This window comes from Ochrobactrum sp. RH2CCR150 (assembly GCA_014138095.1).
Taxonomy (GTDB): Bacteria; Pseudomonadota; Alphaproteobacteria; order Rhizobiales; family Rhizobiaceae; genus Brucella; species Brucella gambitense.
On record JACGXE010000015.1, the window covers coordinates 1 to 57,671 of the forward strand.

Here is a 57,671-nt window from a genome sequence, read left to right on the forward strand (position 1 = left end):
AATCGAATATCGAAACAGTCTTGGCTTTGTGACGTAAAATCAGTCCAAGTTTTTGTCCGCAACCCCGCTGGGTCAGTTCTCAGTGGCAATCAACAACCAACACCAATCCGCTGAGATAACGGCCCTGAAAAGCCGTCGCCGTGCTTTATCGCTGTGACGGCTTGGGGCCATTGTTTGACGAGTTGGCTCCATGAAAGCCAACGTTTGGGCACATCGCCAGTTTCGAAAACACGCCGCTTTGGCCGCTAACTGATCTGGCCGATCTTGAGAAAAGGCGTGTCACATGGATGGGAAAGAAGGTCGGATAGCTCTTGATCGAGATGCAGAATAGAGATCGATGCGCCATTCATATCCAATGATGTGCAGTAGTGGCCGATCCAGCTTGCAGCAATCACCACCTTTTTCGCACTCAAGCGCTGCTCGACGCGTCGAAACAAAACGTATAGCTCTACGAGGGGTGTCGAACCGAAGGAATTGATGAGGACTGCCACATGATCACCGGGAGACGTTTTCATCTCTGAAAATATCCTGTCCATAATCCGGTCGACAATTTCATCGGCGAGCAACAGTTTTTCACGCAGAACGCCTCGTTCCCCGTGAATCCCTATGCCAAACTCCATCTCGTCCACACCAATCTCGAAATTTCGATGCCCGATCTGGGGGAGAGAGCAGGCTTCCAGTGCGACACCCATTGTGTAGGTTCGCCGGTTGGCTTTGCGGGTTACGGCTTCGCATGCATCGAGTGACAGGCCACGATCACAAGCAGCGCCCGCCATTTTGAAAACAAAGAAATTGCCCGCCACCCCACGGCGGCCATCTCTGTCTTCTATCGGGGACGAGGATATATCGTCTGTCGTTACAACGGTTCGCGTTGGAATGTTTGCGTCCTGTGCAAGTTCGGCAGCCATCTCGAAGTTCATGACATCGCCGACATAATTTCCATAGAGGAAAAGCACACCTTTTCCGCCTGATGCAGCCTTGGCGCATTTCAGGATCTGTGCAGGTGGCGGAGATGAAAAGACGTTGCCGATTGCGACCGCATCTGCAAGGCCCTTGCCGACATATCCCACAAAACAAGGCTCATGCCCTGCGCCGCCGCCGATCACGAGGCCAACCTTACCTGACCGCGGTCCCGTTTTGGCCATGAGTGCGCGTTTGGAGCCCTCAATCGGTACGATGTAGGATGAATGTGCCTTGATGACGCCATCCAGCATTTCTTCAACCACATTATCGGGATTATTCAGGAATTTTTTGATGTGACGGCGCGTCTCTCCAGTCGTGGATGTCGTCGCTTCAAGACGCGGCCTGCGGGAAAGCCTGTCGTCGATATCGCTAGCACCATCCGCGTTTAGAATACCGCGCCCCGTCGCAGCATCAGTGATCAGAACAGTGATATAGCCGCCGCGCAAGGCGGCGAGTATGGCGGGCACCTTGTCGAAGCCGCCTGCTACCGCGATGCGCATTTCTATGCTGCGCAGCATATCGAGGCTGATGCCGATGGTTCTTTCATCAAGCGGGCCGGAAATGGGTTGGCCGTACGCATCGATGAAGCGTCCCGCCATGACACCCACCGCATTCTTGGCCATGTAGGCCTGAATAGCCATATCTTCGAAAAAGCCGCTCGCGTGGAGTGTCGAATTGGGTCTCACCGACGAGATGCCGAAAAGCGCCTTGTTGGCGCGCGCCAATGCCTCGAATTGCTCTGCTATGAATGGCTCGCCAACAATCGCTGCCTTAACTTCGGCGCTGGTCACGATTGCCGGGGCTGTTATGGTGATAAGGCGTGCGTTTGTCGCACGCGCAAGCGCTGCGGCGCATAATTCGGGCGTGTAGTCGAAGCTTGATCGCATACCACCAGTGGCCTGCACAATAGTGACGTCCTGCCGACTGGAAACATGCGTGTTTTGCGCAATCGCCAGTATGGTGCGTCCCCACGCAACAGCAAGCGTATCGCCGGATTTCAGCAGTCTAGCGATTGCCTGACCGCCTGCCGCACCGAGCCTGTCGATGAGTGCACGACTTCCATCGTCATTCGGCACCACCAGACAGTCGGTCAAACCGAAATGGCGCTTCAGTTCCCGGGCTATGGTGAGAGAGGAAAGCCGCGATGGCTCGATTGAGATGTTGACGATACCGCGATGACGTGCATCCGCAAGGTAACTGTTAACAGTCGCACGCGAGACGCCCATGATTTCGGCAATCTCGCCTTGTGTGCGACCGTCTTCGTAATAAAGCCAGCACGCCCACACATGAGGGTCGTCGCCGTATCGAAGAGGGATCGCGTCGGCTGGTTCCGTCTGACCTGTTTTGCTGGTCGATGTTCTTCCTTTTGGCGCCATTTGTCTGCAACGATCCTCTTGCTGTTTGTTTCGGTATCGTTGTGCCTTCTGAAAGAGGAAGGATGATCCGCTTGTTAAGGCAAACGGACCACCCACTTTCTCGATACAGCTAATGCAGACGTTCACGCGCGCCCTGCGCCAGCTCTTTCAAGATGATCGCGCATGATGTCGCTCCTGCATCGAGCACACCCAATGATCTCTCACCGAGACGGCTTGCTCTGCCCACTTTGGCCACGAGATCGATGGTGGAATCGCGCCCTTTTTCGGCTGCCTGTACGAGGGCATCAAGCGCGTCGGAAAAAGACACTCCTGAAGCATTCGCATCATCGAATGCCTCAATGGCTGGGACCAGTGTGTCCAGCAGCGTCTTGTCGCCGACTTTCGCCGCGCCGATGGACTGAGTACCTTCCAGACCGGCGTGCAGCATGCGGCTGAACGTGGCCGGATCGATTTCTTCCACGCCGTCGATCTTCTCCGCAAATTCAGTGAACATCACGCCGTAAAGCGGTCCCATAGAACCGCCAATTTCAGTCAGAAGAACGGTTCCAAGCGTATCGAGCGAGGCAGCGAGCGTTTCGCTTTTGCCCTTCAATCGTTCGGCAGCCATGTTGAAGCCCTTGGCCATGTTGACACCATGGTCGCCATCACCAATCTTGCCGTCGATCTCGCTGAGATAGGCGCGGTTTTCCACGATCCGTTCGGCCATGGTGAGCACAATGTCGCCGGCCTTTGCATTGTTCAGGGTCTGCACGGCTTTCTCCTTACAGAATGGTTGTGCAACGCACTTCGACATTGAGCAGTTGCTTCAGCTCATCGTCGAGCGCCATGATCGTCAGTGTTGCGCCGACCATCTCGAGTGAGGTGAAGTAATTACCGATATAGGTGCGGTGGATATTCAAGCCGCGTGCGGTGATTTCCGTCTCGATCGTATCATTGAGAATATAAAGCTCATTGAGCGGGGTTGCGCCAAGGCCGGATACAAGAACAGCGACTTCTGTGCCTTCGGCAAGATTGTGATCGTCGAGAACAATCTGGCACATATCTCTGGCTATCGCGTCTGCTGTCTTGAGCTGTTCGACACGAACGCCGGGTTCACCGTGATGGCCGATGCCGACTTCCATTGTGCCCGGTGTAATCTCGAAATTCGGGTGGCCGACAGCTGGCAGAGTGCAGGGACCAAGACCGACGCCGATAGACCGGCAATTGTCGATTGCTCTTTGCGCTGTTGCGCGCACTTCTTCCAGCGTTGCGCCAGATGCGGCTTTGGCGCCGCCGATTTTCCACATGAAGATTTCGCCCGCTACACCGCGACGCTTTTCCCGTTCGTCGGCGGGCGCGGAGCAGACATCGTCATTGGCAACGACGGTGGCAATTTCGATGCCGTCTTTTGACGCGAGCTTTGCCGCCATTTTGACGTTCATGTTGTCACCGGCATAGTTGCCGTAGAGAACCACAACGCCTTTTCCGCCATTTGATTCACGAATGGCGTCGTGGAAGCTCTTGGCTGTTGGCGATGAGAACAATTCTCCGACTGCCACGGCGTCGAGCATGTTCTTGCCGGTATATCCGATGAATGCCGGTTCATGGCCCGATCCGCCGCCGGTCACGACGCCGACCTTGCCAGCGATGGGCGCATCCTTGGATGCAATGACACGCGGGTTTTCAGCAAGGCGCACAATGTCACAATGGGCTTTGACAAAACCCTTTACGGTGTCCTCAACGACTTCGTCGGGATTGTTGATAAAGCGCTGCATACGACCTCCAGTCAGATGATAGAGCGCCAAGCTCTGAATTTTTTAATCGCCTACGATCCGTAAATCGCAGCTGATGATAACAGTCCGGGTAAGGCGTGAAGAACAGTCGCAACCTCAAGCCTGACAATCGCCAGAGCCGGAGCGCAATCACCTCCTCTACTTTACATTATTCAGACACAGCTCGACATATGTCAATCAGGCGAAATTTGAGGCGATGACTGCAGAGATGAGCGCTCAATTATGCGCTCTCGAAGAGATCAATGAAAACAATCGGTTGCCTAAATTCTATTCGGCTGAAGGTGTGGATTGCGAATGCACTGAAGTGATCAAAGCAGTGAATACCCAATTTGAGGGGCAACGAGCAGCGCCTTAAACTCTTGTAATTTTCAGAATACAGTTGTAAATGATCGGAGGATCATGTTGTGCGAAATGGGAACCATGGAGTTTCGCACATCGATTTGCGGGCAGGTGAGGTTGCCTGGCCTGATTTTGCTTAGGGAGGAATCTAATGAAAAAATTCGCTACTTTGCTGGCGCTTGCCGCCTTTGCATTGCCTACCGTCGCGATTGCGCAGGATGCGCCGGGAACGACGAAGAAGGATAGCTATCGCTTCGTTATCGTGCCGAAGGTCGTCCATCCCTGGTTCGACAAGGTGAATGACGGCGCGCAGCAGGCTGCTGCAGCGCTCAAGGCGCAGACCGGCGCGAATGTTGAAATCGTCTATTCGGCACCGCAAAGTGCGGATGTCGTTCAGCAGAACCAGATCATCGACAGTGCATTGGCGACGCGTCCCGATGGTTTGGCGCTCGATTTGCTCGATCCTTCTGGCAATCGTGCATCGCTTGAAGAAGCGCAGGGTCAGAAGATTCCGCTTGTGCTGTTCGATTCCGTTCCGCCGGAAGGCATGGCAATTACGCATATTGGTTCCGACTTCTGCGAGCAGGCCAAGATTGCCGCGCGCCGTCTAGTCGAAGTTCTCGGTGGTGAAGGCGAGGTCGCGATCATGATGGGTGTGCCGACGGCGCCAAATCATTCCATCCGTGCCGATTGTCACCGTCAGGTCTTCGCCGAGCATCCGGGCATCAAGGTCGTTGCCGAAGGCATCGACAATGACAGCATCGAAACCGCTCAGCAGCAGGCTGCTGCAATCATGCAGGCCAACCCAAATCTGAAGGGTTGGGTCGCATCGGATGCTGCCGGTCCGATCGGTATCGGTCAGGCTATTGTCGAAGCTGGCAAGCAGGGCAAGGTCACACTCGTCGGCCTCGACAACCTGCCGGAAATGCTGGACATGATCCGCAATGGCGTTGCCGACAGCTCCTCGGCGTCGCAGCCGGAACTGCAGGGCTATTGGTCGGTCATGATGCTCTGGGCGCAGGCAACCGGCGCTCCGGTGCCGGGCTATATCGATACCGGCAACGCATTCCTGACAAAAGAAAACGTAGGTAACTGATCTCACCGATCACGCTACAGGGGCGCGGAGTTTCTCCGCGCTCTCTTTATCCAATGCAGTCCAGGATGTCCTCATGGCTTATCTTGAAACACGTGGCCTCGGCAGGGATTTCCCTGGCGTAACCGCTTTGGATGACGTCGATCTCAAGATTGAGCTCGGGCGCACTCATATTCTCGCTGGCGAGAACGGTGCAGGTAAATCGACCCTCGTCAAAATACTGACGGGGACCGATCAAGCTTCGCGCGGTCAGGTTCTGATCGGCGGGCGCGATCCTGTATCCGATCCAGCGCTTTTCAAGAACGTGGCCTATGTTCCGCAGGAACTAACCCTGTTCCCGCAGATGAGCGTGGCCGAAAACCTGTTTATGCCTTTCAATCGGACTGGCCACGGCGGTTTTCTGGTCAATCGCACCGCGTTGATGGAAGAGGCCAAAGCCTATCTGGATCGGTTTGGCATCGAAGCGCATCCGCATCAGCTGGTTGCCAATATTTCGGTGTCCGACCAGCAGCTTTTGCAAATCGCACGCGCTTGCACCAATTCGCAGATGAAAGTCCTTATTCTCGATGAGCCGACATCGTCACTGACGCGCGTCGAGGTGGAACGCGTTTTCAAGGTCATTCGCGGTCTGCTCGACCGCGACCATGCTATCGTTTTCATCAGTCACAAGATGGACGAGGTTTTCCAGATCGGTGACGACTATACCGTCCTTCGCAATGGCAGGAAGATTGAAAGCGGTAAGATCAGCGATGTGACAGAGGCCGATCTTATCCGCGCCATGTCGGGCCGTGATCTCGCGCTGGATGAGCATTTCCGGCCTGCCGGTCCGATCGGTGTGCCAATCATGGAAGTTCGTGGGCTGTCGGGTTCGCGCTTTGAAGAGGTCAGCTTCGATCTTCGCAAGGGCGAGATATTGGGCTTTGCCGGCCTCGTCGGCGCTGGTCGTTCGGAAGTCATGCAAACCATCTTCGGCTTTCTCAAGGCTCGTGCAGGCAGCGTGAAGGTCGAAGGCAAGGACTGGGTGTTGAACGATACGTCTCGTTCTGTGGATGGCGGTATGCTCTATCTGTCGGAAGAGCGTAAGCATCACGGAATTTTTCCACTGCTCTCGTTGCGCGAGAATATCGGCCTGTCCGTGCTTTCACTGACCAGCGGTGCGATGGGCATCAACAATCGGCGTGAGCGCAATATCGTCCAGAAAATCATAGACGATTACGGTATTCGCACCTCAGGCATGGGCAAGCGCATATCGCAACTATCGGGCGGCAACCAGCAAAAGGCAATCATAGGGCGCGCCATGGCGACGCGACCGCGTGTGCTGATTTTTGACGAACCCACCAAGGGCATCGATATCCGCACCAAAACCGAAATCTACCGGATCATGAAAAATCTTGCGGAAGAGGGCGTCGGCGTCATCCTGGTTTCCTCGGAGCTGAACGAACTCAAGAAATGCGCAAGCCGTATCGTCACTATGCATAATGGCCGCATCACCGGCGAATACGACGCCGCAGAAACCAACAACGAAACACTCGTAGGCGCGATCTTTGGAACAGAGGTAACAGCCGATGCAAACTAAACCGCTTTCCAATCTGATACGCACGCCGCTTGCTGGAGTGTTCTTTGCTCTGTTGGTGATTTTCGTCCTGTCAGCAGTGATTTCGCCCTATTTTCTTACTCCGTACAACCTTTCGGTCGTCGCGCGCGGATTGGCATTTGTTGGTCTTATCACCATCGCGCAGTCCATGCTCATGGTTCTGGGTGAACTTGATCTGTCGCTGGGCGTCATTGGCGGCCTGTGCGGCGTTGCGTCCGGTATTCTGATGGTCAAGTTGGGCATTGAACCCTATACCGCCATGCTTCTGGCGCTTTGCCTCGGTGCTTGCCTTGGCCTGCTTAACGGCTTGCTGGTAACCGTGCTTGGATTGCATTCGCTGGTTCTCACCATCGGTACGGCGGGAATTTTCGGCGGCGCCAATCTGGTGCTGACGCGCGGCGTTGCGATTACCGGTATTCCGCGTGACGTGCAGTTTCTGGGACGCGGCGATGTTTTCGGAGTTCCGGTGCCGTTTCTCGTGATGATTGTCGCACTTCTGGTTGCAACCTTCGTGATGCTGAAGACGCCTTTTGGCCGCTATATGTACGCGATCGGCAACAATCGCGATGGTGCGCGCATGCTGGGTATCCGCGTCAATCGTGTTCGTCTTCTGGTCTTCGTGGCGGCAGGTGCTATCGCAGCGCTGGCTGGCGTCTTGATGGTGGCGCGTCTGGGAACAGCGCAACCATCCATCGGTGATAGCTGGGTTCTTGCTCCGATTGCGGCATCGGTCATTGGTGGTGTGGCAACGACTGGCGGTATAGGCAGCCCGATAGGTGCGATCCTCGGCGCGGGCATCATCGCCATCATCGAAAATATCATCGTGCTGTTTGGCGTCTCGCCCTATTGGCAGGGGATTGTATCCGGTGCGATTGTGGTTCTTGCTATTTCCTTTGACGCAATCTCGCGACGCTATCTGCGACGCGATGCCAACTAAATCCGCCGCTGACATTTTATGAGAGATATGAACATGAATGAACAGGTTAGAACCAAAAAGCTTATAAACGCGCCGGAAAACATTATTGCTGAATTGATCGAAGGCATGGTCGGTGCTCATCCCGACATGTTGCGTGTCGAGGGCGAGACCGGTCGCGCCGTGGTGGCAGTCGACGGTCCGCGTGACGGCAAGGTCGGTATCGTCGTTGGCGGCGGCTCGGGACATGAGCCAGCCTTCGCGGGCTATGTCGGGCGCGGTCTGGCCGATGCTGCGGCTGTCGGCAATGTTTTTGCTTCGCCGTCGCCGTCGCATATTGCTGAAGCAGCGCGCGCGGCAGATGGTGGTGTTGGCGTTCTCATGCTGTATGGGAATTACACTGGCGATGTTTTGAATTTCACCATGGCTGCGGAAGAATTGGCGCAAAGCGGCATGGAAGTGCGGCATGTGGCCGTGGCCGACGATGTGGCCTCCGCACCGCTGGAGCGTAAAACGGAACGTCGCGGCATTGCCGGTGATTTTTTCGTATTTAAGGTTGCGGGTGCCGCTGCTGATCTTGGCGAACCTCTTGCGCGCGTCGAAGCGCTTGCGCAGGCTGCCAATGAGGCGACGCGCTCAATGGGCGTGGCGCTTAGCCCGTGTTCCTTGCCGCAAACCGGCAAGCCGAATTTCACAATCGGCGACGAGGATATGGAAATCGGCATGGGTTTGCACGGCGAGCCGGGCATCCGACGCGAAAAACTCGCACCTGCCGATGCCGTAACAGACGAACTGATGGCATCCATACTGAGCGAGCTGGTTCTCAAGAGCGGTGACCGCGTTGCTGTCTTGGTCAACGGCCTTGGTGCAACATCCCAGATAGAACTCTATCTGGTGTTCCGCCGTGTCAAGCAATTGCTTGATGGTAAGGGTGTGAGCATCCACGCGTCCTGGGTGGGGGAATATGCAACGTCCCTCGAAATGGCTGGCGCTTCCATCACGCTTATGAAGCTGGATGATACATTGCAAGGGCTTCTTGACCATCCATGTCATACGCCTGCCTTGACGGTAGGTGCCGTACAGCCGAAGGAACGTCTTGCAAGCCGCAGCCATAAGGTCGAGCGCGCAGCGGAAAGTCGTGACCCTGCCAAAGATGCGCCGCGGGAACTGATCAAGGACGGCGACGTTACGCCAGCCATTTTCAAGATCATGATGGCCAATGTCGGCGAACAGATCATTGCCGAGAAAAACTGGCTGTCGGAGCTGGATGGTATTATCGGGGATGGTGATCACGGCATCACGATGGAGATCGGCTGGAAGGCGGTCCAGCACGCGCTGGAAGATGCCCCCGACGACGAAACCATCGAAGCCATCTGCAAGCGTATGGCCAAGGCATTTCTGGATGCGGTGGGTGCATCATCTGGTCCACTTTATGCAACGGCATTCTTGCGCGCGGGCACTGCGGTCAGCAACCGGTTGAACCTCGATGGTACGGGCGTGGCCGAATGGCTGGCGGCTGCCTGCCAGGGCATTCGTGATCGTGGTCGTGCGGAACCGGGCGATAAAACCATGATCGACGCCTGGGTTCCCGCCGTGGCCGCCGCTTCCGATGCCGCAAAGCAGGGGCAGTCAACACTGGACGTCCTCGTTGCCGCGCGCAACGGCGCAGAGGCAGGTATGAAATCGACCGCTGCGATGGAATCGCGTCGCGGTCGTTCTGCAAAACTTGGAGAGCGTTCGGTCGGTCATATCGACCCCGGCGCAGCCTCGACATTTGTGACGCTGCGCGCCATGGCGGAAGCCTTGCAGGCCGTAGTGACGAAGAAGTAGAGCGTTGCTTGTTGCAGATGTCGCTTAACGCGGCCCCTGCAACAAGGCCCGGGCCACACCTTCATTGGTGACGAGCCGATTGACATAACCACCGCGCAAAATTGCGCGGATGATTGGAATTTTATTGAGACCACCTGAAACGAGAACCGAGACGGGTTTGAGTTTCAGTTTATCCGGCGGCAGGGCAATGATTGAATCATTGAGGAAATGATCGATCGGTTGGCCCTTGGCGTCCAGAAAACAGCCCATGAATTCCCCTACGGCGCCGAGCTTCAGCACCGTATCGAGGTGATCTTTGACAACCCGGATATGTGTTAGTGATGTTTCTTGCGTCAGTGGTCCGCATGAAACAAGCCCGATATCTGCGATTTCCGTTCTGGCCAGAACATCGGTCAGCTCATCGTTGAGCAAAAGCGCATTGCGGCTTTCGGGATTTGCGCAATAGATCGGCGCTGTCAGGTAATGGCATTCAACACCCAGCGCACGGGCAAAAGCCGTTGCGACTTCAAATGTATTCGTCGATGAACCGCTGGTGACGCCGCCTGTTAGTCCCACAACCCAGCTTTCCGGCTTTGGGCGTAGTGTGAGCGTGCGAACGGCGAAACTCAAGCTTCGTCCCGAGCCGATGCCGACACCCATATCGCGGCCTTCAATAAGCTGCGACGCCATAGTGCCTGCGGCTTCACCGATAACCCGCTTTTGCTCGATATAATCGTCAAGATCGGGCACAACGACGGCTTCAACGAGATCGTATCGGGCCGCTACTTTCTCGGCCAGCTCAATGCAATCGGTCAGTGGCAGGTTTACATTGACTTGCACCTGCCCAGACTCGCGGACATGACCAATGATCTTGTTGACCTTGAGCCGCGTGATGTTCATCCGCTGCGCAATTTCCTGCTGGGTTTGCCCGCCGATAAAATAGAGCCAGGCAACGCGCGCGCGTTCAAGCTCCTCATCCAGCGATCCGAAATCCTCGTTCATTCCCGTGCCTTGCACATTGCGAGCCTTAAGGTGAGACCCAATTGGAAACATGTCGAAACAGTATCGACACTCATAGCAGGCATATCAACGCTGGCAACTGGCCAGTTTCGTAAAGGCAGGAAGCTTGTGCATTCGCGCTATCGAGCATGCCAACTTTAATGGCGATTACAGAATTTTCTCACTGACACAGATGCGGGTTTTGCGGCTTGAAGTCGCAAAGTTTCGGTGATGGCTCCATGAAACATGTTGACAAGCGACAGTTCATTCTGACAAATGTCAATTAAGGGTGGCAATATTCAAATTGTCAATCGGCCGTGGAGGCGGCGAGCTTGTTTGGGGTGCTAAGACGCCCCGCTTGCGGGAGGAAACGACGTGTCATTGTATGGTCTGGATCGGCAAACGCTGTTTCTGGCGTTGATTAACTGTGCCGTGCTTGTTGCTGGCGCCGTGTTGGCCGGAGCAACCTTTATGGACAGCTACAACCTGCAGTCCATGGCGTCGCAGGTGCCTGAGCTGGGGCTTCTGGCGCTGGGCGTCATGCTGGCTATGATATCGGGCAATGGCGGCATCGATCTGTCGGGCATCGCACTCGCTAATTTCTCCGGCATCGTCGCCTTTCTGATCGCTCGCCATTATATCTCTGCAGATGATGCGCCGCTTTTGTTTGCGTGGGCCTTTGCCGGTCTGGCCGTTGCCATTGGTATCATGGGTGGGTTGCTGAACGGGATCGTTATTGCCTATGCGCGGCTGACGCCCCTGATTGCCACCTTGGGTACGCAGCTTCTTTTTACTGGCTTTGCAGTGTTTCTGACCAATGGCTCTGCACTCAGCATGGGTTTTATCGAACCGCTCGATAATTTCGGCAACATGCCAGTGTTCGGCGTTCCCATGTGTTTTGCAGCGTTTCTGGCCATCGCAGCCGTGTTGGCATTTCTGCTGAAATACACGCCATTCGGTGTGAAGCTGATGTTGCTTGGCAGCAATGCGAAGGCTGCCCGTTATGGCGGGATCAATGAAAAGCGCATGTTGCTGGTGACCTATACGCTTTGCGGCGTGCTGGCTTCGGTCGCCGGCATCATCATTGCCGCGCGCAATTCCTCGGTCAAATGGGACTATGGCGGCTCTTATGTGCTGATCGCAATTCTCATTGCAGTTCTGGGCGGCGTGAAGCCGGAGGGCGGATATGGCAAGGTCATTTGTGTGCTGCTGTCTGCGACTGCGCTGCAGATACTGTCCAGCCTGTTCAACTTCATGAATATCTCGAACTTTTTCCGCGACCTCGCCTGGGGAGTTCTGCTGCTGGCCCTTTTGGCCTCGGCGCGGGTGCACCTCGGTTACTGGTTGCAGCCGAAGCGGCGATGACAGATTTCACCATGGGCTTGAATTGGGAGGTTCTCTCCAGGCCGTTGGTGTGAAGTGTTGAATGCAATTTGCTTATATCAATGGAGGAGAAATATGAGCACGATTTCCAAACTAGCTGCCTGCACGATGCTTGCAGGCGCCGTCATGGCCGGGGCAGCCTTTGCCCAGGACAAGCCATCCATCGTCACGGTGGTGAAGGTCACAGGCGAAAACTGGTTCATTCGCATGAATGAAGGTGTCGATGCCTATGGCAAAGACAACCCTAACGTAAGCGCCAGCCAGATCGGCCCTGCAAAAGCCGATGCCGCCCAGCAGACCCGCATCATCGAAGACCTTGTGGCCAAGAACGTATCGGCAATTGCGGTCGTTCCAATGGACCCGTCGTCGCTTGAAGGCGTGCTGCGCCGTGCTTCCCAGCGCGGGATCAAGGTCATCACCCATGAAGGTGACAGCCTCAAGAATACGGATGTCGATATCGAAGCTTTCGATAACAAGGCGTTCGGTGCACGTATCAATGAAAAGCTTGCCGAGTGCATGGGCAAGTCCGGCAAGTGGACTTCGTTTGTGGGGTCTCTCGGCAGTCTGACCCATAACCAGTGGGTTGATGCAGGCGCTGAAAACGCCAAGAAGTACCCGGATATGCAGCTTGTCGCGGAGAAGAATGAATCCTTCAACGACGCCAACCGCGCCTATGAAAAAGCCAAGGAAATCCTGCGCAAATATCCGGATATCAAAGGCTTCCAAGGTTCGTCCGCCATTGACGTGATTGGTATCGGCCGTGCGGTGGAAGAAGCAGGGCTTCAGGACAAGACCTGCGTTTACGGGCTCGGTCTTCCAAAGGACACGGGTCCCTATCTGGAAAGCGGCGCGGTTGACCAGATCTTCTTCTGGGATCCGAAGGACGCAGGCTACGTCATGAACAAGGTCGCTGACCTCGTGCTCAAGGGAGAAGAGATCAAGGACGGCATCAATCTTGGCGTGCCGGGTTACGAGAAGATGACTGTGGTCAAGGGACCGGGCAAAGGCGTCATCATCCAGGGCCAGGCCTGGGTCGATGTCGACAAATCGAACTACAAGAACTTCCCGTTCTAATCGCGCATAAGCGCCAACGCTTGCTTCCGGGGCTGTGTTGCACCACCGCAGCCCCGGGGGAAATTGTCTTGAGAATTTCAGGAATTCGTCATGCACGTCACCATTGCCACACCCCGTTCAGCGCCCCCTTTTCTTGAAGTCAGGAACGTCAAGAAGTCGTTTGGCGGTGTCAAAGCACTCAAAGAAATCAGCCTCGTTATAGAAGCGGGGCAGATCTATCATCTGATGGGCGAGAACGGCTGCGGCAAGAGCACGCTGATCAAGATATTATCGGGTGCCCAGCGCGCAGATGAAGGCCAGATGCTTATCGATGGCCAACCGACCGGCGAATGTGCTGGCGATCTTGGCGCGATCGGCGCATTGCGCGCGGGGATCGAAACTGTTTATCAGGACTTGTCGCTGCTTCCCAATCTGTCGGTAGCCGAAAATGTCGCCTTTACCGAGCAGCTTGTCGAGGCGGGCGGACGACTTGCACGCAGACTTAATGTGACGGCGCTTTATGAAACCGCACAGCGGGCTCTTGCCGAAGTGCATCTGCCGACTGATCGCACCTTTTTAACCCGCAGAACCGATACGTTGCCGCTTGCAACCCGTCAGTTGGTAGCGATTGCACGGGCTGTGGCCTCAGAGGCGCGGCTTGTTATCATGGATGAACCGACAACATCGCTGACGCGTCAGGAAGTCGACAATCTGCTGCGTGTGGTTGAACGTCTTCGAAACAACGGCGTTGCGGTTCTTTTTGTCACCCACAAGCTCGATGAATGCAAATCGCTCGGTGGCAAGGCAATCATCATGCGCGACGGGTTGAAAGTAGCTGAACTCGATGTTGCAGGTCATAGCAAGGCGGAGTTCAGTCGCTGGATGACAGGGCGTGAGATCAGTGAAACACGCTATCGCACGGAACCGAAACTCGGCGAAACAATGCTGGAGCTTGAAAAGCTCGGGGATGAAGGAACGTTTCGCGATGTTTCATTCAGTTTGCGGAAAGGCGAAATCCTTGGCGTTACCGGGTTGCTCGATTCAGGCCGCAATGAATTGGCGCTGGCGCTTGCGGGCGTCAAACCATCGATTTCAGGCAAAATTTATCTGAACGGCAAAGAAATCGCGCCACAATCAACCGCTGAAGCTATCGAATATGGGATTGGCTATGTGCCCGAAGACCGCCTGACTGAAGGGCTGTTTCTGGAAAAGCCGATACAGGACAACATCACGCTTCCGATCCTTAATCGTTTAAAGAATGCGCTCGGCATTATCTCCTCGCGCAAGGCGCGCCTTGTGGCAGAAAAAAGCGTGGCCGATCTCCAGATTGTAGCCCCGGATGTGTCGATCCCCGTGCAGTCGCTTTCCGGCGGTAATCAACAGCGCGTTTTGATAGGTCGCTGGCTGACTATCAATCCACAATTGCTGATCTTGCATGGGCCAACTGTCGGCGTGGATGTTGGCTCGAAAGACACAATTTTCCGTATAATTCAACGTCTTGCCGATGATGGCATGGGCGTGATCATCATTTCCGATGACCTGCCGGAACTGCTGCAAAACTGCGACCGCATCATTGTTATGCGTCAGGGACGCATCGTTGCGACGCATAATGCGGACGGGCTTACAGAGGATGCGATCTATCAATCCATGGCCAGCACATCAGCAGTTGGGAACGCAAAGGAAGTTGTACAATGACCGAGATCGTATCGGCGACCACTTCCCAGACACAACCTCGAGGCTTTGCGACACGGCTGTGGGATTTGATGGGGCGCAGGCCGGAAATTTTCACGCTTCTTCTGACGGTCGCCACTTGCCTGATCGTGATAGCCGCAAATCCCGATTTTCTCCAAATGAGCAATATCGTCGATATCCTGCGCGCATCTGTTGTGCGCGGGCTGTTTGCGATGGGTGTTCTCGTAGTTCTGGCGTCTGGCGGCATTGATGTGTCATTCACTGCCATTGCTGCATTCGTCATGTATGCGCTGACGATGATCGTCACCAACTGGTTCCCCGAGATGCCGATGACGATCATTTTGATCCTCGCCGCCTTGGGTGGAGCGGCATTTGGGGCACTCAACGGCGTGATGGTGCAGAAACTTCAAGCTCCATCGCTGATCGTTACCATTGGCACCCAATATGTAATCCGTAGTTTTCTGCTGACTTTCGTTGGCACGGCCCTGTTCATGAATATTCCAGCGGCAATGGACGCCTTTGGAAAAGCTTCTCTTTTCACCCACCACGCATCAAACGGCGTGGTGTCGGTGCTGCCCGCAACCGTGCTGGTTCTGTTGGTCGCGGCCGTAGCGACATGGTTTATCCTTGAACGCACGCTGATGGGTCGCGCTATCTTCGCCATGGGTGGCAATCCATCCATTGCCGAGCGGCTCGGTATCAACCTTTTTCGTGTACGGGTATTCGTCTTTGCCTATGCCGGGCTGCTGGCAGGGATCGCAGGTGTGGTTCACGTATCGAGCAACCGGCTCGCCAATCCGTTCGATCTGGCGGGAATGGAACTGGAAATCATTGCTGCTGTGGTTTTGGGTGGCGCGCGTATCACTGGCGGCTCGGGTTCCGTCGTTGGGACGCTGCTCGGTGTGTTGCTGATAACACTCGTCAGCAATGTGCTGATTTTCGTTGGCATTCCCAGCACCTTGCAGCTGGCCGTAGTGGGGTTCTTCATTCTGCTCGCTGGTACGATCTTCGCGCTGCGCAATCGCGGCTAACTGTCTTCAAGCCGTCTCTGTGCCGCCGGGCGGCGCTGGGTTGGCCTTGCTTTATTCTTTGGGAGGGTTTTCATGTCTCATGATGTTTCTGTCGTTGGGCTCTATATTCTTGATGTCCTCGGGCGACCGGTCGATGCCATTCCGCCCGGCGGCAATGTGGAGTTCATTGACGAAATCAGATTGACGGTCGCTGGTACTGCGGGGGGAACGGTTGTGGACCTCGCGAAGCTCGGTTTGAACTGTCTTGCCGTTGGCGCTGTGGGTGATGACGAAAAGGCAGACTTCGTCATTGCAACGCTCCAGCGCTTCGGTGTGGATACAACCGAAATGCAGCGCCTGAAAGGTGTGCCGACATCTTCGACCATTTTGAACATCCGGCGCAACGGAGACCGGCCTGCCTTGCACGCGCGTGGTGCATCCGATCATTTTGAAATTGCCGACAGCGCTCTCGATGCGGTTCTGGCACCGCCCATTGTTCATCTGGGGGGCACCGGCCTGCTGGCTAAACTCGATGGAGAACCAAGCCGCAAACTGCTCGCTGAAGCCAAGGCTCGCGGACGGACCACCACTTTTGATCTGCTGGGCGCGAATGAAGGCACACTTGATCTTATTGCACCTTTATTTCCCCATATCGATTATTTCATGCCCTCCATCGAAGAAGCACGTCAGATTTCCGGGGCATCGGATGTTGAAGGGGCAGGCCGCTTTTTCCTAGACCGTGGTGTGAAACATTGCGTGTTCACGCTTGGCGGCGACGGCGTGTGCTTTATGGGTGCATCGGGTGAGACGCTGAGCCAGCCGGCATTCCAGATTGAAGTCGTCGATACCACGGGTTGCGGCGATGCTTTCGATGCCGGGTTTATCACCGCGCTTCATCGCAAGATGGACTTGAAAACAGCACTGAACTTCGCGCAGGCTTCGGCCGCTCTGGTGGCCACCGGACTTGGTTCGGATGCAGGCATTCGTTCGTTCGAAGAGACGCTGGCATTCATGAACAGTGCGCCGATCAAGCACTGATTCAAAACAGGCGAGCTGGGTAGCCAGCTCGCTTCATCTTCGTTCAACCGGCTAACAGCAATTCCGCAGCTTCGACATCGGTTACCAGATGGGTGGCGTAGCCGCCTGCAAGAACAGCGCGTATGGCTTCGACCTTCTGCTTGCCGCCCGCCACACAAAGCCTGCTCGGCACGCTGCGCAGTTCATCCAGTTCAATGCCGATGACCCGTCGGTCGAGATCGCGCACGATCTGTTTGCCGTCCCGGTCGAGAAACCGGCAGATCAAAACGGCAACCGCGCCTTCTTTGGCATAGGCATCGATTTCCTCATCGCTGGTTACGTCAGCCACGCGCATTGTGCTCTCTGCCGCTAGTCCGCCGACGCCAAACACGATCATGTCTGACTGGGCGATCAGTTCAAACTGGCGCTGGAGAATGGGTTCGCCCATGAGCGCATCACGGAGTGCAGCAGTGCTGAGAACCGCAGGAGCAAGCATATTGATGCTTGTCGCGCCGATATTGCGTGCCAGGATCGATGTGCAAAGCTCTGCTGAGAATTCACGTTTGCCGATCGACGAGCCCGTCACCTGAACCACGGTCAGGCCTTCAACGGGACGCGGCAGCGAAATAGCATCGGCAATAGCCAGAACGGTGCGTCCCCAGGACACACAAATAGTCTCGCCGGGCGCGACCATCCGCTCGATCAGGCGAGCGCCGCCAGCGCCCAAAGCATTCAGCCGTTCTTGCGTGGTGACAGACTTGTCGGTTGGAATGACGAGCGCTTCTGCCAGCCCATATTTGGCGGCCAGTTTGCGAGCGATGTTGGTGCGGGTGAGGATTTCGGAATTCATGAGAATCCGCACCACACCTCTTTGCCGCGCTTCTTGCAGGTAATTGACGATTGTCGCGCGCGATACACCAACGATCTTGGCGATGTCGTTCTGGGTGAGCTGGTTTTCGTAGTAAAGCCAGGCGGCCCAGACGATGGCGTCGTCGAACTCGGCGGGGATGGCATGCGTCGTCGGCGTCAAATCGTCCGATGTCATACTCAATTCCTGACTTTGCCCTGTTAGTTGACTGATGTCGTCCCGACGTCTGCTGTGTGCCTGAGTTGCATAGAAAATGCTTTTAATCAACAAGATGCTTATTCGAGTTGACGAATGTCAGTCTATGGTGTCAATTGTATATGAAGTGAGGAGTAATCTCCAGAAGTCTTTGTTGCGTCGTGGAAAACCGTCGTTTTCCGTGGATGCAACGGCGTGTCTTCAGCTGCAGGCTGCGGACCGACAGTTAGGAAAACAGCAGATGAAATCGACATGGTCTGAGGCGGAATTCGACACAATCGTCGGCGCATATGTGAAGGCGGGAGTGAATCGCGACATCGCTATCCGTACTTATACGACGCGGCTGCTCGGTTCGGAGCCGAATCTGGTTTTGCATGGCGGCGGCAATACCTCCGTCAAGACCGTCCTGACCGATCATGATGGTAGCCCGGTTGACGTGCTTTGCGTCAAAGGCAGCGGCTGGGATATGGGCAAGATCGAACCGGCGGGTCTGCCGGCGCTGCATCTGGAACCGTTGAAAGCGATGGTGAATTACGAGCGGCTTTCGGATGATGATATGGTCATGTTGCAGCGACGATTATTGCTCGATCCGGCTGCGCCCAATCCCTCTGTCGAAGCCATTCTTCATGCAATCTTGCCGTTCAAGCACGTAGACCACACCCATGCCAATGCGATAGTCGCACTGACAAATCAGCCGCATGGCGAGGAAATCATCCGCGAAGCGTTTCCGGAAATGATCATCGTTCCCTATGTTATGCCAGGCTTCGACTTGTCGAAAGCCTGTCTCAAGGCGTTTACGGCGCAGCCGGACGCTCCCGGCATGATCTTGCTCAAACATGGTATTTTTACATGGTCGGAAGACCCACGCATTGCTTATGAAAATATGATTGCTGCCATCGACCGCGCCGAGAAGCGTATTGCGAAAGGCAATCCGCGTCCGTTCGGCAGCGCAAGCACAAAAAAGCCCGCTGCGGCTTTGGCCTCTGTTGCCGATATCGCACCGATACTGCGTGGCGCGATAGCTTTGCCTGGTGCGGGCGAGGGGCGTCCGCGTCGCTTTGTCATTGAGCATCGTTCCAACGATGACATTCTCGACTTCTGCGGAGCGTCCAATGTTGCCGATCTCGTGCGACGTGGGAATGCTACGCCGGAGCATGTCATTCATATCAAGCGTTATGGCATCGCCCTTCCTGGCCCGCACGCCGACGATGTCGACGGTTGGGCAAAGATGGTCAAGGACGCGGTGGCCGCTTATGCTGCCGACTACAAGGCCTATTTCGAGCGCAACAATGCCCGTGTTGGCGGCGGCAAGAAAATGCTCGACCCGATGCCGCGTGTTTTCTATGTCGAAGGTGTTGGTCTTTTCGCTGCCGGTTCAACGCAGAAATCCGCGCGTATCTGTGCTGACGTCGCGGAAGCGACGATTGAGGTCATTCGCGGCGCAGAAGGTATCGACCGGTTCGAGGCTCTCTCGGAAGAAGACCTTTTTGATATTGAATACTGGTCATTGGAGCAAGCCAAGCTCGCCAAGCAGACAGAAAAGCCGCTCACCCGGCAGGTGGCCGTTGTAACGGGCGGTGCAGGCGGCCTCGGTCTCGCAGTTGCGGAACTTCTCAAAAGTCAGGGCGCGGAAATAGCGCTGATCGATGTCGATGCGGATCGTGTTTGCGCAGAAGCGAAACGATTGGGCGGTCTCGCTGTTGCCTGCGATCTCACTGACGCCGACGCTGCCGAAATGGCGATCTCGCGTGTTGTGGAAGCCTTGGGCGGCGTCGATATTCTGGTTTCCAATGCAGGGGCAGCGTTTCAGGGCGCGTTGACTGCAGTGGATGACGGGCTGTTCAAGGCGGCCTTCGATCTCAATTTCTGGAGCCATCATTATATTGCGCGTGCCGCAGTCAAGGTGATGCAGCGTCAGGGCACCGGAGGTTCCATCGTCTTCAATGTGAGCAAGCAGGCCGTCAATCCAGGCCCTGATTTTGGACCTTACGGAACGTCGAAAGCGGCGCTCATGGCGCTGATGCGGCAATATTCTCTGGAACATGCGAGCGACGGCATAACGGTTAATGCAATCAATCCGGACCGGATCAGGACAGGGCTGATGACGGATGCCATGGTGGAAGAGCGTGCTCGTGCGCGTGGTGTCACACCGGAAGTTTACATGCGGGGCAATCTGCTCAATCGTGAGGTCACAGGCGAAGACGTTGCGGAGGCTGTGCTGCATCTGGTGCAAGTGCGCACGTCAACGGGTGCTGTGATGACGGTAGACGGAGGAAATGTGGCCGCGATGATGCGCTGATCTGCTTTATAACATAGTTTGGCCCGGATTCACCAAAATGGTGCCGGGCCGAGAATATGTAATATTTACAAAGAGATGATAAAAAGACCGAAAATCACGAAATAAAAAAGTTGCACACAAAATAACATTTAAATCGTTATAATGTTATAAGCGACGTTGTTAATATCTCAGGATGATGTTAGTGGGCTGATGCCTGCTGACCTTTCTTACGAATACGCGTGCTGCAGGCAAAAAATCAGTGCTTGGCAAGGAGGTTGCCGCCATGAATTTCGCCTCGCCCGTATCCGACATGCTGCAACTGGCAAACTGCATCCGTGCGCTTTCAATAGACGCCGTTGACGCAGCGAATTCAGGCCATCCAGGCATGCCGCTCGGTATGGCCGATGCCGCGGCGGTCCTGTTCTCGAAGCATATGAAATTCGATGCGGCCAATCCCAACTGGGCTGATCGCGACCGTTTCGTGTTGTCGAACGGTCATGGTTCGATGCTGCTTTACAGCGCACTCTACCTCACCGGTTATGCGGGTGTGACGATTGAGGAATTGAAGAACTTCCGTCAGTGGGGTTCAAAAACCGCTGGCCATCCCGAATATGGGCACACGCCCGGCGTTGAGTTGACCACCGGACCTTTGGGTCAGGGACTGGCGAGTTCCGTTGGTATGGCGATTGCCGAGCGCGCACTGACTGACCAGTTCGGCAAAGACGTTGTCGATCACCGTACCTATGTCTTTTGTGGCGATGGTTGCCTGATGGAAGGCGTCGGGCAAGAAGCGGTCTCGCTTGCCGGTCACCTGCGGCTGGGCAAGCTGATCCTGCTCTATGACGACAATGGCATCACCATCGACGGCAGCACTGCCATTGCATTTACCGACGATATTCCGGCCAAGTTCAAGGCATGTGGCTGGAATGTCGAAAAGGTCGATGGTCACGATCATAATGCTATCGATGCGGCGTTGACCCGCGCCAAGGCGCAGTCGGAACGTCCGACGCTGATCGCGCTCAAAACGGTTATCGGTTACGGCTCTCCGAACCGTGCAGGAACCAGCGGTGTTCACGGAGCGCCCTTGGGATCTGCCGAAAATGCGGCGACCAAAGCGGCGCTCGGTTGGACTGCCGAAGCCTTTGAAATTCCGGCTCCCTTGCTCGATGTATGGCGTGCGGCCGGTTCGCGCGGTGCTGCCGAGCGGGAAACCTGGCAAAAACGCGTCGATGCCTTGCCAGAAGCCCAACGTGCGGAATTCAACCGCCGTATGGCTGGCATTTTGCCGGAAGGCTTTGAACAGGCGGTCAGCGACGCCAAGCAGCGCCTGATCGACAAGCCGCAGAATGTTGCAACCCGCAAGGCAAGCCAGATTGCACTGGAAAGCCTGACGGCAGCGCTGCCAGAAATGATCGGCGGCTCCGCCGACCTGACGCATTCCAATCTGACCCGCGTTGCCGCTGTCGACAGCGACTTCACGCCGGAAAAGAGCGGTCGTTATGTGAGTTATGGTGTGCGCGAATTCGCGATGGGTGCAGCGATGAACGGCTTGGCCGTGCATGGCGGTTTTATCCCTTATGGCGGCACTTTCATGGTGTTTTCGGATTATGCGCGCAATGCCATCCGTCTTTCAGCGCTGATGGGCGTTCGCGTCATCCATGTTTTGACGCATGATTCCATCGGTCTTGGCGAAGATGGCCCAACCCATCAACCGGTCGAGCATCTGGCAAGCTTGCGCGCCATGCCCAACCTTCATGTCTTCCGTCCTGCAGATACGATTGAAACCCTTGAGTGCTGGGCGATCGCCGTTTCCGATCCGCATACCCCTTCTGCATTGGCGCTTTCGCGTCAAAATGTACCGCAATTGCGCACCGACAATGGTGAAAATCTCTCTGCACGGGGCGCTTACGTGCTGCGCGAGGCACAGGGTGAACGTCAGATCACGTTGCTGGCGACAGGCACTGAAGTGTCGCTGGCAGTAAAGGCTGCCGAGACACTTGGTGCACAGGGCATCCCGACAGCCGTCGTTTCGATGCCGAGCTGGGATCTGTTTGAGAAACAGAGCAAAACCTATCGTGATGGCGTTCTTGGCGCCGCGCCGCGCATTGCAATCGAGGCTGCCGGTAAGTTTGGCTGGACGCGTTATGTCGACAGCGAAGACGACGTGATTGGCATGAACGGCTTCGGGGCCTCTGCACCTGCCGACGTGCTTTATGAAAAATTCGGTATCACCGTCGATGGCGTTGTCGCGCGGGCAAAGTTTCTTCTGGAGCAAGGTGAATGACTATGGCCAGCAATTTTGCGCCGCTCGTTCTGGCGGGTGATAGTGACCGCGTTGAGGCTGAAACCGTCGCAGATTATCTCGATGGTTGGGCAGGACAGGATGCCATGCGTCTTGCGACCGCCAATGCTTTCAAAGCCATTCTGGCGGGGTCGAGCAGGCTTGCCGGGCGCGTCGCACGTGGCTCGCTGCCCGGCGATCCGGGTAAGCTTGTCGGCGTCAACAGCGATCAGGATCAACAGAAGAGCATCGATGTCGGCTCGCATAATCTGTTCGTCGATTTGCTGATCGCCGCTGGCGTGGCATCCGTCCTGTCCGAAGAAGCCGATTTGCCGGTTGCCGGTAAGGCAGACGGTCTGATTGCCGTTGCAATCGATCCACTGGACGGCTCCGGCAATGTCGGTCTGGGAGCGCCGCTCGGTACGATCTTCTCGTTCTTTCCAGCCGATACAGCGGAACCGTTCCTTCAGCCGGGCAATCGGCAGATTGCTGCCGGTTACGTATCTTACGGCAATTCCGTTGATCTGTGTTTTTCGGTGGGCGATGGCGTTGTTTTCGCCACCTTCGATCCCGCAAGCAGCACATTCCAGATCACGCGTCGCAATGTGACCTTGCCCGACCGCACATCGGATCTGGCCTTCAATGCATCGGTTCAGCGGCATCTGTCGGCTGGCATGCAGGCCTATGTGAACGATGCTTTCCTTGGCAAAGACGGTCCGCGCGGGCGCAATTTCAATATGCGCTGGCTCGGCGCTGCCGTTGGCGACATGCACCGCATCATGCAGCGCGGTGGCCTCTTCTTTTATGTCGATGATCGCCGCCCCGGCTACGAAAAGGGCCGTCTGAGGCTCGTTTACGAAGCAAATCCAATTGCTTTCCTTTGCCGGGAAGCAGGCGGGAAGGCGACAAACGGTTTAACCCCCATCCTCGATATTGTGCCGCAGGCCTATCACGAACGCAGCGCGCTTGTGTTTGGCGTGGCGGAAGAAGTCGATGTTTTGGGTGAATATTACGCGCGTGAGCGCATCTGACTAAGACTGGTAGGGAGACTGATAAATGGCACGCATCACACTGCGGCAATTGCTCGATCACGCAGCTGAAAAAGGCTACGGCGTACCGGCATTCAACATCAACAATATGGAGCAGGCTCTGGCGATTATGGAAGCGGCTAACGCCGTTGATGCGCCGGTTATTCTGCAGGCATCGCGCGGCGCGCGTTCTTATGCCAATGATATTATGCTCCGCCACATGATGGATGCAGTGACGGAAATCTATCCGCATATTCCCGTTTGCGTGCATCTTGATCATGGCAACGAAGCTGCAACCTGCATGACGGCTATCCAGGCCGGTTTCACCTCCGTCATGATGGATGGCTCGCTCAAGGCTGACGGCAAGACGCCGGCCGACTGGGACTATAATGTTTCCGTCACGCGCCGCGTCAGCGAGATGTCGCATCTTGGCGGCATTTCTGTCGAAGGTGAATTGGGTGTTCTGGGTTCGCTCGAAACCGGCATGGGTGATGCGGAAGACGGTCATGGTGCAGAAGGCGTACTTTCTCACGACCAGCTTCTGACCGATCCGGACGAAGCGGTGAAGTTTGTCCGTGAAACCAAGGTCGATGCATTGGCGATTGCCATGGGCACGTCACATGGCGCCTACAAGTTCAGCCGCAAGCCGGACGGCTCGGTTCTTGCCATGCATGTGATCGAAGAAATTCATCGTAAGCTGCCGAACACGCATCTTGTCATGCACGGTTCGTCATCGGTGCCGGAAGATCTTCAGGAAATCATCAACAAGTTCGGCGGACAAATGAAGCCGACCTGGGGCGTGCCAGTTGAAGAAATTCAACGCGGGATCAAGCACGGCGTGCGCAAGATCAATATCGACACGGATAACCGCATGGCGATGACCGGTCAGATCCGCCGCATCCTGCAGGAAGATCCGAGCGAATTTGATCCGCGCAAATATCTGAAGCCTGCGATGGCGGCGATGACCAAGCTTTGCAAGGACCGTTTCGAGCAGTTCGGCACAGCTGGCCATGCATCGTCCATCCGTCCGATCCCGCTTGCCGATATGGCAAAGCGTTATCTCGATGGATCGCTCGATCCAAAGTTCAATTAAGCACCCAGCTTTTTGCAAAAATAAAAGCGGACGGGAAACCGTCCGCTTTTTCAATTTTAGAGCTGCGCCATTCCGAAATGTGCGTAACGTTTAGAGCGCCAGTTCTAAACGGCAAAATCAGCCCTTGCTGTACTTGGCGTCGACGTCGTTGATGGCGTTGACGTTTCCAGCCGAGCGACCGTTTTCGTCGAACGTCTGGGCGAGGAATGCATCAGCGATGGTCTTGGCGACTTCCGAACCGATGACGCGTGCGCCCATGGTGATGATCTGGGCGTTGTTCGACAAGGCTGCGCGTTCGGCGGAGTAGGTGTCGTGCGTCAGTGCCGCGCGAATGCCTGGAACCTTGTTGGCCGCAATGCAAACGCCAATGCCGGTACCGCAGACGAGAATGGCGCGGTCATAGGTGCCATCCAGAACGGCGGATGCGACGCGGTCGGAAAGATTGGCGTAGAATGCGTCGGCGCCAGCATCGGTGCGCGAGACTTCGGAAACCTCGAAACGGTCCTTGAGATGGTCGGCCAAAACCTTGGCCAGACCTTCGCCGGCGCTGTCTCCTGCTACTGCAACTTTCATGATTTCACTCCTTAACCTGTCTGAACTTTCAATTTTCTTGAATTTTTGCCGCGCATTTCGCGAGAATATCGAGGTAGCCTTCGACGTTCCACGCGGAGCGTCCGATAAACAGGCCGTCAATATGCGGGCAAGCGATCAGTTCCTCGCAGTTGCCGGGATTGACCGAGCCACCATAAAGGCAAGGAACGCGGCGACCGAGAATACCTTCAGCGACAGCGATAATTTCTGCCTGCCGGGCATCGGCATAATCCGCGGACGCGGGAATACCGTTTTCGCCGATGGCCCAAACGGGCTCGTAAGCGAACAGGATGACAGACTGCTTCTGCTCGTCTGACAATTTGGAAAGCGCACCACGTACTTCCTCTGCGAGGACCTCTGCAGCCCGGCCGCTTTCACGGTCTTCCAGTGTCTCACCGATGCAGATCAACGGGATCAGCCCGTGGCGCACCGCAGCTTCAACCTTAAGGCCCACAGTCTCATTGGTTTCGCCAAAATGTGCGCGACGTTCGGAGTGGCCAAGCTCCACAATGTCAAGATTGCAGTCCTTGAGCATGACAGGTGAGATTTCACCGGTCCATGCGCCCTTGTCCGCCCAGTGCATGTTCTGTGCGCCCACCTTTACCGAAGTGTCGGACAGAATTTCCTTCACTTCGCGCACCGCAGTGAAAGGCGGAATGATGAAACGCTGAATATCGGCTGATCGGTCGCCGTCGGCTGCCTTCAGCGCATCGGCAAACTGCCGCGCTTCCGCTAGCGTCTTGTTCATTTTCCAGCTCGTTCCAACCCAAAATCTGGCCATGCCAAAATGCTCTTTCTTAGTCTGCTATTGTCAGTTTGATCCCAGCCTGATCCAACTCGGCCATAATCTCGCGGCCGGGCGATGTATCGGTGATGATCGCATCGAAGTCGCCGAGATCGGCCATGACATGCAAGGCGGGACGCCCGAAGCGCTGGTGGTTGACCAGAAGACAGGTGCGTGTCGCCGAAGCGGTCATTGCACGTTTTGTGCGCACGACATTCTCGTCCATGTGATAGACGAGCCTGCCATTGACGGCGGGTGTTGAAATAAAGGCGATATCGGCGCTCAGATGCGACAGGGCTTCTTCCGTCAGAAGGCCGAAAAAAGCGTTGAACTTGGTCGAGAAAACCCCACCGAGAGCAATGAGATTGATCCCGCTTTCGCCTTTGAGCGTATCGATGATGACCGCATTGTTTGTGATGACGGTCAAGGGGCGCTTCTCGGGGAAAAGGCCGCCGAGTACCGCAGCCGTCGAACCGTCATTGATCATGACGGTCATACCTGGTTCGATCAGTTCCAGTGCTGCCCTTGCCATCTGGAGCTTGGCTTCATTGTCCTGCCGTTCGCGAAATCGAAAATCGCTTTCGAACTGCGAGCCAGCGTCCATTGTCGCTCCGCCGCGGACCTTGCGCAATACGCCGGATTCTTCCAGCGAATCCAGATCGCGATGGATGGTCATTTTGGAGACGGCAAAGCGATCAGCCAGATCGTCAAGATCGACTGCCTGATTTTCAATCAGCAAGTTTATGATCGCTTGTCTTCTATCGTCGCGCTTCACGCCTGTGTCCGATTTATCTCGCGGAGCATTCATGCAGAGGCATAAATCACAAAATCACAAAAAAATCTACAAAGAATGTGATTTTGTGACGTTTTCACGTTTTCTATTCAACGAGGGCTTTCGCAGTGCGTTCGTCGGTAATAAGGCCGTAAAGGCGCCCGCTTTTCAGAACGGCCCGAATGGCTTCGGCTTTCGATAAGCCACCCGCCAGGGCGATAATGCGGCTCATATCTGCGTTTTCGACCGACGCAGCGATTGTGCGCGCCGTCAGGCCGGTTTCAAGCCGTTTGCCATGGGCGTCGAAGAAATGTCCAAGCATTTCGCCAACGCCGCCCAGATAAGCGATCTCTTCGACCTCGGCGAGTTCGATCATGCCTGTTGTTACGAGTTGGGCTTGGGAATCGACTGTGCCAATGCCGACGACTTTTAACTCCGCACGGCATCCCATATCGAAAACTGCGGTGACGCCACGTTGGGCGAGAAGAACTTCGCGGTCTTCGGCTGTATTGGCAAAGAAGGGCACCGGCATCACATAAGCTGGCATGCCTGTTTTTTCCGCGATGCGATGCATGACGTCGTGGGGATTGGCGGCAAAATTTCGCGTGAGGCCGCCTAGAAGCGAAACGAAGCGCAAGTCGTTTGCCGCAACCCGCGGCATATAATTGACTGCAGCCGACAAGGTACGTCCATGGCCGATGCCGATTACTTCATGGTCACCATGTTCGATCTCACGGCGAAGGAAATCCGCGCCAGCATGACCAAGAGCGGTAAGAGGCAGTCCTTCTTCCCCGATATCGGGTACGACTTCGCAATAATCGAGATCATAGCGATCCGCGAGACGGTTCTCGAGATCGATGCATTCGATAATGTCCCCATCGATAGTGACTTTAACCGCCCCGTCCGCGACAGCCTTGGCGATGAGACGGTGGGCCTTCACCGATGGCACGCCAAGGCGCTTGGCAACTGCAGACTGCGTCATGCCCGCAACAAAATGAAGCCAGGCGGCACGAAGGGCGAGGGAGTCGTCTTGATCTGCCATTTCGAGCCTTCCGGCTCCTTTCGGACGTTGAGCGCGCTCTGCTCCAATGGCGTCAGAACCGCACTCTAAGGTTTTTCACTTGAAGCATAATCCTCTCAATATGCGCAATGCGGCGATCGGATCATGCCTGTATCTATATCTTCAAATCCCTGACGCCTGTGTCAATGTGCGGGGCCCAGAAAGCCACACTTTCCGCGATCTGTGGAATGACTTCCCGATCGTTTGGTTCGCGTTCCTTGAACGAGAGTTCAAGGCAGATTTCATTGTCAACGGCACCGCCCTCGGCAAAGGCCTTTAGCAAGGGTTCCGGCTGAATGCGACCCTTGGCGTTGAAGGCTGCCGTGAAAGGCCGATGACCGCCCTTGTCCATAAGGCTCTGCTTGATATGAATGATCGGCGAAACCTTGGGCACGGCGCGGGCCCAGGCATAGGGGTCGAAGTCGTCTGGGTTGGCTGACGTGACGTCGCCGTGATCGATATCGGCCATCATCCACATCGGGATCGTCATGTCGGTAGCCGTCAGGCGGTCTTGAAGCTTCATGCATGCGGCGATGGTTTCGCCGAACTCGCGACCGATGCTCATTGGTTCCCAGAAAACATATTCCAGACCGGCGTTGGCCGCATGGTCGGCTACCTCTGCCCAGCAATCGATTGCGATGCTTATCAGGTCTTCACGACGCGCGGGATCGTCAAAGTCCTTATATGTAAAGATCGCAAACTGCGTGCCAACGGATTTACCACCAAGATCGCCGATGATGTCAGCAAAGGTTTTGAACCAATCGACATAGTAGCGGCGAACCTCCCGGTCCGGGTGGCCGAAATGATTGAGGCGACCATAGGGGCCCGTCATGCCTGATGTCACGCGCACACCAGTTCGCTCTAAGGCTTTGTCCATATCGCGCGTCAAACGGCGGATCGTGGAGGCCTGCCAGCTGGGGTTGATGAACTCGTGTGTCAGCTGAAGATCGCGCAGGCGCAGATCACGGGCGACAGTTTCAACCAGATCATCAGGCTCGGCAAAGCGATTGACCAGCGGGTTGGTATTCAAAGAAAGCGTAAGGGCCATGTCGTCCTCAGGCGGCAATATGGGTGTTTTCGAACCACTGCGTGAAAGCGGCGCGTTGGGCTTCGGTCAGGTGCAGATAATGCTTGGTGCGGCGGTAGAGAATATCGTTTGACGTCCTTGCCCACTCCTTGGAGACCAGATAGCGAACTTCCACCTCATAGAGGTTCGCACCGAAATGGCGACCGAGGCCTGAAAGTTCTGTCGCACCAGCGACGACATCCTTGGTCCGTGCGCCATAGAGGCGACCGTAATGATGCACCAGCTGGCGTGGCATCCAAGGATAATTGTTGCGCAGACTATTGGCGAAGGTCTCGTAATCGGCATTGGGGATCTCACCGCCGGGAAGCGGAGCGCCTCTTGTCCAGTCACCGCCCATGTTAGGGAAGATATGCTTCAAACGGTGCATGCCCCGTTCGGCCAATTCGCGGAATGTCGTGATTTTGCCGCCGAACACATTCAATAGAGGCGCGTCATTGGTCTCATCCAGATCGAAGACATAATCGCGTGTAACAGCGGAAGGATTACCCTTACCGTCATCAAACAAGGGGCGCACCCCGGAGAACGCGTGCAACACGTCTTCGCGGCGCAGCTTCTCCTTGAAATAGCGATTGACCGCAGCAAGCAGATAATCGATTTCCTTTTCATCCGCGGCAACATCTTCCGCACGACCCTCATAGCCAATGTCCGTAGTCCCGATCAGCGCTTTGTCGCCTTCATAAGGGTTGATGAAGATCACACGCTTGTCGTGGTTCTGGACGAGATACGCATTCGAACCAGCCCAGAATTTGGGCACGATTATATGACTGCCCTTGACCAGACGAACATTACGGCTGGAGTTCGAGCCAGCCACATTGTGGATAACATCCGTTACCCAAGGGCCTGCGCAATTGACGATACAGCGGGCGCGGAAGCTACGGACTTCGGCGTTGTCACGATTGCGGGTCTCGACGATCCATCCACCCTTTTCGCGCCGCGCCGACACAACCGGTGTGCGGGTAAGGATGGTCGCTCCTTTTTCAGCGGCGCCCAGCGCATTGAGTGTTACAAGACGAGCGTCATCGACCCAGCAGTCTGAATATTCAAAGCCCTTGGTATATTGGTCGAGGATCGGTGTGCCTTCCGGGTCACGCTTGAGGTCGAGCGTACGGGTGCCGGGAAGTTTTTTGCGGCCACCGAGATGATCGTAGAGAAACAGACCCAGCCGCACCAGCCATGCGGGGCGATCCTGCGGACTGTGAGGCAAAACGAAACGCATCGGCCAGATGATGTGCGGCGCTGCATTCAGCAGCACTTCACGTTCAATCAAGGCCTCTCGAACGAGGCGAAACTCGTAATATTCGAGATAGCGTAAGCCGCCATGGACAAGCTTGCCCGAACGCGACGAAGTGCCTTCCGCCAGATCGTCTTTCTCGGCCAGAACGACCTTGAGACCACGCCCGGCAGCATCGCGCGCCACACCTGCGCCATTGATGCCGCCGCCGATCACAAACAGATCGCAAGTTTCCGTCTCAGCCATTGCATGCTCCTTCGGGTGCCGATGTTTCGGCACATCTCATAATGTCGTCTCGGGCAATCCGCCCGGCCTTACCTGTCGGCCGCCAATTTGTCCCAGACCGGCGCGAGCGCCAGCCGGGATTCCCGATAGGCGAGATAAAGCTCTTCATAATGCTGCGCGCGTGAGGCGTCTGGCGCCTCGGGGGTTCCAAGCAGAGGTTCCACCCATTCAGCGATACAATCATCCATGGTCGGATAAGCGCCAATAGCAACGGCGGCCATCATCGCCGCACCGGCAGCACCTGCCTCTTCGCGGGAGGAAACGCGCACTGGCGCATTGACGGAAGCGCTAAGCGTGCTGCGCAACGCGCGTGACCGGGCTGCGCCCCCTGTAATGCGCAGTTCTGCTGGCATGTCGCCCATGGCGGTGTAGCAATCGCGCGTCGCCATACCGAGCCCTTCGACCACAGACCTGACCATTTCGGGGAAGCGATCACGGCTGGAAAGACCTATGAAGCTTGCACGCGCATCGGCATTAACGAAGGGTCCGCGCTCGCCGGCCTCAGAAATATAGGGGTGATAGAGGATTGCGCCTGGGCGGCTTGCGTTGAACCATTCATCGAGACGCGGAATAAGGTCGTTCAATGAAACGGGCTTGTCCGGCGTGGACATGAGGTCGGCGGCCACCTGCAATATCCAGTCGATATTGATCGTGGCTCCCATATTGGTCTGAACCTGCGTCACGATCCCGGGGATCGGCAATGCGATGACATAGCCGGTGCCTTCCCGGTTTAGGTGAATATCGGCGACAGGCTTTGCGCGCATATGTACGCCCGTCGAGCCGATGGTGGAGCAGCCAGCGTCGGTGCTACCACCGCGAACACCAGCACCCAGGGCGGTCATGGCCATGTCGACGTAGCCCAGGCTGACAGGCGTTCCAGCAAGCAAGCCGGTTGCCGCCGCAGCCTCATCACTCAGCGGATGCATAATCTGTGTGCCATCGATGATTTCAGGCAGAAGCTGACGCCGTTTTTGCAGCCCCAGGGTTTCTATGACGACGTCATCATATTGGCGGTTGCGGAAATTGCCGAAAGTGAAACTTGCTTCCGATGGGTCGGTCGCGCGAATGCCGGTAAGGTTCAGGTAGAGCCAATCTTTGCAATGAAGCGCGACCTCGGTCTGATCGAGCAGTTCCGGCGCAACACTGTCCATATGCGCCATTTGCGAGCCCTGTTGGCAGGTATTGAGCCCTGTGCCTGTCGCTTCGAAGCGAGCGCGGTTCATGGGGCCTGCGGCAAGTCGGGTAACCGTTGTGGCGGCGCGCGCATCGAGCCAGAGCCAGGCATCGGTCACGGGCCGATTGTTCTTGCCGACAAGCCATGTGCCATCGCCCTGGCCAGTGACGGCGATCGCCGCTGCTCTTTCACGCAGTCCCGGAACTTTTTCTGCAAGGCCAAGCAAAGCGCTGGCGCAGTCTTTCCAGGTTTGTGACAGGGACTGGGTTACCGCGCCGTGATCACCCGTCTCGTATTTGTTGCGAACGGCTGCGGCTTCAATCTGGCGTCCGGTAAAATCAAACGCGACTGCCTTGAGAACGGACGTGCCAGCGTCGATCCCGATGATGAGATCACCTTTATCACGCATGACGGCTACACGCTTTTAACGACATCTGGATTCCTCCCACGACTGAAATACGTCGCTCGCAGTCCTGTTTTTAACCAAATCGGACATTCGCGTATAGTGGAGATAACATAATGACCCCGCAATGTCTGTAAAATTTTTTAATGATAGTTTTTTTTTACAAATCTTGGTGAGCGTGGATAAAATCCCTGCGGGATAAGACGCGGATTTCGAACTTGAAGTATGAGTGGCATATGCTTGATCATTCGCCATATACTGGCTATCATATTGTTAATTATACAAAATATAATAGAAGAATTTAAGCGTGCTGTGCGTAGGACTCCAGTCAGCTGCAATGGTGACGATCCAGAAAAATAAGGATCGGCGCGGGGTTTTCCCCTACTGTATCGGACTGGTTTCACGCGAAATTACGATATTCGACGGCATGGTTTAAAACATCTCATTGACAGCTATCTATGTTTATAACATCATTATTGGAGTTAATAACACGTCGCTATCATAATGCATGTGGCGATACCTGTTTCCAGAAGGCGCGGAGGAGCGGAGCCCTGGGACCTGTGGAGGATCTTCATGATCTTGGACCCGGCCCTTTGCGGCGCACGGAACGGGGCTTTGCCTGTTTCAATGTGATGGCCGGATATGAGCCATTTGCGAGTAGGGGCTGAAATGTGGCTGCGCGGCGCGCTCCGTCACGACAATCTGGCAGAAATTGCTGAAGGCGTTTGATAATGAGTGCACAGACTAATCAAGTTTCAAAAGGTTCTGCCAAGCAAAGCCGCGCCATTCTTTGGAGCGTGATTGCGGTCGTTGTCGTTATTGGTGCAATTGGGTTCGACACCAAAGTCGTCAGGATCGGTTCCGATTCCGATGTGCGTCAGCAGGCATTCTCGCCGGAGGCATATGGCGCTTCGGAGTTCCCCAAGGTGAAGTCGAGCATTGTTGAACGGGCTGCTGATGCGGTCGAAGTCGCAACTGCGCTGGTCGCAGACAAAGCCGCTGCAGGCAAAAAATATGGCGTCGGCAGTGTCAATCCCGTCATCCCTGTGAAGTTCACTGGTGTCGTTGAGGAACGTAAGTCGAACTATAACGTGATCAAGGTCGATGGCATGCGTGAGGGCGTGGCCATCCGCGTTCAGACCGGGCCTGCCGTCAATGGCACGGATCTGCGCGATGCGACCGGCACAGTCGAGTTTGGCCAGTTCAAGAACCAGATCGAATTTCAAAATGCCGGTTCTGCGCTCAACAATGAAATGAAGAAGCAGGTTCTACAGGGTGTGGATGCTGATAGTCTCACTGGTAAGACCGTTTCGGTAACCGGCGTGTTCAAGCTCGTCAATCCAAAGAACTGGCTCGTGACGCCGGTGGAGCTTGCAGTAAAATGAGTTCCACCGAAACTATGGAAAGCTCCAAGATCGAAGGTAAGAACGGCGATGTCGTTCTGGCGGCGCACAATGTGGCCAAATCCTATGGTCGCATCCATGCGCTCAAAGGCGTTAACTTCGAAATTCGTCGCGGTCAGGTCACCACGCTTTTTGGCGAGAACGGTGCGGGCAAGTCGACTCTGATGAAAGTACTGTCTGGGGTCATTCAACCAACATCGGGTACCATTGTGCTGGATGGTGAACCGGTGACATTCAGCTCTTCTACCGAAGCGCGTGATCGCGGCATCTCGATCATCCATCAGGAACTGAGCCTCGCACCGAACATGAATGTGCGCGACAACATCTTCATGGGTCGCGAAATCCGCACTCCGACCGGTGTCAATTTCTCTGAAGAAGAGCGCCTGACGCGCGAACTCATGAAGGAACTGGAAGAGGATATTGATCCGCTGACGCCGGTTGAAGAATTACGTCTCGGCCAGCAACAGATTGTGGAAATCGCTCGCGCTCTTTCGGTCAATTCCCGCATTCTCATCATGGATGAACCAACATCCGCATTGAGCGCGTCGGAAGTCGAGGTGCTATTCAAGGTCATCCGCGATCTGACTTCGCGCGGCGTCGCAATCGTCTATATCTCTCACCATCTCGAAGAAGCGCTTCAGATCACCAATCATGCTGTCGTGCTACGCGATGGCACCATGACGGCTTATGCGCCTCGCAGTGAAATCGATCTGGAATGGATCGTTCGCAATATGGTGGGCGAGAATTTCGATCTTGGCTCGCCTCCGACCGGCTATGAATGGGGTGATGTCGCTCTTTCCATCGAGAACCTGACGGTTCCCGATCCGGCAGGCGCGGATTTCGCGCTGGTCGACCGGCTGTCTCTCAATGTGCGGGCTGGTGAAATCATATGCATTTACGGGCTGATGGGCGCTGGTCGTACCGAACTTCTGGAAACGGTTGCTGGTCGACTGAAGGCAAGCAGCGGCCGGATTGTCCTCAAGGGCAATGACGTTTCAGGCCTCACTATTGCCCAGCGCATCGAAAAGGGATTGGTTCTCGTTCCGGAGGACCGCCAGCGCGACGGTCTCGTCCAGACGATGACGGTCGGAAAGAACCTGTCTCTGGCCAGCATCGCCGAGATTACCAAGGGCCTCTTCACGTCCCGAAAGAGCGAGAAGAACATCATCGATCAGTCGATCAGGAACGTTCATATCAAGACCGATGGCGGTGACGCGGCGATTGGATCGCTGTCCGGCGGCAATCAGCAGAAAGTCGTGATCGGCAAGATGCTGGCGACCGAGCCAGAGGTGATCCTGCTGGATGAACCGAGCCGGGGCATTGATATCGGCGCGAAGGCCGAGGTGTTCAAGCTGTTGGCCGAGAAAGCCAAGCAGGGACTGGCGGTTGTCTACACCACCTCCGAAGTTGGCGAATGCCTGAGTATCGCGCACCGCATCATCGTTATGCACCGAGGGCGCATCTCAGCCGAATTCGGTTCGGATGTTTCCAAGGAAAAGATCATGGCAGCCTCGGGCGAATCCATGGTCGGTCACTGAGAAATTCCTGCATGCCTCCCGACGCCTTCGGCTTTTTAAGTGGGGCATGTGCAAGTCAAAAGTTCGAGCACCTGATCTGATTTTACCAGATCGCTGAATGCTTTAGTTATGGAGCACTGATAGAATGTCAGTCACGAGCACAAAAGACAAAGCGGCAACCCCGGGCGGGGCAAAGCGGAAAACCAGTATCGTGCATCTGCTGCTCGAAGGTCGTGCGTTTTTTGCCCTGATCGCAATCATCGCTGCTTTTTCGTTCCTGTCGCCCTATTATTTCACAGTCGACAATTTCCTCATCATGTCTTCGCATGTGGCCATTTTCGGGTTGCTGGCGATCGGCATGTTGCTGGTGATTCTGAATGGCGGCATTGATCTTTCCGTTGGTTCCACACTGGGGCTTGCGGGTGTGGTTGCCGGTTTTCTGATGCAGGGCGTGACGCTGCAGGAATTCGGCATCATTTTGTATTTCCCGGTCTGGGCCGTGGTGATCCTCACCTGTGCACTGGGTGCATTTGTGGGCGCTGTTAACGGCGTGCTGATTGCCTATCTGCGGGTTCCAGCCTTTGTGGCGACGCTCGGCGTGCTCTATTGCGCGCGTGGTGTTGCTTTGTTGATGACGAATGGTCTGACCTACAACAATCTTGGTGGCCGTCCGGAACTCGGGAACACCGGCTTTGAGTGGCTCGGTTTCAACACGCTTTTCGGTGTTCCGATCGGTGTGTTGGTTCTGGCTGTTCTCGCAATCATCTGCGCCATCGTTCTCAACCGCACAGCGTTCGGTCGCTGGCTCTATGCTTCGGGCGGTAACGAGCGGGCTGCTGAGCTTTCAGGCGTACCCGTCAAGCGGGTCAAGATTTCCGTTTACGTCATTTCAGGTATCTGCGCCGCAATTGCCGGTCTCGTTTTGTCGTCGCAGCTCACATCGGCCGGTCCGACCGCGGGAACGACCTATGAACTGACGGCAATCGCAGCGGTTGTTATCGGTGGCGCAGCTTTGACAGGCGGACGCGGCACCATTCAAGGTACGTTGTTGGGAGCCTTCGTCATCGGCTTCCTTTCCGACGGTCTGGTGATCATCGGCGTATCCTCCTACTGGCAGACGGTCTTTACCGGCGCGGTGATTGTGCTCGCGGTTCTGCTCAACAGCATTCAATACTCCCGACGATAGGAACAGGACCCGGTCCAATTTTGGATGGGTCGTAATCCGAGGGCGTATCGAAAGGTTTCCAAGACGGCGATCAACCTCAAAAGCCTCGCCCACTGGAAATGATACCCGCCGGGCTACCGGCACAACACAAACAATAAATGTTACGGGAGTGAGACATGTTTAAGAAGGGTATGCGCGTTCTGTTTGCCGCAGCAGCGGCACTGCCGCTTATTGCCAGCGCAGCTTGGGCTGAAGGTCTGATGACGATTATCGTCAACGATCCTTCCAACCCCTACTGGTACACCGAAGGTGAAATCGCCAAGAAGACGGCTGAAGGCATGGGCTATTCGGCTGTCGTTGGCGGTCACAAGGGCGACACGAACACCGAAAGCAATCTGATCGACACCGCGATCACCAATAAGTCGGTTGCGATCATTCTTGATCCGGCCAATGCTGACGGCTCGGTTGGCGCGGTCAAGCGCGCTGTCGCAGCAGGCATTCCGGTGTTCCTCGTCAACGCTGAAATCAATCAGGAAGGCCTCGCCAAGGCGCAGCTCGTTTCCAACAACGCGCAGGGTGCTGCAATCGGCGCAACCCAGTGGGTTGAAAGCGTTGGCGACAAGGGTAAGTATGTCGAGCTGTTCGGCGCGCCGTCGGATAACAATGCCGCAACGCGCTCCAATGGCTACGAAACTGTTCTGTCGCAGTACCCGGATCTGGTGAAGGCCGGCAAGGATGTGGCCAACTGGAACCGCACACAGGGCCACGACAAGATGCAGGCCCTGTTGCAGGCCAATCCCGACATTATCGGCGTTATTTCCGGTAACGACGAAATGGCTCTCGGTGCGATTGCTGCCCTGAAGAAGGCTGGCAAGCTGGAGCAGGTCAAGGTCGGCGGCTTCGATGGTTCGCCAGATGCTGTTGCAGCAATCAAGGCCGGTGAACTTCAATACACCGTGCTGCAGCCGGTTGCCATTTTCTCGGAAGCTGCCGTCAAGCAGGCTGATAGCTTTATTAAGACCGGCAAGACGGGCGTCGATCAGGAGAAGCAGCTTTTTGATTGCTTCCTGATCACCAAGGACAATGTCGACAAGTACACCGCTCCGTTCGTTCTCGAGCAATAAGAGCAAAGACCGGAGCGTCGGCTTCAAACCGGCGCTCCGAATATCGTTCCCCTTTTTATCTGGCGCAGAGCGTCGGAACCTGTCAGTGAAAACGATAATATTGCAGGGAACGGATAGCAGGCATGACGGTGAACAACAAAGCAAGCATAGACAATCTGATGACGGATCAAGTGCCAAATGACAGTCGGCATGCACGTCAGCTGGTGCGTCGCCAGCAGATTGCCGAGACTGTTATGGCCGAAGGTTCTATGCGGATCGAAGACTTGACGGAGCGTTTCGGCATCAGCCTGATGACCGCTCACCGCGACGTCGACGAACTCGTGAGCCGGGGTCTTTTTCGCAAGACACGCGGTGTCGTTTCCGCAGCACCCACCAGCCTGATCGAAGCGAGTGATCTTTATCGGGTCTCAAGGCAGTCGGAAGAAAAGAAACAGATCGCTGAAGCGGCGATGCAGTTTGTCGAGCCGGGACAAGCCATCTTTCTGGATGACTCGACCACCGTTCTGCAAATGGTGCCGCATCTTCAGGCCAAGACGCCTTTGACCATCATTACCAATTCGCTGATCCTGATGAATGAGGTTCGCGATATGCAGGACATCACGCTGATCGGTCTGGGTGGGCAGCTTTATAACTGGTGCAACGCCTTTGTCGGCGGCATGACGATCCATGAAATCCGGCGTCTGCGTGCAGATGTAGCGTTCATCTCGATTGCTGCAATCACCGACGATCTGCTGTTCCATCAATCGACCGAGATGGTTGAAACGAAGCGAGCCATGCGCGAATGCGCGGCAAAAAGTGTTCTTCTGGCCGATCATACAAAATTCGAACGGCGCGCCCTGCACAATTTCGGTGCGTTGAACGATTTCGATGTCGTCATCGTCGATGAAGATACGCCCGAGGCGCATATTGAACGGATGCAGTCACAGGATATCAATGTCGTGGTCGCCCGTTCAACTGGCCAGAGAGAATAATCCAATCCCAGCGAACGCTCTTCGCTGCCCTGCATTTACATACCAGGAATTCGATCCATGCCCTCTCTGTTGGGAATTGATAGCGGACTGACCGTCACAAAAGCCGTTGTGTTCGATATTAACGGCAGGACGCTTTCCGTTGCGCGTCGCCGCGTGGCGCAATCTTTTCCACATCCCCGTCATGCCGAGCGGGACATGGACGAATTCTGGAGCGCCACGGCAGATGCAATTGCAGAAGCCATTTCCGTGAGCGGGAGACCTGCCTCGGACATTCTGGCCATTGCCACCACTGCACATGGGGATGGTATCTATATGCTCGACGATGAATGCCGCCCTCTTGGTGCGGGCATTCTGTCGCTGGATAGCCGCGCCGTCGATATCGCAGAAAATTGGCTGAATAGCACAGTGGCAGCGCAATCCATCGCCGTTACCGGACAATTGCCGCACGCTTCGGCACCTTCGGCAATTCTCGCCTGGGTGAAAGAAAACGAGCCCGAGCGCTTCAGCCGCATCGCGCATGTGATAGCCTGCAAGGACTGGCTGCGGTTCTGCCTGACAGGAGAGGTCGGAACGGATCGAACCGAGGCGTCCACCTCATTTACGGATGTGAATACGCAGGATTATTCCCGCGAGGCGCTGAAACTGTTTGGGCTCGATGCCCTTTGGAACGCATTGCCGCCGATGTCACGCTCGGACGAGATCGTGAGCGGCGTTTCTGCGGCTTGCGCGGCACGGACCGGACTTGTCGCTGGAACACCAGTTGTCGGCGGTCTGCACGATGTGACGGCATCGGCGCTAGGGGTTGGTGGCCTCAAAGCGGGGACTGTGGCGGTTGTCGCTGGAACCTATTCGATCAATGAAACGCTATCCTCCGAACCGCGTGTGAACGAGAGCTGGTTTTGCCGCAATGGCATTGCGCCGGGGGAATGGAACAACATGTCGATCTCGCCGGCGTCGACGGCGAACTATGACTGGTTTCTGGACCAGCTTTGTCCTTCGGAGCGGCGTCTGGCGGAGGAAACGGGCCGCTCGATCCATGACATGTTGCGCCCGGAAATAGATGCAGCCTTGGCCAAGCCTTCAACAGCATTGTTCCATCCCTATCTCTTCGGTTCACCCTATGGGGCTATGGCAAGTGGGGCCTTCTTCGGTCTGCGCGGCTGGCAGGAACGCGGCGATATGCTGCGCGCTGTCTGGGAAGGAATAGCCTTCAATCATCGCATCCATGTCGATCATCTCAAAGAAGGGTTCGCCATCTCCGCTGCGCGGTTGACGGGCGGCGTATCGCGCAGCCCGGCCTTTGCGCAAATGTTTGCCAATGTGCTTGGGATGCCGGTGACCGTGACCGAGACGGATGAGGCAGCAGCCTGGGGTGCAGCGCTTTGTGCGGGCAAAGGTGCAGGTGTTTTTGCGGATGTTTATAGTGATCCGCGCGATCTTGATGCGATCGGCCGCACATATACGCCAGATGCCCAACGCAGCGTGCAATATGAAAAGCGCTTCACGCTGTTCAAGGAAATTGCATCCTCGCTTGGACCATTATGGCCGAAGATCGAAGCCCTTACGGACTGACGACGAACGGAACGAATATTGCGCGGTTGCGCAGGCAACACATGTGAAGACGGTGAAATGAACAGTTTCGTAGGCTCTGCCGAAATGAAAAGCCGCATTGCGCAACTCGGAAAGGACGGCTTGGACGTCCTTATTCTCGGGGCGGGCATCAATGGTGCGGGGCTTTATCGTGATTTGTGCGAGCAAGGCGTCAATTGCCTGATTGTCGATAAGGGTGATTTCGGATCGGGCACCAGTGCAGCACCATCTCGCCTGATCCACGGCGGGCTGAAATATCTGGAGACGGGAGAATTCGGTCTTGTCGCGCAATCCACGCTGGAACGAAACCTGCTTTTGAAGAATGCGCCACATAATGTCGAGCCGTTGCCGACTTTTATTCCCGTTTTCTCATGGACCAAAGGTATTACAGCCGCGCTGCGCACTTTGTTCGGTTCTACAACAGCTCCACGCAGCCGCGGTGCGGTTTTGATCAAGATTGGTCTTGGTCTCTATGATTATTTCGGTGCGCGTGAACGCGTAATGCCGCGTCATCGTTTTCTCTTGAAAAAGACCGCTACGAAGGAAATGCCTTATATCACGCCAGCGATTGTTGCTGGCGGCATCTATCATGACGCGAAGGTCAGCCGGCCGGAACGCCTCGTTTATGAACTCGTCAGTGACGGGCTTCGGGCCAATTCATTAAGTGCGGCGGTCAATTTCACCAGATTGGTAAAAGCCGGTGACGGTACAGTCAGTTTTGAAGGTCCAGATGGTGCAGGGTTTTCGGTCAGGCCGAAGCTTGTCATCAACGCGGCAGGACCATGGATCGACCATGTGAATGCAGCGCTCGGCAAGCCGACCAAGATGATCGGTGGCACCAAGGGATCGCATATTCTGATCGACCATTCCGAACTGGTGAAGAGCCTTGATGGAAGGATGATTTATTTCGAGGCCGATGACGGTCGTATCTGCCTGGTCTACGACTATCATGGTCTTGCGCTGGTTGGCTCGACTGATATTCCGTCTGATGATCCGGACAATGTAAGCTGCGACGATGATGAGACGGATTATTTCATTGAAAGTCTGCGCTCACTTTTGCCGAAACTGCATTTTGACCGCAACCAGATCGTCTACACCTATAGCGGCATTCGCCCGCTGCCTGCTTCCAATGCCTCGGAACCGGGGCTGATCAGCCGTGATCACTCGGCCCCGGTGATTGAGCCCGATGCGGCGCGTCCATTCGCAATCATATCGCTGATCGGCGGCAAATGGACGACATTCCGGGGCTTTGCCGAGGAGGTTGCGGATAAGGTTCTCCAACGAATGGACCGCAAGCGTATTCATTCGACGCGCAATCTCGCAATCGGTGGCGGCAAGGACTACCCGCTGGATGACAAAGCACGTGCTGCCTGGGTTGCGCGACAGGTAAGCGAGACGGGCCATGGACGGGAGCGTGTTGAGTTGTTGCTCAAGCGCTATGGCACAACGGCTGGTGCAATCATTCGCGATGAAGCCAAAGCCGGTGCCGCGCATTTGCCCGAAACCGATACGGTAAGCCGCGCCGAAATCGCCTGGATCGCGCGCAATGAACTGGTGGTCCATCTCGCCGATGTTGTGTTGCGCCGTACGACGCTCGCCATTGATGGCGCACTGGCAACCGATAATCTGGCTGCGATAGCGGATATTCTGGCGCTGGAACTTGGCTGGAGTGACGCGCGCAAAGCCGAAGAAATCGAAGCAGTGACCGCTGAGCTGGCCAAGCGTCACAATGTTGTTCTGGCTGCTCGGCCCGCAAAGCGACGCTGAACGCGTATCCACTGTTTTGGCCTAAAGCGGTATCGACAGAACTCTAAAGGGTGCGAGCGAAAATGCGTTTCTACCTTCTATGCTGAGGCTCTGCTCTTCTGGCGTGGCATTCACGAGCCAGATTTCACTCTCCACTGCAAACGCTAGAACATGCGCCGGGCGGGAAGAATGATAGGCGCGCCATTCCTTCCCAGCCAGTGCAGACAAGGTCTTCACGCTGTTGAAGACCGGGCGCGTATGACCTGCTGGTGTTGGCTCATTTTCATCCGCAATCAGTCCAAAAGGACCCGTCAATGCCGATAGGGTCAGACAGTCGAGATTTGCGTCCAGCACCCGCGCGGCATAGGCAAATGCGAAAGCTTCCGCGAATTTGCCGTTGTGGCGCGGATCCCGATTGACCATGGCGATACGGTTTCCATCGGGATTGTCCATGGTCCTGCTACCATAGGGATTTTGGCGCATGGGAATGGTCGATGGGCCAACGCGGTATGGTTTGTGGCCATAAATAGCGCGTACCGAACGCGTAATGAAGGGCAGCGCCTCCAATGTCTGTATGACGCTGAGATCGTCTGCAGCATGGACGATTGGATTGGTGCAATGGGTCACGAAGTCGATCAGAGCGCCCGGTACGCGCTTGCGGTTCAGCTCCGTAAAATAGCTCAGCATACCGCCGCCAAGGGTGGCGCCCGGGAAAGCAATGCGCGCGGCGCTATAGACTTCTTCCAGTGGTGGGCAAGGCGGCCACGCACTGCCGGGCGGCGTGGACTGGCGATCTATTGAGGGTGAAACAATGATCGCGTCGGGCGCAAAGCCTGCCGCTTTCATTTGCGCCGCGATTTCGGAGGTCTCGTCAAACAGTGCTCTTTCACAAGAGAGCGCTATTTCTACCGATGTGCGACCCTTGAATTTAACCGCAATGGCGGCAAAGTCCATGAATGCCGTTTTGTTATGTCCGGCACCCGGATCGTAGTGGAACAACAAATCCTGCGGGTTAATTTCATCAACCAGGGATGATGCAGCTAGACTTGCCTTGGCCTCTTCCGGCGTAATGATCATGCCGATATTCGGCATGGTGCCACGTGCGTCGTCAGGCGTAATAAGGACTGGCTCTGTGGTTGCCTTGACAACAGCGGGCGCACTCACCCGATTATCGCGTATAATCAACCGGATGCGTTGAAGCACCGGCTCGTTGGCTTCAATCCGATAAGGCCAGGGCAGTGCCAGCGGGCGCACATAGGTTTTATAGGACGCGTCGGACCAGTTGCGTTGGTCCTCCATCTCGAAAATGTCACCTTCCATATGACATTCCGCCAAGACACCGGGAATGGCTTCATGGGTGATGGCGCGCATGTTCTTGAAGGGTTGCCATGGCTCAATGAGGTCGGGTAGGTGGGTCTCGACATGCGTCCCATCGACATGCTCCACCGTGACTGGCGAACCGGCAAGTCCAACAATCGGATGTAGAATACAAAAACCGCATCGGTTGGTTTCAAAGCCGGTTGTAGATGTGGCGACGGCATCAAAGGTCAGTGTGCCACGGGCATCGGCAGATATTGTTACATCGACCTTCAATTGAGTATTGTTGGGGCCGTTAATATGCGCCTGATAGGTGATAGAAAAGCCGGCTGTATTTCTCTCAACGGTCAGGTCACGGATAGAGGGAGCATACGTGCCCCAGTCACGGTCGCGAATAAGGTAGGAGACAGCGCGTAGCACTTCGACGCCATCATAGGTGATGGTCCGCAAATTCCCATCGCTCAGGTCAACTGCGAGACGCCCTGCTTGCAGATGCAGCGGTCTGGCTTCGGTTTCCTGTGTACCATAAAGCAGAAACGGATCGACGCTGCTCATGCCAGCATAGCCTTTACATCGATGCGGTTGCCGCTGGCCGCACTGCTATAAGCTGCCTCCACGAGTGCAAAGGTTTTGAGGTTGTCAGCGCCCGATGTTGATGTTTCCTCGTCGGAAGCAAGCCTGTCGACCCAATGCTGCTGGATTGCGTAAACGCTTTCCTGAATATTGTGCCAGGGGCGTGAGGCCCAGGACAACATTCTGGGTGAAACATCCGAAATAGCTGTTCCTTTGTTATTAATAATCTCCAGACGATATCCCTGATGAAGGCGGATTGACCCCGCCGTTCCATCTAACTCGATCAGGGTTTCGGGGAAGGGATCGACCTGAAGCTTCGTGGCGTAGCTGACATCCACAACGGATGTGGCGCCATTTTCATGGTCGAGCAAGATGGTCGCTACGTCCTCACCCTTGATCTTCGGATTGACGCGTTTGGTTCGCGCGACGAGGCTTGTTACATCGCCGAGAATAAAGCGCGCGATATCGAGCGTGTGAATGCCGAGGTCTTCGATGATGAAGCGCTCGCCTTCCGCAAGATACGGCTGGCCAGAGAAGACATCAAAGCCCGACCGGAAGGAAAAGCGCCCCCAGAAGGGATCGCCTATCGCGGCGCTATTGAGCGCTTTCCGAACGGCCTGTATCGGGGTCTGCCAGCGGAAATTCTCGTGAACCATCAACGGAATACCGGCATCGTGGCACGCTTTCACCATAGCCTTCGCATCACCGAGATTTGTGGCAAAAGGCTTTTGACAGATGGCGGGCACTTTATGTGCGGCAGCCATTTCAACCAGCGAGCGATGGCTTCCAACTGTCGTGGCAATATCGACAAAATCAACGTTGCCATCAGCAAACAGCGCTTCAGCATCGGCATAACGGCGTTCGATCCCGAACTGATCACCGACAATTCTTAGCCGTTCGGGATCGCGGTCACAGATGGCCACGATTTTCGCGCCGGAAACATCGTTCCAGGAATGCATCTGGTTGATCGCGAAGAAGCCGCAGCCGATAAGCGCGCCATTTAATTCTGTCATTATCCTGCCTTTGCCATTTGCATGAGCGTGACGCGTTGCTGAAGGCGGCGTTGCGCCTGGTCTACAACCACGGCGATGATGATGACCAGGCCCTTGATGACCATCTGCCAGAAGGACGATACCCCCATCATGACCAACCCATCGGAAAGTATTCCAATCACAAACGCGCCAATAATCGTTCCACCGATAGTGCCGCGGCCCCCCGACATGGATGTTCCACCCAAGACGGCTGCCGCAATGGCATTGAGTTCGAAGGAGTTGCCCGTCGCCGGGTGCGAAGCCATCAATTCCGACGAAATGATAAGACCGGCAATGGCAGCGCAAAAGCCCGAAAACATGTAAACGAACATTTTTACACGGTCGACGCGAATGCCGGACATGCGCGCCGCGCGTTCATTGCCGCCTACCGCGAAAATCTGTCGTCCCAACGGCGTGTATCGGGCGACATAGGCCGCACCCAATGCAACGATGATCAAAAGCCAGATGGAAACCGGTAAGCCCAAAATGCTGCCCGCGCCGAGAAAGCCAAAGCCCGTCGTGCCGAGATCTTCGCGGCCGACCAGATTCGGGAAAGTCTGGCCGTCAGATGACAACAGGGCAAGGCCGCGCGCGACATACAGGGTTCCGAGCGTGGCGATGAATGGCGCCACATTGAGCTTTGTGATCAAGAGCCCGTTGACGAAGCCAACCGCGACGCCGACAGCCAGTGTAATGAGAGATATTTCGATCACATTGAAATAGACGGTGTAACCGATCCCCAGGTCCACGCCATAGATCAAGAGACCGCCAGCGACCATGCCGCACAGGCCGACAATTGAACCAACAGACAAATCGATGCCGCCCGTAATGATGACGAAAGTCATGCCCATCGCGAGAAACGCATTCAGCGCAACGTGTTTTGACATCAAAATCAGATTGGCTGCCGAAAGGAAATTCGGTGCGGCGAATGAGAAAAAGACGAAAACTGCAAAAAGCGCAATGAATGTACGCAGTTTCATCAGCGTGAGCAGGGCAGAGCCGCTGGCAAAGGTTGGGTCAGTGGCTGCCGTAACTGTCTTGGCTGTCATGACACGATTTCCTTGATTTGCTGGTCCGGGTTGTGGCCATGCCCCTTGGCAGAGGCCGCAATGATTTGGGCTTCGGTTGCGTGCTCGCGTTCAAAGATAGCAATGAGCTTGCCATTGCTGAGCACGGCGATGCGATCAGACAGCGCCATAACTTCTTCCAGATCTGAGGTTGAAAAGAGGATAGCCAATCCTTCGCCAGCGAGACGGCGCATCGTGCGAAAGACATCCGCCTTTGCGCCAACATCAATCCCGCGCGATGGTTCGTCCATCAAAAGAACTTTTGGATTGGTCATCAACGCCTTGCCGATCACGACCTTTTGCTGGTTGCCGCCGGACATCGACGTCACCTCGAAATCGGGGTTCGGGGCTTTGATGGAGAGATCCTTGATAGCCTCCCTGACGGCTTCCTTTTCTCGCTTCGGTGCGATGTGAAAGACCTTCGCCAGCCGGTCGAGACTGGCCATCGTAAGGTTGCTGGCAATTGAAAGCACCTGCACCAGCCCCTCGCGCTGACGGTCTTCAGGTATAAGGGCAAGCCCGCGCCTTATGCGGCGTGTCGTGTCGCGTTCGGTCACTTGCTGACCGTCTATAAAAATCTGGCCTGTCGAATGTCGGTGCTGACCCATGACACATTCGAAGAACTCGGAACGCCCTGCGCCCATAAGACCATATATTCCCAGAACTTCTCCAGCGCGCACCGACAATGAGACATCGTCAACGGCAAGGCCGCCAGTTGTACGCGGCAGGGTGATATTTTCAGCGCGGAACCGCTCACTACCGATTTTATGGGTGACGGACTTGGCAAAGTCCTTGGCATCGGAGCCGATCATCGAGCGCACAATCCATTGCGTGTCGATGTTCTTGACCTCCTCCTGGCCGGTGATCTTGCCATCGCGCAGCACGGTGATGTAATCGCCAATGCGCATCAGTTCTTCCAGACGATGCGAAATATAGACGATAGCGACGCCCTGGCTTTTCAGTTCGGCGATGACCTTGAAGAGAATATCAACTTCAGCGGCGGAGAGCGCAGATGTAGGTTCGTCCATGATGACGATACGCGCATCAAGCGAAATTGCCTTGGCGATTTCCACCAATTGCTGCTGGCCGATGGGAAGATCGGAAACCAGCATGTTGGCATCAATGCCCGCATTCAGACGTCTGAGATACTCATTGGCTTTTAGCACTTGCGCTTTATGGTCAATGCCACGCACTCCGCGCATAATCTCACGGGTAGCAAAGATATTCTCGGCCACGGACATGTTGGCGAACAGGTTCAACTCTTGAAAAATCATCGCGATGCCACGCTTTTGCGCGTCGGCAGGGCTGTCAAATGTGACCGGTTCTCCATCGAGAATGATCCTGCCCATGGTCGGGCGCTCGACACCGGCGATGATTTTCATCAACGTGGATTTGCCGGCGCCGTTCTCTCCGACCAGCACATTGACCGAACCCTGTCGCAGTTCAAGATTGGCGCGCTTGACGGCGACGATACCGGAATAGACTTTCGATACGTCTTCGAGCTTGAGAACGATATCGTCTTCGGGTTGTTGTTCCGTGTCCATGGTCACTTCTCCAGTGTTATGGATACGGGAGTGAAAAGTGGTAGTTGACCCTTGGCGGGCATGGCGAAGGCTCCACCGGCCTTGACTTTCATGCCGACCAGAGTGTCACGCGGCAGCTTTGACAAAACTTCATCATTGATACGCGTGTTGAACGACTTGCCAAACTGGGCCCATTCGATCTGGTTGCGGAACTCGCTGAAGTTCACAAAGCTCAAGCTGTCACGGATTGCGGTGCCACGAATAGTCGGCCCAATCTGGACGCGGGCATCCGCCTTGCCGTCACCATTGCTGTCGAGGTCTATATAAGCGGCACGCGACTTGATTTCGGCGTCAACAACCACGCCTTCCAGCTTGGTTGCAAATGTCCAGGGCGCGTTGCCCTGCTTTTCACGGTGGCCAAATTTGCTTCCTGCCGCGTCGATGTCACTGCTGGCCGCCGTCATGACGTCATCGAGGGTCACCGTCTTTTCCGCGAAGAACGGTTTAACCTTGGAATCCCAGATATCGGCAACAGAACGATCCGGATTGAAATTGTCACCGCGCGCGGCTGCGGCTTCCTCAGCTGTTGGCGTCTTGATGATCTTACAGCCCGAAAGCGCAACACCACAGGCCAGCACAACAATGGACGCTGACTTCAGCACTGACATAAAGATATCCTCGGTATAGGGAATATGCCGGGAGCGTTTCAGCTCCCGGCTCTCGGTTCCTTTGGCTCAATCCTTCAAGGCGAAAGTTTCGAGCTTTTCAGCATTATCGCCGTTGATCAGAACGCAATCCATCAACTGCTTTTCTTCAGCTGGCTTCTTGCCCGACTTGATGAATTCGTCGGCCTGAACGACGGCGTTCTGTGCTTGCGCAAAGGCTGGCTGAAGGACCGTGGCCTTTATGCCTCCAGCCTTGATTGAATCGCGTACATCATTGGAACCATCAAAACCAACCACGATCACATCTTTACGGCCAGCCGCCTCAAGGGCAGCCCAGGCACCCATGGCCATCGTATCGTTGCCCGAGATCACGCCCTTGATGTCCGGATTGGCCTGCAGAATGCTCTGCATCTTGGCAAAAGCTTCCGGCTGGCTCCAATTGGCTGACTGCTGCGCAACCATCTTCATATCCGGGTAATCGTCGATAACGTCGTGATAACCCTTGGAGCGAATGCCCGCATTGAGATCGGCTTCGCGGCCGAGCAATTCGACGTAGTTGCCTTTTTCGCCCATCAGCTTGACGAATTCTTCTGCACCAAGCTGTGCGCCCTGATAATTGTTGGAAACAATCTGCGATACAGCAATGCCGGTCGCATTGATTTCGCGATCGATCAGGAAGGATGCAATCCCTGCATCCTTGGCTTTCTGCACTGCGGCAATGGATGCTTCAGAGCCAGCATTATCCAGAATAATCGCCTTGGCACCACGACCGATTGCCGTGTCGACAAGCTGAGACTGCTTGTTGGCGTCATCGTCGTGAACGAGGATCAGCGTTTCATAGCCAAGTTCCTTGGCCTTTGCTTCCGCGCCGACTGCCTCGGCCTTGAAGAACGGGTTATCGTGCGAAGGCGTGATAATCGCGATGAGATCCGCCGCCCAGGCTGGCATAACGGTGCCTGCCGACAGCGCGCCAGCAACAATAGCCAGCGCAATTCCGCGCGTCAGTTTCCTACGTGTGAATTCCATAATTTCCTCCCGGTGTGTTCAGCCCTGTTCCCAGCAAGGCAGTGAAGGGAGGGCGCTTGACCCTCCCGTTTTGATTGTCAGGTGATACGGCGAATGCTTTCGGCAATCTCCTGTGGTTCAAAGACGTTTTTCCAGTCGTCGCGCATCAGCGCAGGAATGCCAAACTCGATGGCCTTGTTGCAGGCATCCGAAAATACGCCGTCGACTTCCTTGAAAATGACCGCGCCCAGAACGTTCATATGACCGAGCAGGAAATCGCGAGCCGCTTCTTCTGGAACACCGCGTCGCACGCATTCATCCATTGCCTGGCGCATGATGACGAGCAGCGATGCACAGACCGTTTCCGAAAGACCTGGCTCCAGCATGGCCATCTGTTCGACAGTGACGCGATGCGAGCGCATGACGGGAGCCCATATGACCTTGGCGATTTCCTCGCCCAGCGCATAATCCTTTTCCGGCCCCTGCATGAGTGCCGAAACAATGTGTTGCTTGGCGAACAGACCCCCGAAATGGTCCTTCTTTGCCTGCATATCCGTTTCGTCGTTGAAAATCGGTGGATGACAAGGATGGGTGACGAAATAGGTCAGATCAGCGCGTTCGGGCAGATGACCTGCGAAAGGGGCAGCCGCATCAAGCGCAATCACCATCGTGCCGGGCTTCAGTCTGTCGATAATGCTCGCAGCCACCTTGCCGATGAGCGTATCTGGCACGGCGAGAATAACGACATCGACGTCCGTAAGGCCCTGATCGGCATCAACCGTGTCGATGCCCAGATCGTTCTTCAGGCGCGCCTTGCCAGCATCGCTGACTTCGATGTGGTGGACGTCGAAGCGTGAGCCCTTCAAGTTCTTGGCCAGACGGTAGCCCATCTTGCCGCCTGCGCCGAACAAAGCGATTGCTGTCATGATTGAATTTTCCTTCCCGTATCTTTGGTAGCTTAACTGGTATGACCAGTCAATGAGTATTCCAGATTCAATTGGATAGGCCGTCGCGTATCTGGCTGAAGTAATTATCAGCGCCGACCTGCCCGCCTTTCAGTGCGATTTGAAGTTCGTTGGTCGTATCATCGCGGCTATGGGCCGTGCAGAGCGGCGAGCCGGGTGTCTGCGGTAGCGGCAGCAGAGTGGTCAGCGCGTCGACATTCAGCTCGCGCAGGGCATGGCTGGACGTATCGCCACCAGCAATGACGGCACGTGAAAGATTTTCGCGCTCCACCAGACTGCGCAGGATCGAGCCCAGAATGCGCGCTAGTCGATGGCGGCTACCGGGAATGCGGTCGATTTCACGGCCACGATCGGCAGATGGACCAAGGGCTGTATTGAGGATGACACTTCTGCCATCCTGCAAAGTTCTTTGTGCAAGCGTAATGGCTTCTTCAATCGACTGCGCAGCATTCTCACCCAGAAGGTCCAATGGATTGAGATCGATGCTGATAAACCCGGCTGCGGTTGCGCTGCGGATCTGCCGTTCGGTTGTCGGCGAAACGCTGCCTGACACCACCGCGATACGATCGACTTTGCCAGGTAGCGGGAAGTCTCTCCGAGCGCCGATCAGCCCAGCCTCTCGCCATGCAGAAATCAGCGCATATTCGATGCCCGAAGAACCGGCGACAAACCAGCCCTCTGTCGCGCGCAAGCGCCAAATTTGCTCTCCGGCGCGCAGCTGGGTTTCTGTGCTATCGACATCGAAGAGCACCATGCCGTCCGCCGTCTGGGCGATCTTGTCGACATGCGTATCAGCGTCAGCTGAGGTCAGGGTTGGACTGTCGATCAGTTCGGCTTTCAACGCCGTTTGTTGGGCCAGATGCAGACGCAGATCGGCTTCATGCATTGGCGTCACAGGATGGCGGCTCATCACGGGATGACGGTCTATGCGGTAGGTCTCGCCTTGATATGCAGCAAAAAGATTGCCGAAGGACGTGTAGCGTTTGAGTTGCGGCGCGCCGACCACCAGCGGAACATAGGCCTGCTCGAAGACATGTTTGCCGATTTCGATCGCTTTGCCGATATTGCCGACATGCGGAGCGGAATCGAATGTGGAACAGACCTTATAGTGACAAATTGCAGCATTGAGGGCGCGCAGCCATGCGAAAGCTGGCGTGAGATGATTGTCCATCCAGCCCGGAGTTTCGCTGCGGCTGGTGCCTGCAAGACCGATAGCTCTGCAATGGGCAAATCGCGCCAATAGCGCATCATCCGGCGTGTTTAGGAACAAGACGGTGTCTACGCCGTTCGAACTCAAGGCTTCCATGACATCCGTGGAGCCAGTCAGATCATCCCCATAGTAGGAGAGCAGCGGAGGGTTGGGGCCTCTCATTATTCGCCTCCGTTGCCAAATTTGGCCAGCGAGGCGGCAAGTTCGGGATGGTCTTTTGCGTAAGTCTCGAGCGGGATGTCTGTGACTGCTGCCTCCCACGCCTGTTGAACTGCGCGAACGCCAGCAGCCGGTCCGCCCGGATGACTAGCAATGCCGCCGCCGCACAGATAGAGGAGATCTGTGGTGCGACCTGTACGCGCGTAGGTGTCAGGTGCCTGGCCACCCCATTGACCGGAACCGGCAACCGGCAGCGGGCAATCGGATGGATCGAAAAGTGGTGTGCTGATGGCCTTGAAGGAAGACACGAAACTCTCGTCCGGCTCCCAATATTTCACCCGGATGCCGTTGATCTGGAACTGGTCAACGCCAAGCAAGCGCCAGAATTGCTGATAGACGCGAAAATCCATCCCAGCGCCCGGATTGCGGGTCAGAACGTCCCAGCCGTTGCGATGCGCATGCAGGACAAGGCCCGAGCGTTTTCGCAGAAAACTCATCCCACCAAAGCCGATGGAGTTGATGTTGACAACCGCGCAGTTACCGCCTGCTTCGAGAACAATGTCATGATTGCGCATCATCTCGTCAGGATCTGCGTGCGAAATGCCGAACGCGTACATCACCTTCTTGCCGGTCTTTTGCTCGTGGTCGAGAATACGCGGCATGATCGCCGCTACGCGCTCTTTCAACGGCGAGTAAGCCGGGCTCATCAGCTTTTCGTCGTCTTTGATGAAGTCCACGCCGGACGCAATTAATTCACCTACCAACTGCGCAGTTTCATGAGGGCGAAGGCCAAGTGCGGGCTTCACGATGGTGCCAATGATCGGGCGCTTTTCTACGCCAGTGAGCCTGCGGCTGCCTTCGATCCCGAATTGCGGGCCGGGATGGGCATCGCGAAACGCCGACGGCAGTTTCATATCGACGACGCGAATACCGGTCATGCCCTTGATCGAATAAACACCGCCAATAGCGATCGTCATGAGCGCAGCGAGGTCGGTACCAATTGCATCGAGCGGAAAAGCGATGTCCACTTCGGCGCGCTTGATCGGACCATGACCGTCTTCCAGTTCCGGCCAAGCCGGAACGCGCGCATCGTTCAGAGGGCGGATATCGAGCACTCTGGCGGCGACGCGTGCCTTCAATTCCTCCGTTTCGCCCGGAACTGCAACAAAGGTGCCGGTGGATTGGTCGCTGGCGATCTTGGCTGCCATCTTCTCGATGCTGCCGGTGGTCTCAATGCGATAGGTCAAACAGATATTCATCGGAATTGCCGTTGCTCGCTGCTTTAGTCGCGCTAACGAAAAGCGCATGGCGTTCGAATGCAAACTGGTATAATGAGTATTCCAATATCTGCAAGAGGAAAATTGTTAGCCCGTGCATGAGGGCACGGGTAATGTCTTTCATCTGAGCATTCGAAGATGCATAAGAGAGCAAAGCTCATGATTAGTGAGATGCCATGACCCAGCCAATCGAACCTATCGTTCGCCGCAAACTGTCAGACGAAGTGTTTGACCGGCTCGAAACCATGATTACGTCCGGCGAATTGCTCCCTGGCGATGAGATGCCGTCCGAACGCGTCCTTATGGAACGGTTTGGTGTCGGCCGCCCTGCAATCCGTGAGGCGATGCAGTCACTTGCCAAAATGGGGTTGGTCAGTATTTCGCATGGAGAACGCGCCAAAGTTCTCAAGCTCACAGCGAGGTCGATATTTCAGCAGGTTGATCCGACAGCGAAGATCATGCTTGCGCAATCGATGGATACGCTCGAGCACCTGAAGAGTGCGCGCATCTTTTTCGAGCGCGGCATTGCACGCGAGGCGGCGCAGAAGGTGACTGCACGCGATATTTCGGAACTGCGCGAAATTATCGAACGGCAGCGGCAATCTCTGGGCGACGCCGATGCATTCATCGCTGCGGATATGGACTTCCACATTCGCATTGCGAAGATTCTGGATAATCCGATCTTTATAGCGGTCAGCGAAGCTATGTTGGCGTGGCTGAAGGAATACCACACGCATATGCTGATCTGGACCGGCAAGGAAAAATATACGCTCGTTGAACACACCGAAATTCTCGACCGCTTAGCTGAAAACGACGCCGAAGGCGCCGAAGCGGCCATGCTTGCACATCTCAAACGGTCGCGGGATCTATATGTTAAATGATGCCGTGTGTGAAAACGTAGCTATCATGACGATATTGATTGTCGGATAGGCAATTGCTGACCACAATAGCGGTTCCATAATTACAATCTATGGGCAGTTCTCCGAGACTGTATCTCGGAGAATCAGAATTTTCAGGCTCTCACTTCTAATTGGGCGAAGCCAACGTCATCGTTATGGTGCGATGCAACCCTGAGTAGGTATGGCGACGTCTGCCTTATCAGATCATTGAACGGCTTAGGCCGCCATCAATCGGCAGCGCCACGCCATTGATGTAGCTTGCTGCCTTGCTGGCAAGGAACGCTACAACTTCGCCGAACTCTTCCGGTGTACCGTAGCGTCCGATTGGAATTTCGCTCTGGCTCTCGGTTGCGATGACGACTGGATCGACGCCGCGCTCAGCTGCATCCAGCGCGTCCAGACGCGTGGTGCGCTCGGTGGCAAACCGGCCGGGCATTACGACATTGACGGTCACGCCATCTCCAGCGACTTCGCTTGCAAGCGTTTTGCCCCATCCTGCGAGGGCCGATCTCAAGGCATTGGAAGCTGCGAGATTGGGAATGGGTTCGCGAATGCTGGTGGAGGATACCGCAATGATCCGACCGAAATTGCGCTCACGCATTCCGGGAAGATAGTGAGCGGCCACTTCAATCTGACTGAGGAACATGCTTCTGATCTGTGTGTTCCAGTAGGCTTCGTCATATTGAGAAGCGGAAACCGGAGCAGGGCCACCGCCATTGAGAAGCAGGATATCGATGCTGCCGACGGCTTTGTCGACATTTTCCATCATTCTGGAAACACTGGCAGGATCAGTCAAGTCGCAGGCGAATGACATCACCGAACCCGCATAAGTGCCAAGGCGCTCTTCTGCTGCGCGCATCGCAACTTTGTCTCTGCCGACGAGCGCGATGTTTACGCCCTGCTTTGCCAAAGCTTCGGCAACACCTAATCCAAGCCCCTTGCTTCCACCCAAAAGAAGTGCTGTCTGCTTTTTGTCATTCATTGTGAAATTCCAACTCAAATCCCTGTTTGACTGATCGATCTGATAGCATTGACCAGCAAAGCAATATGATCATCAGAGGTGCTCAAATGCACGGAGGCTCGAAGCAACTCTGAAATCCCGCGTATAGACATATCGTAAGGTGTGTAGCCCGGTCCGTTTAGGCCGATATTGATGCTCTGATCGGCGAGACGTTGCTTTACGAGCGCACACGGTAATCCATCGATTGCAAATGTGACGGCAGCGCCTTTGCTGTCTCCAAGATCGAGCAGTTTGACTCCCGGCACTTCAGCAAGGGTCTGACGAAGGGTCACGGCCTTATGTGCGAGGTCTTGCCCGATGCGGTCGATACCCAAGTCGAGGGCTTGCTCGATTGCTTTTCCAAGACCAAGCTTGAGTGCCACCGACTCTTCACCAAACTCAAAAACCTGAGCGCTCTTTGCCACCGCGACGTTGCCGTCACTCAAAGTGGAGGACAGGTTGTCGATACTGCGCGGAACGAGTTCTTCCGCAAGGCGGGGTGAAATATAGGCCAAGGCTGTTCCGCGCGGTCCGCGCAGAAATTTCCGCCCGCAGGCGATGAGAGCGTCACAACCCAACTCGGCGACATCAATCGGTATCTGTCCAATAGCCTGACTGGCATCTATGATGACAAACGCTGATGACCCGGCTTGCCGGATTGCAGCACCAATGGCAGCGGCAGGATTGATCAGTGCACTTCCCGCGCCAACCCAGGTTAGGGCAACAATGCGCGTAACCGGCGAGAGGCCTTGTCCGAGTGCAACAGTATCGACGGCGCTTGTATCGTCCGAGGCCATCAATGTAAGTGTTGCGCCGTTCAGATCCGCAGAGCGTTGCAAACATAAGACATTGCCAATCCATTCCTGACGGCTGACCAGTATCTTGTCGCCGGGAGAGAGCGGAATAGAGGCGATCAGGTTGCCATAAAGCTGTCCATGACTGGTTCCGAAAGCGATATCCTGCGGTGAGCACCCCAACAGCTTTGCCGCCGCTTGATAGGTCCTGTGAATGGCGTCTGATGCGCGCGCGCCAGCCTCCATCGGACCGCGTTCTGCTTCGAGACGCAGATGGTCGACAATCACCTGAACCGTTTCCGGGGAAGGCAACCCGGCTCCGCTATGATTAAAATGCACGACGGACATTTGCGGTCCCTTGATTAGCGAATATGGAAAACGGCTTCGACCTCGACCGGTACATTGGCTGGTAGCCCTGCCACGCCAATGGCAGAGCGTGCATGTGCGCCACGTTCGCCAAAGACCGCATTCATAAGTTGAGAAGCACCGTTGCCGACCTGAGAATAGGTGGTAAAGCCAGGGACGGCATTGACGAAGACTGTAAGCTTGGCCAACCGGACAACACGGTCAAGATCGCCATCAAGCGCTTCATTCGCCCAGAAGATGACATTTGCCGCGCAGAGCTTCGCGCTTTCGAGGGCGGTTTCTATATCGATCTCGCCGCCGACCTGTCCGATGTAAGCAATATCGCTGCCTTTTTCGGGTATCTGGCCCGAAACATAGAGAAAATTGTCGACTTTCGTGGTGGGGGAGAAGGGCAGGTCTGGCCGGGTCAGATTGGGCCAAACGATACCGCAAGCAGCCAGTTTTTCTTTATAGTCGGACATTTCATACTCCATTTTCTGGTTTCGGATTCCATATTGTCAAAAGCTGCATCCCTCGTGTACCCTTATAATTCTTAGTACGGTATAAGGGTTCGTTATGGATGTGAGTTACGATCTCAGACTGCTCAGGATGTTTGTCGCGGTGGCCGAAACGGGCACACTGAGCAAAGCCGCTGATCGTCTTGCGCGTACGCAGGCAGCCGTCAGCATGCAGTTGCAGCGGATAGAAAAGGAACTGGACAGTGAACTGTTTACGCGGTCCTCTCGCGGTGTTTCTCTAACAGAAGCGGGAGAAGCTTTTCTGGCTTATGCGCGAAGGGTCATTGCGCTGACGGAGGATATGCAGCGCGGATTGGTCGATAAAAAGCTGGTAGGGCGTATTCGGCTAGGGCTTTTTGAAGATCTGGCAGTCACGCGTCTTCCTGGCGCAATTGCTCAGTTCAGACAGCAACATCCGTCGGTGGAGATTGAGCTGAGTTCATCCAATTCGGCGCAGCTTGCACGATCCTTTGATGAAGGGCAAAGCGACATCGTCGTTGCCCATCCCGCCCGGTTCGCCCTGCCGCCAATGAGCTTTATATCCTATCAACTGGTCTGGTGCGCCAGCCGATTGCTTGATGTGGATGAGAATGATCCGCTTCCTGTCGTTCTCTTTGAAACATCCTGTTCCTGGCAGGATCGAATGGTCGCTTCCCTCGCTGAAGCGGGCATCGCGTGGACCGTTGGCTGCCGCGTGAAAAGCTTGCCCGCCATGCTATCGGCACTGCGAGGAGGGCTGGGTGTTGGGGTGCTGTTTGCGGAAGCGGTTCCGCCAGACTGCGAGACCATAAATGGAAAATACAATCTGCCCCCGGCACCGGTCGCCGAATTTGGCATATTTGCTGCCGATGATCCGTCACCGCTTGTCATGGAACTGGCGAAATCGCTTGAGGCATTATCATAACGCTTGTCCCGAGTTGACCGTGTCGGTCACGCCGTCAATCACGCTTGGACGATATCGATTGATTGGGATGCGAAGGGAAGCAATGTCTCCTGCGATAGCTGTGGCTCTGTCACAAGGGTTGTTATCTCTGCCAGCGGTACGACTTGATAAGGCGATGCGACCCCGAGTTTGTCGCGGGTCGCCACGACGATTGTCTCCGCCGACTGGCGAGCGATCAGTCTTTTGATGGCGGCTTCGTCATTGTCGCCGGTGGTCGCGCCCGTTTCTGGGTGAAGACCTGTTACACCCATAAAATATGCATCCATTCGAATTCGGGAGATGGCTTCAGCAGCTACCGACCCAACTGTGACGATGGAATGTCTGAATAAGCGTCCGCCCACCAGTTCGATGTCAATGAGCGGGTGGCGCGCCAACTCAACGGCTATATTGGGACTATGGGTGACGATCGTTGCCTTGAGATCGAGGGGCAATTGACGCGCCAGCTGTATGTTTGTCGTGCCGCCATCGAGGAAGACGATCTGGCCCGGCCGGATCAGCCGGGCAGCAATGCCGCCGAGCATAGTTTTGGCGGACGACGCTGCATCTTCCCGAGTTGCAAAATCGGCAACGGCCGCTGAGGCGGGCAGGGCTCCGCCATGAACGCGCAAGAGATGACCTTCGCTGGCCAGTTCACGCAAATCACGGCGGATTGTGTCTTCAGAGACGCCCAGTTCCCGGCTGAATGTCTTTGCCACGATCCGCCCATCGCGACGCAGGAGCT

The 57,671-nt window shown here is 55.5% G+C and carries 47 protein-coding genes (1 of these 47 running past the window's edge); 22 read left to right on the top strand and 25 right to left on the bottom strand.

Annotated elements, in window-relative coordinates; genetic code table 11:
• Nucleotides 1-245: 245 nt before the first annotated feature.
• From FHW03_RS21410 to FHW03_RS21420, 3 genes are all read right to left on the bottom strand, one after another.
• A complete protein-coding gene (locus FHW03_RS21410; RefSeq protein ID WP_182522482.1) occupies nucleotides 246-2,339 on the bottom strand; it encodes a bifunctional sugar-binding transcriptional regulator/dihydroxyacetone kinase subunit DhaK in 2,094 nt (697 codons plus the stop codon).
• A gap of 109 nt (nucleotides 2,340-2,448) precedes the next feature.
• A complete protein-coding gene (gene dhaL / locus FHW03_RS21415) occupies nucleotides 2,449-3,090 on the bottom strand; it encodes a dihydroxyacetone kinase subunit DhaL (protein WP_182522483.1) in 642 nt (213 codons plus the stop codon).
• A 10-nt stretch (nucleotides 3,091-3,100) separates the two neighbouring features.
• A complete protein-coding gene (locus tag FHW03_RS21420; RefSeq protein ID WP_182522484.1) occupies nucleotides 3,101-4,093 on the bottom strand; it encodes a dihydroxyacetone kinase subunit DhaK in 993 nt (330 codons plus the stop codon).
• A 508-nt stretch (nucleotides 4,094-4,601) separates the two neighbouring features.
• Here FHW03_RS21420 and FHW03_RS21425 point away from each other — a divergent pair.
• From FHW03_RS21425 to dhaL (FHW03_RS21440), 4 genes are all read left to right on the top strand, one after another.
• The gene (locus FHW03_RS21425) at nucleotides 4,602-5,546 is read left to right on the top strand and encodes a substrate-binding domain-containing protein (RefSeq protein ID WP_182522485.1); all 945 of its coding nucleotides are present in this window, start codon (nucleotides 4,602-4,604) and stop codon (nucleotides 5,544-5,546) included.
• Nucleotides 5,547-5,619: 73 nt separating this feature from the next.
• The gene (locus FHW03_RS21430) at nucleotides 5,620-7,119 is read left to right on the top strand and encodes a sugar ABC transporter ATP-binding protein (protein WP_182522486.1); all 1,500 of its coding nucleotides are present in this window, start codon (nucleotides 5,620-5,622) and stop codon (nucleotides 7,117-7,119) included.
• On the top strand, nucleotides 7,109-8,074 hold the full coding sequence (locus FHW03_RS21435; RefSeq protein ID WP_182522487.1) for an ABC transporter permease: 966 nt from the start codon (nucleotides 7,109-7,111) through the stop codon (nucleotides 8,072-8,074). The genes FHW03_RS21430 and FHW03_RS21435 overlap by 11 nt, the downstream gene beginning before the upstream one ends.
• A 33-nt stretch (nucleotides 8,075-8,107) precedes the next feature.
• Nucleotides 8,108-9,880 (top strand): dihydroxyacetone kinase subunit DhaL, encoded by a 1,773-nt coding sequence (dhaL, locus tag FHW03_RS21440; protein WP_182522488.1) that lies wholly within the window; start codon nucleotides 8,108-8,110, stop codon nucleotides 9,878-9,880.
• Nucleotides 9,881-9,904: 24 nt separating this feature from the next.
• On the opposite strand, the gene FHW03_RS21445 is transcribed toward dhaL (FHW03_RS21440), so the two are convergent.
• A complete protein-coding gene (locus FHW03_RS21445) occupies nucleotides 9,905-10,861 on the bottom strand; it encodes a sugar-binding domain-containing protein (RefSeq protein ID WP_182522489.1) in 957 nt (318 codons plus the stop codon).
• A gap of 372 nt (nucleotides 10,862-11,233) precedes the next feature.
• Here FHW03_RS21445 and FHW03_RS21450 point away from each other — a divergent pair, with 372 nt between their 5' ends.
• From FHW03_RS21450 to FHW03_RS21470, 5 genes are all read left to right on the top strand, one after another.
• On the top strand, nucleotides 11,234-12,223 hold the full coding sequence (locus FHW03_RS21450) for an ABC transporter permease (RefSeq protein WP_182522490.1): 990 nt from the start codon (nucleotides 11,234-11,236) through the stop codon (nucleotides 12,221-12,223).
• Between the two features lie 93 nt (nucleotides 12,224-12,316).
• On the top strand, nucleotides 12,317-13,315 hold the full coding sequence (locus FHW03_RS21455; RefSeq protein WP_182522491.1) for an autoinducer 2 ABC transporter substrate-binding protein: 999 nt from the start codon (nucleotides 12,317-12,319) through the stop codon (nucleotides 13,313-13,315).
• Between the two features lie 90 nt (nucleotides 13,316-13,405).
• Complete coding sequence (locus tag FHW03_RS21460) at nucleotides 13,406-14,989, top strand: sugar ABC transporter ATP-binding protein (RefSeq protein ID WP_182522492.1); 1,584 nt, start codon at nucleotides 13,406-13,408, stop codon at nucleotides 14,987-14,989.
• Nucleotides 14,986-16,017: an ABC transporter permease gene (locus FHW03_RS21465; RefSeq protein ID WP_182522493.1), complete on the top strand. Its 1,032-nt coding sequence runs from the start codon at nucleotides 14,986-14,988 to the stop codon at nucleotides 16,015-16,017. Before FHW03_RS21460 ends, FHW03_RS21465 begins: the two co-directional genes overlap by 4 nt.
• Nucleotides 16,018-16,089: 72 nt before the next feature.
• Nucleotides 16,090-17,034 carry a sugar kinase gene (locus FHW03_RS21470; protein ID WP_182522494.1) on the top strand — a complete coding sequence of 315 codons (945 nt, stop codon included), beginning with the start codon at nucleotides 16,090-16,092 and terminating at the stop codon, nucleotides 17,032-17,034.
• A gap of 43 nt (nucleotides 17,035-17,077) precedes the next feature.
• Here the strand turns inward: FHW03_RS21470 and FHW03_RS21475 are convergent, their stop codons facing one another.
• Nucleotides 17,078-18,058 carry a sugar-binding transcriptional regulator gene (locus FHW03_RS21475; protein WP_182522495.1) on the bottom strand — a complete coding sequence of 327 codons (981 nt, stop codon included), beginning with the start codon at nucleotides 18,056-18,058 and terminating at the stop codon, nucleotides 17,078-17,080.
• A 259-nt stretch (nucleotides 18,059-18,317) separates the two neighbouring features.
• On the opposite strand from FHW03_RS21475, the gene FHW03_RS21480 reads away from it, so the two are divergent.
• The 4 genes from FHW03_RS21480 (at nucleotide 18,318) to fba (ending at nucleotide 24,756) form a co-directional block, all read left to right on the top strand.
• Nucleotides 18,318-20,375, top strand: coding sequence for a bifunctional aldolase/short-chain dehydrogenase (locus FHW03_RS21480; RefSeq protein ID WP_182522496.1), 2,058 nt, complete (start codon nucleotides 18,318-18,320; stop codon nucleotides 20,373-20,375).
• A 262-nt stretch (nucleotides 20,376-20,637) separates the two neighbouring features.
• Nucleotides 20,638-22,638, top strand: coding sequence for a transketolase (gene tkt, locus FHW03_RS21485; RefSeq protein ID WP_182522497.1), 2,001 nt, complete (start codon nucleotides 20,638-20,640; stop codon nucleotides 22,636-22,638).
• Complete coding sequence (locus FHW03_RS21490) at nucleotides 22,635-23,666, top strand: class 1 fructose-bisphosphatase (RefSeq protein ID WP_182522498.1); 1,032 nt, start codon at nucleotides 22,635-22,637, stop codon at nucleotides 23,664-23,666. The genes tkt and FHW03_RS21490 overlap by 4 nt, the downstream gene beginning before the upstream one ends.
• Nucleotides 23,667-23,691: 25 nt before the next feature.
• Nucleotides 23,692-24,756, top strand: coding sequence for a class II fructose-bisphosphate aldolase (gene fba, locus FHW03_RS21495; protein ID WP_182522499.1), 1,065 nt, complete (start codon nucleotides 23,692-23,694; stop codon nucleotides 24,754-24,756).
• A gap of 117 nt (nucleotides 24,757-24,873) precedes the next feature.
• On the opposite strand, the gene FHW03_RS21500 is transcribed toward fba, so the two are convergent.
• From FHW03_RS21500 to FHW03_RS21530, 7 genes are all read right to left on the bottom strand, one after another.
• Nucleotides 24,874-25,329 (bottom strand): RpiB/LacA/LacB family sugar-phosphate isomerase, encoded by a 456-nt coding sequence (locus FHW03_RS21500; protein WP_182522500.1) that lies wholly within the window; start codon nucleotides 25,327-25,329, stop codon nucleotides 24,874-24,876.
• Nucleotides 25,330-25,357: 28 nt separating this feature from the next.
• A complete protein-coding gene (locus FHW03_RS21505; RefSeq protein ID WP_182522501.1) occupies nucleotides 25,358-26,128 on the bottom strand; it encodes a triose-phosphate isomerase in 771 nt (256 codons plus the stop codon).
• A 16-nt stretch (nucleotides 26,129-26,144) separates the two neighbouring features.
• Nucleotides 26,145-26,906: a DeoR/GlpR family DNA-binding transcription regulator gene (locus FHW03_RS21510; RefSeq protein WP_182522502.1), complete on the bottom strand. Its 762-nt coding sequence runs from the start codon at nucleotides 26,904-26,906 to the stop codon at nucleotides 26,145-26,147.
• Between the two features lie 103 nt (nucleotides 26,907-27,009).
• Nucleotides 27,010-27,945: a sugar-binding transcriptional regulator gene (locus tag FHW03_RS21515; protein ID WP_182522503.1), complete on the bottom strand. Its 936-nt coding sequence runs from the start codon at nucleotides 27,943-27,945 to the stop codon at nucleotides 27,010-27,012.
• A gap of 133 nt (nucleotides 27,946-28,078) precedes the next feature.
• Nucleotides 28,079-29,011 carry a TIM barrel protein gene (locus FHW03_RS21520; RefSeq protein ID WP_182522504.1) on the bottom strand — a complete coding sequence of 311 codons (933 nt, stop codon included), beginning with the start codon at nucleotides 29,009-29,011 and terminating at the stop codon, nucleotides 28,079-28,081.
• Nucleotides 29,012-29,018: 7 nt separating this feature from the next.
• On the bottom strand, nucleotides 29,019-30,527 hold the full coding sequence (locus FHW03_RS21525; protein WP_182522505.1) for a glycerol-3-phosphate dehydrogenase: 1,509 nt from the start codon (nucleotides 30,525-30,527) through the stop codon (nucleotides 29,019-29,021).
• Between the two features lie 68 nt (nucleotides 30,528-30,595).
• Nucleotides 30,596-32,149: an FGGY-family carbohydrate kinase gene (locus FHW03_RS21530; protein ID WP_182522506.1), complete on the bottom strand. Its 1,554-nt coding sequence runs from the start codon at nucleotides 32,147-32,149 to the stop codon at nucleotides 30,596-30,598.
• Nucleotides 32,150-32,874: 725 nt separating this feature from the next.
• On the opposite strand from FHW03_RS21530, the gene FHW03_RS21535 reads away from it, so the two are divergent.
• From FHW03_RS21535 to FHW03_RS21565, 7 genes are all read left to right on the top strand, one after another.
• Nucleotides 32,875-33,528 carry a DUF2291 domain-containing protein gene (locus FHW03_RS21535; RefSeq protein WP_182522507.1) on the top strand — a complete coding sequence of 218 codons (654 nt, stop codon included), beginning with the start codon at nucleotides 32,875-32,877 and terminating at the stop codon, nucleotides 33,526-33,528.
• 14 nt (nucleotides 33,529-33,542) lie between these two features.
• A complete protein-coding gene (locus FHW03_RS21540) occupies nucleotides 33,543-35,084 on the top strand; it encodes a sugar ABC transporter ATP-binding protein (protein WP_182522571.1) in 1,542 nt (513 codons plus the stop codon).
• Nucleotides 35,085-35,208: 124 nt separating this feature from the next.
• Complete coding sequence (locus tag FHW03_RS21545) at nucleotides 35,209-36,249, top strand: ABC transporter permease (protein ID WP_182522508.1); 1,041 nt, start codon at nucleotides 35,209-35,211, stop codon at nucleotides 36,247-36,249.
• Nucleotides 36,250-36,404: 155 nt separating this feature from the next.
• Nucleotides 36,405-37,352, top strand: a complete 948-nt coding sequence (locus tag FHW03_RS21550; protein ID WP_182522509.1) for a D-ribose ABC transporter substrate-binding protein — start codon at nucleotides 36,405-36,407, stop codon at nucleotides 37,350-37,352.
• Nucleotides 37,353-37,474: 122 nt separating this feature from the next.
• Complete coding sequence (locus FHW03_RS21555) at nucleotides 37,475-38,323, top strand: DeoR/GlpR family DNA-binding transcription regulator (RefSeq protein WP_182522510.1); 849 nt, start codon at nucleotides 37,475-37,477, stop codon at nucleotides 38,321-38,323.
• A gap of 57 nt (nucleotides 38,324-38,380) precedes the next feature.
• Nucleotides 38,381-39,895 carry an FGGY-family carbohydrate kinase gene (locus FHW03_RS21560; protein WP_182522511.1) on the top strand — a complete coding sequence of 505 codons (1,515 nt, stop codon included), beginning with the start codon at nucleotides 38,381-38,383 and terminating at the stop codon, nucleotides 39,893-39,895.
• Between the two features lie 57 nt (nucleotides 39,896-39,952).
• Nucleotides 39,953-41,680, top strand: coding sequence for a glycerol-3-phosphate dehydrogenase/oxidase (locus FHW03_RS21565; RefSeq protein ID WP_182522512.1), 1,728 nt, complete (start codon nucleotides 39,953-39,955; stop codon nucleotides 41,678-41,680).
• Between the two features lie 21 nt (nucleotides 41,681-41,701).
• Here FHW03_RS21565 and FHW03_RS21570 read toward each other — a convergent pair whose 3' ends face one another.
• The 9 genes from FHW03_RS21570 to oiaX all read right to left on the bottom strand — a co-directional run bounded on the left by FHW03_RS21570 (nucleotide 41,702) and on the right by oiaX (nucleotide 52,433).
• On the bottom strand, nucleotides 41,702-43,531 hold the full coding sequence (locus FHW03_RS21570; protein ID WP_182522513.1) for a hypothetical protein: 1,830 nt from the start codon (nucleotides 43,529-43,531) through the stop codon (nucleotides 41,702-41,704).
• Nucleotides 43,528-44,562 carry a Gfo/Idh/MocA family protein gene (locus FHW03_RS21575; RefSeq protein ID WP_182522514.1) on the bottom strand — a complete coding sequence of 345 codons (1,035 nt, stop codon included), beginning with the start codon at nucleotides 44,560-44,562 and terminating at the stop codon, nucleotides 43,528-43,530. Before FHW03_RS21575 ends, FHW03_RS21570 begins: the two co-directional genes overlap by 4 nt.
• Nucleotides 44,562-45,629 (bottom strand): ABC transporter permease, encoded by a 1,068-nt coding sequence (locus FHW03_RS21580; RefSeq protein WP_182522515.1) that lies wholly within the window; start codon nucleotides 45,627-45,629, stop codon nucleotides 44,562-44,564. The genes FHW03_RS21575 and FHW03_RS21580 overlap by 1 nt, the downstream gene beginning before the upstream one ends.
• Complete coding sequence (locus FHW03_RS21585; protein ID WP_182522516.1) at nucleotides 45,626-47,191, bottom strand: sugar ABC transporter ATP-binding protein; 1,566 nt, start codon at nucleotides 47,189-47,191, stop codon at nucleotides 45,626-45,628. The genes FHW03_RS21580 and FHW03_RS21585 overlap by 4 nt, the downstream gene beginning before the upstream one ends.
• A 2-nt stretch (nucleotides 47,192-47,193) precedes the next feature.
• Nucleotides 47,194-47,838: a DUF2291 family protein gene (locus tag FHW03_RS21590; RefSeq protein WP_182522517.1), complete on the bottom strand. Its 645-nt coding sequence runs from the start codon at nucleotides 47,836-47,838 to the stop codon at nucleotides 47,194-47,196.
• 66 nt (nucleotides 47,839-47,904) lie between these two features.
• Nucleotides 47,905-48,861: a D-ribose ABC transporter substrate-binding protein gene (locus tag FHW03_RS21595; RefSeq protein ID WP_182522518.1), complete on the bottom strand. Its 957-nt coding sequence runs from the start codon at nucleotides 48,859-48,861 to the stop codon at nucleotides 47,905-47,907.
• A 77-nt stretch (nucleotides 48,862-48,938) separates the two neighbouring features.
• A complete protein-coding gene (locus FHW03_RS21600) occupies nucleotides 48,939-49,766 on the bottom strand; it encodes a phosphogluconate dehydrogenase C-terminal domain-containing protein (protein ID WP_182522519.1) in 828 nt (275 codons plus the stop codon).
• A 67-nt stretch (nucleotides 49,767-49,833) separates the two neighbouring features.
• Nucleotides 49,834-51,177, bottom strand: coding sequence for a four-carbon acid sugar kinase family protein (locus FHW03_RS21605; RefSeq protein WP_182522520.1), 1,344 nt, complete (start codon nucleotides 51,175-51,177; stop codon nucleotides 49,834-49,836).
• Nucleotides 51,177-52,433: a 3-oxo-isoapionate-4-phosphate decarboxylase OiaX gene (oiaX, locus tag FHW03_RS21610; RefSeq protein WP_182522521.1), complete on the bottom strand. Its 1,257-nt coding sequence runs from the start codon at nucleotides 52,431-52,433 to the stop codon at nucleotides 51,177-51,179. The genes FHW03_RS21605 and oiaX overlap by 1 nt, the downstream gene beginning before the upstream one ends.
• Nucleotides 52,434-52,627: 194 nt before the next feature.
• On the opposite strand from oiaX, the gene FHW03_RS21615 reads away from it, so the two are divergent.
• Nucleotides 52,628-53,332, top strand: coding sequence for a transcriptional regulator NanR (locus FHW03_RS21615; protein WP_182522522.1), 705 nt, complete (start codon nucleotides 52,628-52,630; stop codon nucleotides 53,330-53,332).
• Between the two features lie 217 nt (nucleotides 53,333-53,549).
• On the opposite strand, the gene FHW03_RS21620 is transcribed toward FHW03_RS21615, so the two are convergent.
• From FHW03_RS21620 to FHW03_RS21630, 3 genes are read right to left on the bottom strand one after another with little or no spacing between them, the layout of a single operon-like run.
• On the bottom strand, nucleotides 53,550-54,332 hold the full coding sequence (locus FHW03_RS21620; protein ID WP_182522523.1) for an SDR family oxidoreductase: 783 nt from the start codon (nucleotides 54,330-54,332) through the stop codon (nucleotides 53,550-53,552).
• A 14-nt stretch (nucleotides 54,333-54,346) separates the two neighbouring features.
• Entirely contained in the window at nucleotides 54,347-55,492 is a 1,146-nt protein-coding gene (locus FHW03_RS21625; RefSeq protein WP_182522524.1) for an aminotransferase class V-fold PLP-dependent enzyme, read from the bottom strand.
• A 14-nt stretch (nucleotides 55,493-55,506) separates the two neighbouring features.
• On the bottom strand, nucleotides 55,507-55,971 hold the full coding sequence (locus FHW03_RS21630; protein WP_182522525.1) for a RidA family protein: 465 nt from the start codon (nucleotides 55,969-55,971) through the stop codon (nucleotides 55,507-55,509).
• Between the two features lie 100 nt (nucleotides 55,972-56,071).
• Here FHW03_RS21630 and FHW03_RS21635 point away from each other — a divergent pair, with 100 nt between their 5' ends.
• Nucleotides 56,072-56,911, top strand: coding sequence for a LysR family transcriptional regulator (locus FHW03_RS21635; protein WP_182522526.1), 840 nt, complete (start codon nucleotides 56,072-56,074; stop codon nucleotides 56,909-56,911).
• Nucleotides 56,912-56,949: 38 nt separating this feature from the next.
• Here FHW03_RS21635 and FHW03_RS21640 read toward each other — a convergent pair whose 3' ends face one another.
• Nucleotides 56,950-57,671 carry the 3' portion of a DeoR/GlpR family DNA-binding transcription regulator gene (locus tag FHW03_RS21640; RefSeq protein ID WP_182522572.1) on the bottom strand. 34 nt of this gene lie beyond the right edge of the window, so only the last 722 of its 756 coding nucleotides appear in the window; the start codon falls outside the window, past its right edge; the stop codon is at nucleotides 56,950-56,952.

Excerpts from the sequence above, each read along its gene's own strand:
- tkt (WP_182522497.1), top strand. The coding sequence starts at position 20,638 with ATGAATTTCGCCTCGCCCGTATCCGACATGCTGCAACTGGCAAACTGC.
- FHW03_RS21605 (WP_182522520.1), bottom strand. The coding sequence starts at position 51,177 with ATGAGAGGCCCCAACCCTCCGCTGCTCTCCTACTATGGGGATGATCTG.
- FHW03_RS21540 (WP_182522571.1), top strand. The coding sequence starts at position 33,543 with ATGGAAAGCTCCAAGATCGAAGGTAAGAACGGCGATGTCGTTCTGGCG.
- dhaL (WP_182522488.1), top strand. The coding sequence starts at position 8,108 with ATGAATGAACAGGTTAGAACCAAAAAGCTTATAAACGCGCCGGAAAAC.
- FHW03_RS21555 (WP_182522510.1), top strand. The coding sequence starts at position 37,475 with ATGACGGTGAACAACAAAGCAAGCATAGACAATCTGATGACGGATCAA.
- FHW03_RS21575 (WP_182522514.1), bottom strand. The coding sequence starts at position 44,562 with ATGACAGAATTAAATGGCGCGCTTATCGGCTGCGGCTTCTTCGCGATC.
- FHW03_RS21620 (WP_182522523.1), bottom strand. The coding sequence starts at position 54,332 with ATGAATGACAAAAAGCAGACAGCACTTCTTTTGGGTGGAAGCAAGGGG.
- FHW03_RS21490 (WP_182522498.1), top strand. The coding sequence starts at position 22,635 with ATGACTATGGCCAGCAATTTTGCGCCGCTCGTTCTGGCGGGTGATAGT.
- FHW03_RS21515 (WP_182522503.1), bottom strand. The coding sequence starts at position 27,945 with ATGGCAGATCAAGACGACTCCCTCGCCCTTCGTGCCGCCTGGCTTCAT.
- FHW03_RS21500 (WP_182522500.1), bottom strand. The coding sequence starts at position 25,329 with ATGAAAGTTGCAGTAGCAGGAGACAGCGCCGGCGAAGGTCTGGCCAAG.
- FHW03_RS21455 (WP_182522491.1), top strand. The coding sequence starts at position 12,317 with ATGAGCACGATTTCCAAACTAGCTGCCTGCACGATGCTTGCAGGCGCC.
- FHW03_RS21530 (WP_182522506.1), bottom strand. The coding sequence starts at position 32,149 with ATGCGTGATAAAGGTGATCTCATCATCGGGATCGACGCTGGCACGTCC.
- FHW03_RS21475 (WP_182522495.1), bottom strand. The coding sequence starts at position 18,058 with ATGACATCGGACGATTTGACGCCGACGACGCATGCCATCCCCGCCGAG.
- FHW03_RS21580 (WP_182522515.1), bottom strand. The coding sequence starts at position 45,629 with ATGACAGCCAAGACAGTTACGGCAGCCACTGACCCAACCTTTGCCAGC.
- FHW03_RS21585 (WP_182522516.1), bottom strand. The coding sequence starts at position 47,191 with ATGGACACGGAACAACAACCCGAAGACGATATCGTTCTCAAGCTCGAA.
- fba (WP_182522499.1), top strand. The coding sequence starts at position 23,692 with ATGGCACGCATCACACTGCGGCAATTGCTCGATCACGCAGCTGAAAAA.
- FHW03_RS21560 (WP_182522511.1), top strand. The coding sequence starts at position 38,381 with ATGCCCTCTCTGTTGGGAATTGATAGCGGACTGACCGTCACAAAAGCC.
- oiaX (WP_182522521.1), bottom strand. The coding sequence starts at position 52,433 with ATGAATATCTGTTTGACCTATCGCATTGAGACCACCGGCAGCATCGAG.
- FHW03_RS21595 (WP_182522518.1), bottom strand. The coding sequence starts at position 48,861 with ATGGAATTCACACGTAGGAAACTGACGCGCGGAATTGCGCTGGCTATT.
- FHW03_RS21630 (WP_182522525.1), bottom strand. The coding sequence starts at position 55,971 with ATGTCCGACTATAAAGAAAAACTGGCTGCTTGCGGTATCGTTTGGCCC.
- FHW03_RS21420 (WP_182522484.1), bottom strand. The coding sequence starts at position 4,093 with ATGCAGCGCTTTATCAACAATCCCGACGAAGTCGTTGAGGACACCGTA.
- FHW03_RS21590 (WP_182522517.1), bottom strand. The coding sequence starts at position 47,838 with ATGTCAGTGCTGAAGTCAGCGTCCATTGTTGTGCTGGCCTGTGGTGTT.
- FHW03_RS21430 (WP_182522486.1), top strand. The coding sequence starts at position 5,620 with ATGGCTTATCTTGAAACACGTGGCCTCGGCAGGGATTTCCCTGGCGTA.
- FHW03_RS21625 (WP_182522524.1), bottom strand. The coding sequence starts at position 55,492 with ATGTCCGTCGTGCATTTTAATCATAGCGGAGCCGGGTTGCCTTCCCCG.
- FHW03_RS21410 (WP_182522482.1), bottom strand. The coding sequence starts at position 2,339 with ATGGCGCCAAAAGGAAGAACATCGACCAGCAAAACAGGTCAGACGGAA.
- FHW03_RS21465 (WP_182522493.1), top strand. The coding sequence starts at position 14,986 with ATGACCGAGATCGTATCGGCGACCACTTCCCAGACACAACCTCGAGGC.
- FHW03_RS21550 (WP_182522509.1), top strand. The coding sequence starts at position 36,405 with ATGTTTAAGAAGGGTATGCGCGTTCTGTTTGCCGCAGCAGCGGCACTG.
- FHW03_RS21570 (WP_182522513.1), bottom strand. The coding sequence starts at position 43,531 with ATGAGCAGCGTCGATCCGTTTCTGCTTTATGGTACACAGGAAACCGAA.
- FHW03_RS21505 (WP_182522501.1), bottom strand. The coding sequence starts at position 26,128 with ATGGCCAGATTTTGGGTTGGAACGAGCTGGAAAATGAACAAGACGCTA.
- FHW03_RS21480 (WP_182522496.1), top strand. The coding sequence starts at position 18,318 with ATGAAATCGACATGGTCTGAGGCGGAATTCGACACAATCGTCGGCGCA.
- FHW03_RS21520 (WP_182522504.1), bottom strand. The coding sequence starts at position 29,011 with ATGGCCCTTACGCTTTCTTTGAATACCAACCCGCTGGTCAATCGCTTT.
- FHW03_RS21460 (WP_182522492.1), top strand. The coding sequence starts at position 13,406 with ATGCACGTCACCATTGCCACACCCCGTTCAGCGCCCCCTTTTCTTGAA.
- FHW03_RS21615 (WP_182522522.1), top strand. The coding sequence starts at position 52,628 with ATGACCCAGCCAATCGAACCTATCGTTCGCCGCAAACTGTCAGACGAA.
- FHW03_RS21425 (WP_182522485.1), top strand. The coding sequence starts at position 4,602 with ATGAAAAAATTCGCTACTTTGCTGGCGCTTGCCGCCTTTGCATTGCCT.
- FHW03_RS21565 (WP_182522512.1), top strand. The coding sequence starts at position 39,953 with ATGAACAGTTTCGTAGGCTCTGCCGAAATGAAAAGCCGCATTGCGCAA.
- FHW03_RS21445 (WP_182522489.1), bottom strand. The coding sequence starts at position 10,861 with ATGAACGAGGATTTCGGATCGCTGGATGAGGAGCTTGAACGCGCGCGC.
- FHW03_RS21470 (WP_182522494.1), top strand. The coding sequence starts at position 16,090 with ATGTCTCATGATGTTTCTGTCGTTGGGCTCTATATTCTTGATGTCCTC.
- FHW03_RS21600 (WP_182522519.1), bottom strand. The coding sequence starts at position 49,766 with ATGACAGCAATCGCTTTGTTCGGCGCAGGCGGCAAGATGGGCTACCGT.
- FHW03_RS21545 (WP_182522508.1), top strand. The coding sequence starts at position 35,209 with ATGTCAGTCACGAGCACAAAAGACAAAGCGGCAACCCCGGGCGGGGCA.
- FHW03_RS21435 (WP_182522487.1), top strand. The coding sequence starts at position 7,109 with ATGCAAACTAAACCGCTTTCCAATCTGATACGCACGCCGCTTGCTGGA.
- FHW03_RS21535 (WP_182522507.1), top strand. The coding sequence starts at position 32,875 with ATGAGTGCACAGACTAATCAAGTTTCAAAAGGTTCTGCCAAGCAAAGC.
- FHW03_RS21525 (WP_182522505.1), bottom strand. The coding sequence starts at position 30,527 with ATGGCTGAGACGGAAACTTGCGATCTGTTTGTGATCGGCGGCGGCATC.